Source organism: Vibrio japonicus, from assembly GCF_024582835.1.
Classification (GTDB): domain Bacteria; phylum Pseudomonadota; class Gammaproteobacteria; order Enterobacterales; family Vibrionaceae; genus Vibrio; species Vibrio japonicus.
The window spans coordinates 980,414-1,036,757 of sequence record NZ_CP102097.1; the positions used below are offsets into that span (position 1 = coordinate 980,414).

General features: G+C 42.5%; 66 protein-coding genes (2 of these 66 cut by a window edge). 56 read left to right on the forward strand and 10 right to left on the reverse strand.

What is annotated here, in order from left to right:
* Positions 1 to 348, reverse strand: partial view of a cobaltochelatase CobT-related protein gene (locus NP165_RS17575; protein WP_257085829.1) — the start only. It extends 1,374 nt beyond the left edge of the window; 348 of the gene's 1,722 nt are visible here — the first part of the coding sequence; it begins with the start codon at positions 346 to 348; the stop codon falls past the left edge of the window.
* Entirely contained in the window at positions 341 to 1,333 is a 993-nt protein-coding gene (locus NP165_RS17580; protein ID WP_257085830.1) for an AAA family ATPase, read from the reverse strand. Before NP165_RS17580 ends, NP165_RS17575 begins: the two co-directional genes overlap by 8 nt.
* A gap of 268 nt (positions 1,334 to 1,601) precedes the next feature.
* Between NP165_RS17580 and xsc the strand changes: the two genes are divergently transcribed.
* The 9 genes from xsc (at position 1,602) to NP165_RS17625 (ending at position 11,186) form a co-directional block, all read left to right on the forward strand.
* Positions 1,602 to 3,413 (forward strand): sulfoacetaldehyde acetyltransferase, encoded by a 1,812-nt coding sequence (xsc, locus tag NP165_RS17585; RefSeq protein ID WP_257085831.1) that lies wholly within the window; start codon positions 1,602 to 1,604, stop codon positions 3,411 to 3,413.
* A 65-nt stretch (positions 3,414 to 3,478) separates the two neighbouring features.
* Positions 3,479 to 4,513 (forward strand): YeiH family protein, encoded by a 1,035-nt coding sequence (locus NP165_RS17590; RefSeq protein WP_257085832.1) that lies wholly within the window; start codon positions 3,479 to 3,481, stop codon positions 4,511 to 4,513.
* Positions 4,514 to 4,753: 240 nt separating this feature from the next.
* On the forward strand, positions 4,754 to 4,942 hold the full coding sequence (locus tag NP165_RS17595) for a hypothetical protein (protein ID WP_257085833.1): 189 nt from the start codon (positions 4,754 to 4,756) through the stop codon (positions 4,940 to 4,942).
* Positions 4,943 to 5,202: 260 nt separating this feature from the next.
* Positions 5,203 to 5,628, forward strand: a complete 426-nt coding sequence (locus NP165_RS17600) for a nuclear transport factor 2 family protein (protein ID WP_257085834.1) — start codon at positions 5,203 to 5,205, stop codon at positions 5,626 to 5,628.
* A gap of 49 nt (positions 5,629 to 5,677) precedes the next feature.
* A complete protein-coding gene (locus NP165_RS17605; protein WP_257085835.1) occupies positions 5,678 to 7,129 on the forward strand; it encodes an NAD(P)/FAD-dependent oxidoreductase in 1,452 nt (483 codons plus the stop codon).
* 114 nt (positions 7,130 to 7,243) lie between these two features.
* Positions 7,244 to 8,245, forward strand: coding sequence for a TRAP transporter substrate-binding protein (locus NP165_RS17610; protein WP_257085836.1), 1,002 nt, complete (start codon positions 7,244 to 7,246; stop codon positions 8,243 to 8,245).
* A 122-nt stretch (positions 8,246 to 8,367) separates the two neighbouring features.
* Complete coding sequence (locus NP165_RS17615; protein ID WP_257085837.1) at positions 8,368 to 8,916, forward strand: TRAP transporter small permease; 549 nt, start codon at positions 8,368 to 8,370, stop codon at positions 8,914 to 8,916.
* Between the two features lie 15 nt (positions 8,917 to 8,931).
* A complete protein-coding gene (locus NP165_RS17620; RefSeq protein ID WP_257085838.1) occupies positions 8,932 to 10,272 on the forward strand; it encodes a TRAP transporter large permease in 1,341 nt (446 codons plus the stop codon).
* An 11-nt stretch (positions 10,273 to 10,283) separates the two neighbouring features.
* Positions 10,284 to 11,186 (forward strand): cache domain-containing protein, encoded by a 903-nt coding sequence (locus NP165_RS17625; RefSeq protein ID WP_257085839.1) that lies wholly within the window; start codon positions 10,284 to 10,286, stop codon positions 11,184 to 11,186.
* Positions 11,187 to 11,323: 137 nt separating this feature from the next.
* Here NP165_RS17625 and NP165_RS17630 read toward each other — a convergent pair whose 3' ends face one another.
* The gene (locus NP165_RS17630) at positions 11,324 to 12,112 is read right to left on the reverse strand and encodes an IclR family transcriptional regulator (RefSeq protein ID WP_257085840.1); all 789 of its coding nucleotides are present in this window, start codon (positions 12,110 to 12,112) and stop codon (positions 11,324 to 11,326) included.
* Positions 12,113 to 12,269: 157 nt separating this feature from the next.
* On the opposite strand from NP165_RS17630, the gene pta reads away from it, so the two are divergent.
* Positions 12,270 to 13,319, forward strand: coding sequence for a phosphate acetyltransferase (gene pta, locus NP165_RS17635; protein WP_257085841.1), 1,050 nt, complete (start codon positions 12,270 to 12,272; stop codon positions 13,317 to 13,319).
* A gap of 9 nt (positions 13,320 to 13,328) precedes the next feature.
* Positions 13,329 to 14,087: a sulfite exporter TauE/SafE family protein gene (locus NP165_RS17640; RefSeq protein WP_257085842.1), complete on the forward strand. Its 759-nt coding sequence runs from the start codon at positions 13,329 to 13,331 to the stop codon at positions 14,085 to 14,087.
* A gap of 136 nt (positions 14,088 to 14,223) precedes the next feature.
* On the opposite strand, the gene NP165_RS17645 is transcribed toward NP165_RS17640, so the two are convergent.
* Complete coding sequence (locus tag NP165_RS17645; RefSeq protein WP_257085843.1) at positions 14,224 to 15,144, reverse strand: M14 family metallopeptidase; 921 nt, start codon at positions 15,142 to 15,144, stop codon at positions 14,224 to 14,226.
* Between the two features lie 179 nt (positions 15,145 to 15,323).
* Here NP165_RS17645 and NP165_RS17650 point away from each other — a divergent pair, with 179 nt between their 5' ends.
* The gene (locus NP165_RS17650) at positions 15,324 to 16,217 is read left to right on the forward strand and encodes a DUF808 domain-containing protein (protein WP_257085844.1); all 894 of its coding nucleotides are present in this window, start codon (positions 15,324 to 15,326) and stop codon (positions 16,215 to 16,217) included.
* A gap of 42 nt (positions 16,218 to 16,259) precedes the next feature.
* Here NP165_RS17650 and NP165_RS17655 read toward each other — a convergent pair whose 3' ends face one another.
* Positions 16,260 to 16,907: a DsbA family oxidoreductase gene (locus NP165_RS17655; protein ID WP_257085845.1), complete on the reverse strand. Its 648-nt coding sequence runs from the start codon at positions 16,905 to 16,907 to the stop codon at positions 16,260 to 16,262.
* A 210-nt stretch (positions 16,908 to 17,117) separates the two neighbouring features.
* Between NP165_RS17655 and NP165_RS17660 the strand changes: the two genes are divergently transcribed.
* Entirely contained in the window at positions 17,118 to 18,476 is a 1,359-nt protein-coding gene (locus NP165_RS17660; RefSeq protein WP_257085846.1) for an alpha-amylase family glycosyl hydrolase, read from the forward strand.
* A gap of 96 nt (positions 18,477 to 18,572) precedes the next feature.
* On the opposite strand, the gene NP165_RS17665 is transcribed toward NP165_RS17660, so the two are convergent.
* Entirely contained in the window at positions 18,573 to 19,178 is a 606-nt protein-coding gene (locus tag NP165_RS17665; protein WP_257085847.1) for an AraC family transcriptional regulator, read from the reverse strand.
* A 176-nt stretch (positions 19,179 to 19,354) separates the two neighbouring features.
* Here NP165_RS17665 and NP165_RS17670 point away from each other — a divergent pair, with 176 nt between their 5' ends.
* On the forward strand, positions 19,355 to 20,455 hold the full coding sequence (locus NP165_RS17670) for a 1-acyl-sn-glycerol-3-phosphate acyltransferase (RefSeq protein ID WP_257085848.1): 1,101 nt from the start codon (positions 19,355 to 19,357) through the stop codon (positions 20,453 to 20,455).
* Positions 20,456 to 20,532: 77 nt separating this feature from the next.
* On the opposite strand, the gene NP165_RS17675 is transcribed toward NP165_RS17670, so the two are convergent.
* Together NP165_RS17675 and NP165_RS17680 are read right to left on the reverse strand one after the other, a co-directional pair.
* Positions 20,533 to 21,132 (reverse strand): hypothetical protein, encoded by a 600-nt coding sequence (locus tag NP165_RS17675; RefSeq protein WP_371133731.1) that lies wholly within the window; start codon positions 21,130 to 21,132, stop codon positions 20,533 to 20,535.
* 130 nt (positions 21,133 to 21,262) lie between these two features.
* Positions 21,263 to 21,556, reverse strand: a complete 294-nt coding sequence (locus NP165_RS17680; RefSeq protein ID WP_257085849.1) for a YfcZ/YiiS family protein — start codon at positions 21,554 to 21,556, stop codon at positions 21,263 to 21,265.
* 491 nt (positions 21,557 to 22,047) lie between these two features.
* Between NP165_RS17680 and NP165_RS17685 the strand changes: the two genes are divergently transcribed.
* The 8 genes from NP165_RS17685 (at position 22,048) to rplT (ending at position 29,055) form a co-directional block, all read left to right on the forward strand.
* Positions 22,048 to 22,506 (forward strand): TetR family transcriptional regulator, encoded by a 459-nt coding sequence (locus NP165_RS17685; RefSeq protein WP_257085850.1) that lies wholly within the window; start codon positions 22,048 to 22,050, stop codon positions 22,504 to 22,506.
* A 152-nt stretch (positions 22,507 to 22,658) separates the two neighbouring features.
* The gene (locus NP165_RS17690; protein ID WP_257085851.1) at positions 22,659 to 23,660 is read left to right on the forward strand and encodes a response regulator; all 1,002 of its coding nucleotides are present in this window, start codon (positions 22,659 to 22,661) and stop codon (positions 23,658 to 23,660) included.
* The gene (locus NP165_RS17695; RefSeq protein WP_257085852.1) at positions 23,660 to 24,097 is read left to right on the forward strand and encodes a PAS domain-containing protein; all 438 of its coding nucleotides are present in this window, start codon (positions 23,660 to 23,662) and stop codon (positions 24,095 to 24,097) included. The genes NP165_RS17690 and NP165_RS17695 overlap by 1 nt, the downstream gene beginning before the upstream one ends.
* 36 nt (positions 24,098 to 24,133) lie before the next feature.
* Positions 24,134 to 25,624, forward strand: a complete 1,491-nt coding sequence (locus tag NP165_RS17700) for an NAD(P)H-hydrate dehydratase (RefSeq protein ID WP_257085853.1) — start codon at positions 24,134 to 24,136, stop codon at positions 25,622 to 25,624.
* Between the two features lie 244 nt (positions 25,625 to 25,868).
* Positions 25,869 to 27,797, forward strand: coding sequence for a threonine--tRNA ligase (gene thrS, locus NP165_RS17705; protein ID WP_257085854.1), 1,929 nt, complete (start codon positions 25,869 to 25,871; stop codon positions 27,795 to 27,797).
* Positions 27,798 to 27,863: 66 nt separating this feature from the next.
* On the forward strand, positions 27,864 to 28,352 hold the full coding sequence (gene infC, locus NP165_RS17710; RefSeq protein ID WP_306439767.1) for a translation initiation factor IF-3: 489 nt from the start codon (positions 27,864 to 27,866) through the stop codon (positions 28,350 to 28,352).
* A 113-nt stretch (positions 28,353 to 28,465) separates the two neighbouring features.
* Positions 28,466 to 28,660 (forward strand): 50S ribosomal protein L35, encoded by a 195-nt coding sequence (rpmI, locus tag NP165_RS17715; protein ID WP_005377932.1) that lies wholly within the window; start codon positions 28,466 to 28,468, stop codon positions 28,658 to 28,660.
* A gap of 41 nt (positions 28,661 to 28,701) precedes the next feature.
* Positions 28,702 to 29,055: a 50S ribosomal protein L20 gene (rplT, locus tag NP165_RS17720; RefSeq protein ID WP_009602381.1), complete on the forward strand. Its 354-nt coding sequence runs from the start codon at positions 28,702 to 28,704 to the stop codon at positions 29,053 to 29,055.
* A 56-nt stretch (positions 29,056 to 29,111) separates the two neighbouring features.
* On the opposite strand, the gene NP165_RS17725 is transcribed toward rplT, so the two are convergent.
* Complete coding sequence (locus NP165_RS17725; protein WP_257085855.1) at positions 29,112 to 30,074, reverse strand: integron integrase; 963 nt, start codon at positions 30,072 to 30,074, stop codon at positions 29,112 to 29,114.
* Positions 30,075 to 30,387: 313 nt separating this feature from the next.
* Between NP165_RS17725 and NP165_RS17730 the strand changes: the two genes are divergently transcribed.
* From NP165_RS17730 to NP165_RS17790, 12 genes are all read left to right on the forward strand, one after another.
* Positions 30,388 to 30,678, forward strand: a complete 291-nt coding sequence (locus tag NP165_RS17730) for a YkgJ family cysteine cluster protein (RefSeq protein ID WP_079400291.1) — start codon at positions 30,388 to 30,390, stop codon at positions 30,676 to 30,678.
* A gap of 183 nt (positions 30,679 to 30,861) precedes the next feature.
* Positions 30,862 to 31,329 carry a hypothetical protein gene (locus NP165_RS17735; RefSeq protein WP_140050419.1) on the forward strand — a complete coding sequence of 156 codons (468 nt, stop codon included), beginning with the start codon at positions 30,862 to 30,864 and terminating at the stop codon, positions 31,327 to 31,329.
* A gap of 138 nt (positions 31,330 to 31,467) precedes the next feature.
* A complete protein-coding gene (locus NP165_RS17740) occupies positions 31,468 to 31,989 on the forward strand; it encodes a GNAT family N-acetyltransferase (RefSeq protein WP_029801225.1) in 522 nt (173 codons plus the stop codon).
* Positions 31,990 to 32,160: 171 nt separating this feature from the next.
* Complete coding sequence (locus NP165_RS17745) at positions 32,161 to 32,520, forward strand: VOC family protein (RefSeq protein ID WP_140075534.1); 360 nt, start codon at positions 32,161 to 32,163, stop codon at positions 32,518 to 32,520.
* A gap of 135 nt (positions 32,521 to 32,655) precedes the next feature.
* A complete protein-coding gene (locus tag NP165_RS17750; RefSeq protein WP_147681924.1) occupies positions 32,656 to 33,135 on the forward strand; it encodes a GNAT family N-acetyltransferase in 480 nt (159 codons plus the stop codon).
* Positions 33,136 to 33,796: 661 nt separating this feature from the next.
* Entirely contained in the window at positions 33,797 to 34,132 is a 336-nt protein-coding gene (locus NP165_RS17755) for a hypothetical protein (RefSeq protein WP_216599469.1), read from the forward strand.
* 56 nt (positions 34,133 to 34,188) lie between these two features.
* Positions 34,189 to 34,713 (forward strand): hypothetical protein, encoded by a 525-nt coding sequence (locus tag NP165_RS17760; RefSeq protein WP_257085856.1) that lies wholly within the window; start codon positions 34,189 to 34,191, stop codon positions 34,711 to 34,713.
* 179 nt (positions 34,714 to 34,892) lie between these two features.
* Positions 34,893 to 35,192, forward strand: a complete 300-nt coding sequence (locus NP165_RS17765) for a hypothetical protein (protein ID WP_257085857.1) — start codon at positions 34,893 to 34,895, stop codon at positions 35,190 to 35,192.
* A 155-nt stretch (positions 35,193 to 35,347) separates the two neighbouring features.
* The gene (locus NP165_RS17770) at positions 35,348 to 36,076 is read left to right on the forward strand and encodes a hypothetical protein (RefSeq protein ID WP_257085858.1); all 729 of its coding nucleotides are present in this window, start codon (positions 35,348 to 35,350) and stop codon (positions 36,074 to 36,076) included.
* Between the two features lie 646 nt (positions 36,077 to 36,722).
* Positions 36,723 to 37,199, forward strand: coding sequence for a GNAT family N-acetyltransferase (locus NP165_RS17780; protein ID WP_257085859.1), 477 nt, complete (start codon positions 36,723 to 36,725; stop codon positions 37,197 to 37,199).
* A gap of 137 nt (positions 37,200 to 37,336) precedes the next feature.
* A complete protein-coding gene (locus NP165_RS17785) occupies positions 37,337 to 37,948 on the forward strand; it encodes a hypothetical protein (RefSeq protein WP_025572762.1) in 612 nt (203 codons plus the stop codon).
* Between the two features lie 134 nt (positions 37,949 to 38,082).
* Positions 38,083 to 38,856 (forward strand): hypothetical protein, encoded by a 774-nt coding sequence (locus NP165_RS17790; protein ID WP_140375475.1) that lies wholly within the window; start codon positions 38,083 to 38,085, stop codon positions 38,854 to 38,856.
* Positions 38,857 to 39,049: 193 nt separating this feature from the next.
* Here NP165_RS17790 and NP165_RS17795 read toward each other — a convergent pair whose 3' ends face one another.
* On the reverse strand, positions 39,050 to 40,003 hold the full coding sequence (locus NP165_RS17795) for an IS1595 family transposase (RefSeq protein ID WP_257085860.1): 954 nt from the start codon (positions 40,001 to 40,003) through the stop codon (positions 39,050 to 39,052).
* Positions 40,004 to 40,488: 485 nt separating this feature from the next.
* On the opposite strand from NP165_RS17795, the gene NP165_RS17800 reads away from it, so the two are divergent.
* The 22 genes from NP165_RS17800 to NP165_RS17935 form a co-directional block, all read left to right on the forward strand.
* A complete protein-coding gene (locus tag NP165_RS17800; RefSeq protein WP_257085861.1) occupies positions 40,489 to 41,052 on the forward strand; it encodes a hypothetical protein in 564 nt (187 codons plus the stop codon).
* A 175-nt stretch (positions 41,053 to 41,227) separates the two neighbouring features.
* The gene (locus NP165_RS17805; protein ID WP_077261310.1) at positions 41,228 to 41,815 is read left to right on the forward strand and encodes a hypothetical protein; all 588 of its coding nucleotides are present in this window, start codon (positions 41,228 to 41,230) and stop codon (positions 41,813 to 41,815) included.
* Positions 41,816 to 41,943: 128 nt separating this feature from the next.
* Positions 41,944 to 42,477: a hypothetical protein gene (locus NP165_RS17810; RefSeq protein ID WP_257085862.1), complete on the forward strand. Its 534-nt coding sequence runs from the start codon at positions 41,944 to 41,946 to the stop codon at positions 42,475 to 42,477.
* Positions 42,478 to 42,625: 148 nt separating this feature from the next.
* Positions 42,626 to 43,183, forward strand: coding sequence for a hypothetical protein (locus tag NP165_RS17820; RefSeq protein WP_257085863.1), 558 nt, complete (start codon positions 42,626 to 42,628; stop codon positions 43,181 to 43,183).
* Between the two features lie 163 nt (positions 43,184 to 43,346).
* Positions 43,347 to 44,117 (forward strand): hypothetical protein, encoded by a 771-nt coding sequence (locus NP165_RS17825; protein WP_257085864.1) that lies wholly within the window; start codon positions 43,347 to 43,349, stop codon positions 44,115 to 44,117.
* Positions 44,118 to 44,253: 136 nt separating this feature from the next.
* The gene (locus NP165_RS17835) at positions 44,254 to 45,579 is read left to right on the forward strand and encodes an ApeA N-terminal domain 1-containing protein (RefSeq protein ID WP_257085865.1); all 1,326 of its coding nucleotides are present in this window, start codon (positions 44,254 to 44,256) and stop codon (positions 45,577 to 45,579) included.
* Positions 45,580 to 46,369: 790 nt separating this feature from the next.
* The gene (locus NP165_RS17845; protein ID WP_086610534.1) at positions 46,370 to 47,590 is read left to right on the forward strand and encodes a hypothetical protein; all 1,221 of its coding nucleotides are present in this window, start codon (positions 46,370 to 46,372) and stop codon (positions 47,588 to 47,590) included.
* Positions 47,591 to 47,720: 130 nt separating this feature from the next.
* Complete coding sequence (locus NP165_RS17850; protein WP_257085866.1) at positions 47,721 to 48,128, forward strand: OsmC family protein; 408 nt, start codon at positions 47,721 to 47,723, stop codon at positions 48,126 to 48,128.
* A 135-nt stretch (positions 48,129 to 48,263) separates the two neighbouring features.
* The gene (locus tag NP165_RS17855; protein WP_257085867.1) at positions 48,264 to 48,692 is read left to right on the forward strand and encodes a hypothetical protein; all 429 of its coding nucleotides are present in this window, start codon (positions 48,264 to 48,266) and stop codon (positions 48,690 to 48,692) included.
* Between the two features lie 143 nt (positions 48,693 to 48,835).
* On the forward strand, positions 48,836 to 49,207 hold the full coding sequence (locus NP165_RS17860; RefSeq protein WP_257085868.1) for a hypothetical protein: 372 nt from the start codon (positions 48,836 to 48,838) through the stop codon (positions 49,205 to 49,207).
* Between the two features lie 641 nt (positions 49,208 to 49,848).
* Positions 49,849 to 50,130, forward strand: a complete 282-nt coding sequence (locus NP165_RS17870) for a type II toxin-antitoxin system Phd/YefM family antitoxin (RefSeq protein ID WP_025527476.1) — start codon at positions 49,849 to 49,851, stop codon at positions 50,128 to 50,130.
* A complete protein-coding gene (locus tag NP165_RS17875) occupies positions 50,127 to 50,414 on the forward strand; it encodes a type II toxin-antitoxin system RelE/ParE family toxin (protein WP_257085869.1) in 288 nt (95 codons plus the stop codon). The genes NP165_RS17870 and NP165_RS17875 overlap by 4 nt, the downstream gene beginning before the upstream one ends.
* A gap of 170 nt (positions 50,415 to 50,584) precedes the next feature.
* Positions 50,585 to 51,148 carry a pyridoxamine 5'-phosphate oxidase family protein gene (locus tag NP165_RS17880; protein WP_203531032.1) on the forward strand — a complete coding sequence of 188 codons (564 nt, stop codon included), beginning with the start codon at positions 50,585 to 50,587 and terminating at the stop codon, positions 51,146 to 51,148.
* A gap of 232 nt (positions 51,149 to 51,380) precedes the next feature.
* Complete coding sequence (locus NP165_RS17885; RefSeq protein WP_017038856.1) at positions 51,381 to 51,632, forward strand: type II toxin-antitoxin system Phd/YefM family antitoxin; 252 nt, start codon at positions 51,381 to 51,383, stop codon at positions 51,630 to 51,632.
* Positions 51,622 to 51,909, forward strand: coding sequence for a type II toxin-antitoxin system RelE family toxin (locus tag NP165_RS17890; RefSeq protein ID WP_257085870.1), 288 nt, complete (start codon positions 51,622 to 51,624; stop codon positions 51,907 to 51,909). Before NP165_RS17885 ends, NP165_RS17890 begins: the two co-directional genes overlap by 11 nt.
* Before the next feature lie 148 nt (positions 51,910 to 52,057).
* Positions 52,058 to 52,615, forward strand: coding sequence for a hypothetical protein (locus tag NP165_RS17895; protein WP_257085871.1), 558 nt, complete (start codon positions 52,058 to 52,060; stop codon positions 52,613 to 52,615).
* A gap of 234 nt (positions 52,616 to 52,849) precedes the next feature.
* Positions 52,850 to 53,167 carry an antibiotic biosynthesis monooxygenase family protein gene (locus NP165_RS17905; RefSeq protein WP_029801295.1) on the forward strand — a complete coding sequence of 106 codons (318 nt, stop codon included), beginning with the start codon at positions 52,850 to 52,852 and terminating at the stop codon, positions 53,165 to 53,167.
* A 141-nt stretch (positions 53,168 to 53,308) separates the two neighbouring features.
* Positions 53,309 to 53,764 carry a GNAT family N-acetyltransferase gene (locus NP165_RS17910; protein ID WP_257085872.1) on the forward strand — a complete coding sequence of 152 codons (456 nt, stop codon included), beginning with the start codon at positions 53,309 to 53,311 and terminating at the stop codon, positions 53,762 to 53,764.
* 136 nt (positions 53,765 to 53,900) lie between these two features.
* The gene (locus NP165_RS17915; RefSeq protein ID WP_257085873.1) at positions 53,901 to 54,305 is read left to right on the forward strand and encodes a DUF1801 domain-containing protein; all 405 of its coding nucleotides are present in this window, start codon (positions 53,901 to 53,903) and stop codon (positions 54,303 to 54,305) included.
* A 148-nt stretch (positions 54,306 to 54,453) separates the two neighbouring features.
* Complete coding sequence (locus tag NP165_RS17920) at positions 54,454 to 54,966, forward strand: GNAT family N-acetyltransferase (RefSeq protein WP_257085874.1); 513 nt, start codon at positions 54,454 to 54,456, stop codon at positions 54,964 to 54,966.
* Between the two features lie 640 nt (positions 54,967 to 55,606).
* Positions 55,607 to 56,137, forward strand: a complete 531-nt coding sequence (locus NP165_RS17930) for a GNAT family N-acetyltransferase (RefSeq protein ID WP_257085875.1) — start codon at positions 55,607 to 55,609, stop codon at positions 56,135 to 56,137.
* 140 nt (positions 56,138 to 56,277) lie between these two features.
* Positions 56,278 to 56,344, forward strand: partial view of a hypothetical protein gene (locus NP165_RS17935; protein ID WP_025580527.1) — the 5' portion only. It continues 281 nt past the right edge of the window; the window shows 67 of its 348 coding nt (coding positions 1-67); it begins with the start codon at positions 56,278 to 56,280; its stop codon lies beyond the right edge, outside the window.

Sequence of the window (56,344 nt, forward strand, 5' to 3'; positions counted from 1 at the left end):
TAGGTAATGCGGCACCTGGGACTCGATTCGGATTTGCTCGCAAAAATCAAACAGTAAACGTTCAACTTCGCTGTTGGGGCGTTGCGAGTAATGGAGCTCTGCGTCTGACATCAAAAGGCGCAATGCTGAAGAATCGATCTTACCCTGCATCGACATTTTGCTCTTGGTTAGCTCATGCCGAGAAACAAAAGTAAGGTCATTGGTGTGCGCTGAGAGAAAGTAGCAAGGTTGATCGCCTTTATACAAACGCTCGCCTCTATAGTTAAGTGTGAGATTTCCGCTGATCGCTCTGGCCACGGAGACACTAAGATCGAGGATCTTTTTCTGTTGAGACGACACACTAGCCATGGCTAAGCTGCTCCATACCAGAGCTGACGGATGGATTGGCAATCAAAGCCTCACCAAAACAGCGGAAGTAGTATTCGCTAACAAGCTGTTTTTCTTCTTCTTCACATCGATTTAGAAATGACAGTCTGAACGCGGTTGCGACGTCCTTAAAGATACGAATGTTCTCTGCCCATGTCAGTACCGTTCTGGGTGACATTACAGTAGATAAATCTCCCGCCATAAAACCATTTCTAGTCATTCCGGCAGTGGCGATCATTTGCTCAACGAGCTGCAAACCTTGTTCATTATTGAGTTCAGGATTTTTGGATAGCACGATGTTGGCTTCGTGTTTAGGGTCAAGGTAGTTCAGAGTGGCGATGATATTCCATCTATCCAACTGACTGTGATTGAGCACTTGTGTACCTGAATACAAACCGGAAAAATTGCCAAGACCTAGCGTATTACATGTGGCGAACAATCGAAAGTAAGGGTGCGGGGTAATGACGCGGTTTTGTTCCAATGAGGTGTATTTGCCATCTTGCTCCAGCAATTGTTGAATAACGAACATCACGTCTGGTCGCCCTGCATCGTATTCGTCTAATACCAGTGCGATAGGCCGCTGGATACTTTGTGGAAGGACGCCTTCTTTAAATTCGGTGACTTGCATGCCGTCTTTGATGACGATGCTGTCTTTCCCGATGAAATCGAGTCTGCTCAAATGGCCATCAAGGTTTATTCTCAAGCAGGGCCAATTCAGTCGAGCTGCCACTTGTTCAATATGAGAAGACTTACCGGTGCCGTGCGTGCCTTGAATGAGAGTGCGACGATTGGATGAGAAGCCCGCTAGGATGGCCAAGGTCACCTCAGGGTCAAAACAGTAATTTGGATCGATCTGCGGAACATACTCTCCGGCGTGCTCAAATGCCCATACCGTTAAGTCACTGTCTATACCAAAACACTCTCTCACACTGACTTGCCTTGTAGGTACCAATTCCGTTTCTTTCATCACTCATTCCTTCTATATACCTGGCAAATTACCAGCAACTGTTGTTGATGTTCAGAGATTATGAATATCTCAATCCAAGTTAACGACACTTTCTGTACAAAAAAATGTTAACAATGTGATCTAGTTTTGTTAATTGGAATAATTCATTCCAATTAAAGATAAATCGTTGACGGGGAAAAATTCTCCTACTAAGGTGAATGTGACTGCAAAAAAGAGACAATTTATTCCGAAAAATGAAATTCAAGTTCAACTCAAGGAGAAGGGAAGAATGAGCGAGCAAGAAAAACGCACGGTTGTATCCGGCACTACAACGATGACACCATCAGAAGCATTTGTTGAAACTATGGTTGCTAATGATGTTACTGATATGTTCGGCATCATGGGCTCAGCATTTATGGATGCAATGGATATCTTTGCTCCTGCTGGCATTCGATTAATTCCAGTGGTACATGAGCAGGGTGCTGCTCACATGGCAGATGGTTACTCACGTGTATCAGGTCGTCACGGTGTGGTTATCGGTCAAAATGGCCCTGGTATCAGTAACTGTGTTACAGCGATTGCGGCTGCTTATTGGGCACACAGCCCAGTGGTTATTGTCACGCCAGAAACAGGCACAAAAACAATGGGATTGGGTGGTTTCCAAGAGTGTAACCAACTTCCTATGTTCCAAGAGTTTACTAAATATCAAGGTCACGTAACGCACCCAGAGCGTATGGCGGAATACACAGGTCGCTGTTTTGATCGCGCTATGAGTGAAATGGGTCCGACTCAATTGAATATTCCACGTGACTATTTCTACGGCGAAATCAAAACAGAGATTCCACAACCAGCTCGACTAGATAGAGGTCCAGGTGGCGAAAAGTCACTCAATGAAGCAGCGGATCTGATTGCCGAAGCGAAATTCCCAGTCATCATTTCTGGTGGCGGTGTGGTCATGGCCGATGCTGTTGAAGAATGTGCGGCACTGGCAGAAAGACTGGGCGCACCAGTAGTGAATAGCTATCTGCACAACGATTCATTCCCAGCAAGCCACCCATTGTGGTGTGGTCCACTTGGCTACCAAGGCTCTAAAGCAGCGATGAAGCTGATGGCTCAAGCGGATGTGGTTATTGCATTGGGTACGCGTCTTGGTCCATTTGGTACGTTACCTCAACATGGTATGGACTACTGGCCGAAGAACGCGAAAATCATCCAAATTGATGCCGACAATAAGATGCTTGGCCTGGTTAAGAAAATCTCTGTGGGTATTTGTGGTGATGCTAAAGCTGCCGCGGTTGCACTAACAGAACGTCTAGAAGGTCGTAAACTACTTTGTGATGAGAACAAAGCGTCTCGCCAAGACACAGTCGCAACGGAAAAAGCACTGTGGGAGAAAGAGCTGGATGAGTGGACACACGAACGTGACCCATTCAGTTTGGATATGATCGAAGAAAACGCGCAAGAAACGCCGTTCTCTGGTGGTGAATATCTGCACCCACGTCAAGTGCTTCGCGAGCTTGAAAAAGCCATGCCGGAAGATGTAATGGTATCTACCGATATCGGTAACATTAACTCTGTTGCTAACAGCTACCTACGTTTCGAAAAACCACGCAGCTTCTTTGCCGCAATGAGTTTTGGTAACTGTGGTTATGCCTTCCCAACCATCATTGGTGCGAAAGCTGCGGCACCACATCGTCCTGCTGTTTCTTATGCTGGTGACGGTGCTTGGGGTATGAGTCTAATGGAAACTATGACGTGTGTTCGTCATAACATTCCTGTGACTGCTGTGGTATTCCACAACCGTCAATGGGGTGCTGAGAAGAAAAACCAAGTGGACTTCTACAACCGTCGCTTCGTAGCCGGTGAGCTAGACAACCAAAGCTTCGCTGAAATTGCGAGAGCAATGGGTGCTGAAGGTATCACGGTTGATAAGCTGGAAGATGTAGGTCCAACACTTCAAAAAGCCATCGACATGCAGATGAACGAAGGCAAAACAACGATTATCGAAATCATGTGTACACAGGAATTGGGCGACCCGTTCCGTCGTGACGCACTATCGAAACCTGTTCGCTTCCTAGATAAATACAAAGACTACGTATAGGTCACAGGGAGTATGTCCGGCCATTTTCTGGCCGGGCATTTTGAACACACGGAGAGGTGGAAGCGATGATTTCGAAAACCATAAAAATGCCTAGAACACTGTATGGAGACGCGACGGGCATCGCACCGGGTTTATTACTCAGTATTGTAATAGCCGCAGCGGCAACGTTTGTTTCTGATCACTACGGCGGTCCTAAGTTTCTTTATGCACTATTACTGGGTATTTCTCTGCATTTTCTCTCTGACCATGAAAAATGTGGCGCTGGCATTGAGTTTGCGGCTAAGAAATTGGTTCGAATTGGTGTTGCCTTATTAGGTGTACGCATTGCCTATAGCGATGTCAGCACTATAGGACTTGATGGCGTAGGTATTCTAGCAGGTGCTGTAGTACTGACGATCTTGTTCAGCCTATTGTTCGCAAAGTTACTTAATGTTTCTGGCACATTTGGGTTACTTGCAGGTGGCGCAACGGGGATCTGCGGTATTTCAGCAGCGATGGCGATTTCATCTACGATTCCACAGAGCAAAGAGAACGAGCAATATACATTAATGACGGCTATTGGTGTCGCTGCGTTTTCAACGATTGCCATGATTCTTTATCCATTTGTAGTCACTTCACTACAGTTATCACCGAGTGAAGCGGGCATGTTTTTGGGTGGATCCATTCATGATGTCGCTCAGGTAGTCGGCGCGGGCTTTATGCTATCAACCGAGATCGGGGATGCGTCAACATTAGCGAAAATGTTCCGAGTCGCGATGTTAATGCCAGTGATATTGTTAATTGCATTGTCGTTCCGTGCTCAGAGACAAAGTGATGGCCAAGAATCGCGTATTAACGCACCAATAATACCGTTCTTCCTGATGGTGTTTATTGCACTGATTGTCATCAATAGCTTTAACCTAGTACCTCCTTCAGTGTCAGAAGGTATGTCTGAGATTTCTAAGTGGTGTCTCGTTATTTCTATTGCCGCTCTAGGCGTAAAAACATCATTTGAGAAGCTTTTCTCTCTAGGATGGAAACCAATTATATTGCTTTTATTTAATGCAATGTTTATCGCTGGATATATGTTGACGGTTATTTATATTCAGAGAATGGTTTAATTATTATTTAATGAATTTAATAGTAATGACACATTAATATATCGATCGGAAGAATATAAATCCGGTGTGATAATCCCAAGTTTAGGCAAGGTGAATAGCAACAACCTTAGACGAGTATAATAAAAACTCCTTTCAACAATGGAAGTTTACGGAATGCCGATATTGGGTTTTCGTGAAGTCAATGAATAGCTATTAATGTTTACCCTCGGCAAATATAAATTACTAAAGGAGTGAAAATCCATGAGTGCATTAAATAAAACGACAATGACTGTTGAGGAAAAAATGACGAATATAGATTCTGAATCTAGTTCGGAAAATAACTCAGAACGTCAAAATAGTGAAATTAGAAATGGTCTTAAAGTCAATGTTTTTGATAGAAAACTAGAACAATATGGGCGTACGTATAATCAAGATTTTGACTTTGATTAAAAAATGAGCTGTGAAAAATAAACAAGCGTTTGAATTATCAGTTGATGGTCAACGCCTTTAAAAATAACTAGGTCAATAATTAAATTATAAAATGCTCAATATGTGAGCTTGGAGTTTGTACATACCATAACTGAAAGTTAGAGTAGGGGGTTGTTATAAAAAAGTTAACCTCCTGTAGTAGTGTAAATATTCTAATAAGACGGCAGCATAGTACTGCCCTGTATTAAACCAATAACGAAAACAGAAAAGGATTCTGAAACATGAACATGCAAACCAATACCGCAACATTATTGCAGGAAAACCAAGTCGACACGGCATTTTTGCAGTCTTTTAGTGATGCTTGGAATAACCACGACATTGACGCCTTAATGTCATTTATGACTGACGATTGTGTCTTTCACACAGTCGCAGGAGATGGCTTGCTTGGAAACACTATCGAAGGATACGAAGCGGTTCGCAATAGCTTCGAATCGGTTTGGCAGAATTTCCCAGATGCAGCTTGGAGCGATCCAGTGCACTTTGTTTGCGGAGATCGTGCAGTATCAGAATCAACTTTCTCAGCTACCAATCCAGACGGTACGGTAATTGAAGCACGTATGGTGGACGTATTTACTCTGCGTGATGGAAAAATCAGTGTAAAAAATGCCTTTAGAAAAGCTCGACCAGTAATCACACCCAACAAGTAAACGCGGTAACCACTATCCGTTCAGGTGTTATGACAAGGAGAGTCGAATTATGAGTTTAGTAATGGAACAACCAGCAGTCGATGCTGTAGAAACTAAGGCGAAAAGCACCCAAGCGAAAGATACATACGATCCTAAATATGATCCACTAAAGGACAAAACGCCGGGTCATGGTAAAGAGTACGCCCCAACTTACTGGGTGGATACGGCGGGAGCTCCTCCGGAAGACGATGGTCCAATCACATCAGATATGGATGTTGATGTTGCCATTATTGGATCTGGGTTTACAGGTTTAAGCGCTGCAATTCACCTTGCTGAAATGTATGGGATTAAAGCAACGGTTATCGAGGCAAATCGCTTGAGTTGGGGGTGTAGCACCCGTAATGGCGGTCAGGCTCAATGTGCGTCAGGACGACTAAAGCGCTCTCAGTGGATTGAACGTTGGGGCCTTGAAACGGCTTTGAAAATGCACCGCGAGTGTGTGGATGGCATGAACACATTCAAAGAGCTTATCAAGGATATCGACTGCGACCCGCAACCTGGTGGCCACCTATATGTAGCCCATCGTCCAAAGATGATGCCGGGATTAGAGAAAGAAGCAAAATTGCTTCGCGAAACGTTCAACTACGATGCGCAAATTCTAGATGCTGAGACGGTAAAACGTGACTACGTCGGTGATCAAGAAGCGGCAGGTGCAATGCACGAGCCAGAAGGTATTGGTATTCATGCGGGTAAGTTGGCCTTTGGTTACTTGAGAAAAGCGCGAGCGCTGGGTGTGAAGGTCCATCCTGCGAGCCCTGTGATGGGGTGGGAAACTCGCGGTGGCGTGCACTACCTCAAAACACCAGGTGGTGTGGTGAAGGCTCGCTCGGTGGGGGTTTGTACTGGCGGTTATACCAGTCAAGGTCTGCACTCGGAGTTAAAAAACCGTTTGCTTCCAGTCTTATCTAACTCAATGGTCACGCGTCCTTTAACGCAAGATGAAATTGCCGCGTGTAACTTCAAAACCAATCAGGTGATTACGGATACTCGCGTACTTCGTCATTACTATCGTTTACTTCCAGACAATCGAGTTCAGATTGGAACTCGTAGCGCTATTACTGGCAAGAAGGCGCCAGAGAAGAAATATGAAGACATGTTACGTGCAGACCTTACTCGAAAATTCCCAGCATTGGACCAGATCAACATTGATTACTCATGGTGGGGATGGGTGGACGTAAGCCACGACATGATGCCAAGAATCTATCAACCTAATCCATCACAATCCATATTCTACGCCTTAGGTTATGGCGGCAATGGCGTGATGTATTCAGCACAAGCCGGTAAACGTCTGGCTCAGTGGATTGGAGGAGAGGGACACAAACTCGACTTACCAATATTCGAATCAAAACTTCCGTTTCCAAACGTGAGGGAAGTGGTGGAATCGGAGATGTTTGCACCATTTCGACGAGTAGGACAGCGATTCCTTTACCAGTGGTATTCGCTAAAGGATGAAGTGCTGTAACACTCAAAGCATGTCTCCAAAATAGGGAAATGATGACGACCAGGAAAGTTGTACCAGGTCACCTTGTAAGCAAAGTACAGACTGGATGTCTGTACGAAATTAAAGGTTAAGACTATGAAACTTATTAAAAACAAAATCATTGCGGGCGTGACAATTGCAGCGACAGCAGCGTTTTCATACACAGCTTCGGCAGCAAACTTCAAAATGGCTATCGGCGATGCTGCTGGCGGAACGCAATGGGAATTAGCCAAGACTTTTTCTGAGTTAATGGAGAAAAAGACAGATGGCAAAGTGAAAATTGACCTATTCCCAAATGGACAATTGGGTAATGAACAAGACACCGTTAATGATGCAGCTATCGGTCTATTAGATTTTTCAGTGTTAGCAATTAACAACGTGACTCCGTTTTCACCAACGGTTGGCTTATTAACGATGCCGTATGTGATTCAAAGCCCAGAAGACGCTGTGCTTTTGACACAAGGTCAGGTTGGTCAGGAATTGGTAGACAACACCATTCGTGATGCGGGTGTTCGAATTGTTGGTTGGGCGTATTCAGGCTTTAGAGTATTGACCAACTCGAAGAAGCCAATCGCATCGCCAGAAGATCTAAAAGGGCTGGTGATTCGTGTTCCTCGTAACGAAATCATGATTGCTTCTTACCAAGCATGGGGTGTAAACCCAACACCAATGGCTTGGTCTGAAACCTTTACTGGCCTGCAACAAGGCGTAGTAGATGGTCAAGATAACCCATACATCACTGTGTACGCGATGAAGTTTAACGAGGTACAAAAGTACGTTACCAACATCCGCTACATCTTTTCGCTTGAGCCGCTCATCATCAGTGAGTCTGTGTTCCAGCAACAAAGTCCTGAGATGCAAAAGACCATTCTTGAAGCGGGCAAAGAGGCAACAGATCACAGCTTTGCTTACTTAGAAGAAACGGAAAGCAAGATCCGCAAAGATCTCCAAGCTAAAGGTATGGTAATCACCGAGCCTGCGAACGGAGAAAAAGAATGGATCGAGAACGTCACCACTGCAGTATGGCCAAAATTTTACTCAAGTATTGGGGGTAAAGAGAAGCTAGATAACGTTCTTGAGCTACTGGGTAGACAATAACGATTAGTTACACCCTATCTATCGGAGAACCGGTGGATAGGGTTTTTGCATGACTTACTCGTTTATCTGTTCATACACATTGAGCGACTGGTTGTCATGTAAAAATCAACATTGGAGGTTCTATGTCAGTCGCTAAAACAATTAGAAAACACTTAAACAACATTGAGGAGTACACGTGTTGTTTATTCCTAGCGAGCTTTGTCTTACTGCTGTTCACACAAATTTTATCTCGTCAGTTGTTTGACTATTCCATTCCGTGGGGCGATGAAGTCGCTACTTACATGTTTGTCTGGTTTGCTTATTTAGGTGCGGTGGTTGCCGCGAAAATGTCAGCTCATAACCGAGTAAGTTTCCACTTCAAGTTCTTTCCCCCGATCGTACAGACCATCAGCGAAACCATAGCCGATTTATTATGGCTGCTGTTCAACGGTTACTTTGTTTACCTCTGCTACGACTTTGTATTTAACAAAATGAATCTATTCTGGAAATCGCAGACGACCGGTATCCCAATGAAGTACTTCTACATGATTTTACCGATCGCATTTTCTCTGATGATGGTTCGGATCGTTTGGAACAACTATGAGCGTTTATGCAAAGGTGCCAAGAATGAAGATCCAGAAGTAAAAGAACTTCGCAAAATGACCGCTCAAAAGTCACTGCAAGAGTCGTAACAGAGAGATGTAATTATGGAATCCTATTTAACTCTAATCCTATTTGGTGGCTTTTTAACGCTATTAATTCTAGGCGCACCAATTACCGTATCACTCGCAGGCGCATCCATGGCTGCCTATTTGATATTGGATAAAAACCCCATAGCACTCGTGCAAATTGCCTTTACTTCAGTGGGTAACTTCCCGTTAATGGCACTGCCATCCTTTGTATTGGCTGGCGCACTAATGGAAGCCGCTGGCATTTCCAAACGTTTGGTGGATATTGCTGAAAGTCTGGCTGGACCAGTGACAGGTGGCCTTGGGGCAGCAACGGTTGTGGCGTGTCTATTCTTCGGAGCAATTTCAGGCTCTGGCCCAGCAACCACAGCGGCGGTTGGTATGTTAATGGTACCAGCAATGGTTAAGCGTGATTACGAAAAAAGCTATGCTTCAGCAGTAACCGCTGCGTCAGGGGGACTTGGTATTATTATCCCACCGTCGATTCCGCTGGTTATCTTCGGTATCTCTGCCATGGGCTTGATGGCACCGCCAGAGGCCATTGCTCAACATGGTCAGTTTGCGTCACTATCGATTCCTAAGCTGTTTGTCGCGGGCGTGATCCCGGGAATGATCATGGCATCAGCCTTGGTGATTACCAACTACATGATTGCTAAAAAGCAAGGCTATCAAGGTCTGACCGAGAACTGGTCATTTGGAGAAATCAGGCAATCACTACGCCGCGGGCTTTGGTCCATTCTGGCGCCGTTTTTGATCCTTGGCGGTATCTATAGCGGTATGTTTACCCCAACAGAATCGGCTGTGGTGGCTATTTTCTATTCGCTGTTTGTTGGCTTGTTTATTCACCGCGAACTTTCGTTTAAGAACATTCTTAAATCGCTGTCGACCACGACTTGGATCACTGGGCGCGTACTATTGATCTTATTTGCGGCAACCGTGTTCGGTCGCTTACTGATTGAACAGAAAATTCCAGTGGTGGTCGCTGAGTCTCTACTGAGCTTTACAGATAATATGTATCTTGTGTGGGCATTAACCATCACATTGCTGCTGTTTGTTGGCATGTTCATGGAAACGTTAGCGGCGATTATGATCATTGTGCCTGTCTTGCTTCCTATCATGTACATGTTGGGTGCTGACCCAACCCATGTAGGTATTGTCGTGGTGTGTACGTTATCGATAGGGTTTGCCACGCCGCCCCTCGGGGAAAACATCTTTGTCGCCTCGGGTATCGGAGGAGCCACGGTGGAACAGATTACCGCTAAGATTCACCCATTTGTTCTTGCGTCGGTATTTGGTGTGTTTGTTATTGCCTTCTTCCCACAAATCACGCTTTGGCTACCGTCATTAGTCGGCTACTAGGAGAGATAACCGTGAATATATTGAAACTGATTGTTATAGGTTGTGTGTTGTCTTCTGTGTTCAGTAGTGTGGCTTTGCGTGCGGAAGACAGCTCCGCCGTGAATGTACTGGATATCACTGAGCCTCACGTAGCTAGCGATGCGGAAAAGCGCGCGAAAACCCTATTGGCTAAGGCGGTTATACATGTGCAAACTGAGGGGGAGGAGAGCGTAAAAGATTTCATGAGCGCCCCTGAATACGTAGACGAGGAACTGTACGTCTTTGCCTTGGGTATCGACGGTGTATTCTTAGCAAGTGGTGGCTCGTCGATGGTGTTGGTTGGCGATAGCGTTCTTGGTACCCAAGACGTTTACGGCAAACCGTTTTTTCGGGAAATGATCACCAAGGCCGTACGCGATGGTTATGGGGAAGTGAAATACAATTGGACTAACCCGACCGACCGAATGGGAGAGCCTAAAACCACTTTCTTTGAGCGCGTTGGGGCAGTGATTGTGGCTGTCGGTTACCACCCAGAGCGTTCTGGTGCCGCCGAGGCGAAGCGGTTACTCGCTAAGGCGATGAAAGCCATGGTGGAATCTGAGCAGGAAAGTATCGATGAGTTTAACGATCCTGAAGGAAACTTTATTGAGGGCGATTTATACGTATTCGTGATGGACATGAATTCGGGTAAATTTCTTGCACATGGTGCGTCTCCGGAGTTGGTGGGACGCTCGCATGATGAGATTTTAAGCCCTGATAATAAGCCTATTCTTACCGAATTACTGACGTTAGCTAAGGAAAACGGCCGAGGCGTTCATACCTATCAGTGGCTAAACCCTCAATCGAATAAAGTTGAAACCAAGCACACTTTTTACCGAGTGCTAGACAATAAGCTCGTCGCTGTTGGTTACTACGTTAAATCAAACCTATCCTAATCCAACTCGCCATTCTTAATCGCTATCAACCATTGATTTGGCTGGTAGCGATTCATTCCATTAGGTTTTGTTGTTTTGCCAGGCTAAGTGGTTACGGTATCCACTTAGCCTTTTTGAGGGTGTTGGGAGGAGGGGGATTAATGTTCGCCCCAATTATCGGCTTCTATTTTTGCTAGTGCTTTCGCTGCTTTTTGAAGTGTCGGTAAAAACTTAATGGCTTCATCGGGCTTAACGCGAATCACAGGGGCTTGTATTGCTAAACCAAGATTCGATTGTCCTGTCGGAGAGGGCACAAGCACAGCAATACAGACTAAACCGGGCAGAAACTCTTCATTATCAATGGCGAAACCTTGGATTTTTGCTTCCTCGATGTTTTTTTCCAATTCAGCGTAATCAGTAATCGTGTTTACGGTATATTGAGTGAGAGGAACATTCTCAATAAGTCGTCGACGTTGTGATTTCGACATATGCCCTAGAAACAGTTTGCCCGTTGCAGAGCAGTGAGCCGGTACTCTCGACCCCGGATGCAAGTGGAAGCGAAGAGGAGCTTCTGTTTCTGCTCTATCGAGGTAGATGATCTCGCCGCTAGAAAGCGCGGTTAAATTACAACTTTCTCCCACCTCTTCTCTGAGGTTTTCAAGAATAGTACGTCGTGCACTGTGCATGGTGCTATTTAGCAATAAGTTCTCGGCTAGCTTTCTCAAACGAATGCCCGAGCTATAGTGCTTTTCATCCCCGTCTTTTTGAATGATGCCTGCGGCTTCTAACTGCTGCAACATACGATGTAGGGTTGGTTTTGGTAGTCCGGTTTCTTCTACTAATCCTTGAAGAGAGATGAACTCGTCTTTTTGCGCTATCACCTCTAACAGTGCAAAAAGTCTGAGCGTAGGAGTATCTCCTTGAACCTGTGGCGTTTCTGTTGGCATAGAGTCATTTATCCTTGTGATGCGTCGAAGTATTAGATTGTACATTTCAAATTAATTTTTATCTATTTTTCGAATAAAAATTGATCTTTTTTATTGATGAATTTAATGCTAAATTAAATTTCGGAACAAATTGTATCAATAAATGGATGTGTTTTATATGAAGGCGATGGAAAGGATTATCAAAAAAGCTCACTTAGATCTTAAGCGAGTGGTGATGAGCGAAGGTGAAGACCCTCGCGTGCTTGCTGCAGCGCGTATGGCCGTGGATAAGCAATTGGCATACATTACTTTGGTTGGTGATGAACAAACGATTGCCATGACTGCGGAACGGCACAATGTGAGTCTTGCGGGTATTCAAATTGTTTCTACTCAGGATTCGCCTCTTACAGAAGTGTTGGCTGAGCGCCTATACCTTTTGCGTAAAGCGAAAGGCATGTCCTACAACGAATCCCTAGAACAGGTGAAAAATCCTCTTATTTTTGCCAACTTAATGGTGAGAGAAGGACTTGCTGACGGCACAGTGAACGGCGCTGTTTATACTACCTCCGATGTGGTGCGTGCGGCTTTGCAAATTATCGGCCCTGCACCGGACTGCGAGTTAGTGTCGAGCTTCTTTTTGATGATGCTGTGCGAACCGTTTCACAACCTCAAAGGTGGGTTGATATTCAGTGACTGCGGACTGGTGATTGATCCGAATGAAACTGAGCTTGCATCCATTGCCATCGCCGCGTCTGCCAGCGCTAAATCGCTATTAATGGAAGAACCTAAAGTGGCCATGCTGTCTTTTTCGACCAACGGCAGCGCGAAACATGAGTCTGTCGACAAAGTTCGCAGCGCAGCGCAGATAGTGAAAAAACGTTGTCCCGATATCGCCGTGGACCAAGACGTTCAGTTGGATGCCGCGATCGTTACTGAGATTGCAGCTAAAAAACTGCCGGATTCGCAAGTGAAAGGTCAGTCTAACGTTCTGATCTTCCCCAATTTAGAAGCGGGAAACATAGGCTACAAGTTGGCAGAAAGATTAGGCGGTGCGGTAGCAATAGGTCCTTTGTTACAAGGGTTGAACCAGCCTGCGAATGATCTATCCCGGGGATGCAGCGCTGAAGATATTTTTAATGTGATTGCGGTTACCGCGGTTCAAGCTCAACAAGATGGGAAGATAGACCAAGTTTCACCCGCCTCAATAAAAGAAGGCATCACCAACTAGGGAAAAGAAATGGAATTACAGACGTTACTCGCCATTCTTGCCGCCATAGTGATTGGCACTTACTTTCAGACCGTGACTGGCTTTGGTCTCGGTATCATTGTGATCGGTTTAACCGTGAGCCTTAATTTGGTTGCACTGCCCGTTATCGCCGCAGTAGTGAGTATCGTTACCTTGTTCAATTGCCTAGTGGCATTGGTGGGTAAACCCTTGTCTGGAGAACTTAAAATCACTCTGGCTTTAGTGGTGGGTATCGTTCCTGGCGTGATTGCTGGAGTATTCTTGCTCGGTCAACTCAATGAATCTGCGACCAATATATTGCGTGTTCTGCTAGGTATCATGATTTTAGCCGCAGGCCTCAATTTCATGTTTAAACCTAAGATGTTAGCAATGCGCTCCGCATCGGCATCCTTTTTATTTTCAGGATTCAGCTCTGGCCTCGCTGGTGGTTTGTTTGGCATGGCGGGACCACCCATTGTTTATCATCTTTACAAGCAGCCATTTTCCATTGAATTAATACGTAGCACGTTGCTGATGGTCTTTGCCTGCACGTCTGCCTCGCGCACCGCTTATGTGTATTTTGATGGCAGCCTAGGTACCAGTATCATTTGGTTATCTGTCATTGCGGTTCCGTTGGTGGCACTAGTGACCTTGGTTGCTAGGCGTTATCCGCCACCATTGTCTAACGACCAGTTGAGGAAATTGGTATTTGGAGTATTGATGGTAGTTGGTGGGTACTTGATAGGGGATTCTGCTACGTCCTGGGCGTAAAAATAGACGTCATCCGCAGCAAAGTCATCTTTGAGTTCCTTTGTCCCTAAATGGTTTAGGCCAAAGATCATTCAATGTATGTTAATGCGATTTCCCCCTGCCTAAATTCATAAATTAGAGGGCAGGGGGTATCAAATTAGGGTTGGCTCTGCGTCAGCACGTAATCAAGTGCTCCTACAAGTGCAGCGACTTGAGCATCATTACATTCTTCATCCGTCACTTTGGCACTGTCTGGGTATACTTCAGTCGTTGTACCGTATTGGCAGTCTGTGACACCACCACAAAGCCCTAGCTTAACCATTGGGTAATTAATCACACCGTGCTGAGTCATCGGAGAACCGATGATTTCGTCGTTCTCGTCTGGCGGCGCAATGTGGGTCACTTTACTCACTGATGCAATCACAGCCGCTTGAAAATCTGGTTGAGGGTTCTCAGTATCACCAACAGTGTAGAAACCATCAGGAATCGTTCCTGCGATGTACTCTACGCCATCTCGGGCAGCTAACGCAGGTCTGAATTCAGATTCATCGGTATCCGTTGTCTCATGCAGATCGACATGCACCAAGATGTTGCCATCAATCGACTCAACCAACTTCATTAAATTCGCTGACTCTTCTGCAGGGCTATTCGCATAGAAGGAGCGATTTGGGTCAATGGCCAACGGATTCCAGCGGTTGATCGTTTCGTAACCCCAAGGGCTGACACATGGTGCCACAACGATATTGAAGTATTTGCTGTAATGAGCCATTTGCGTCTCGGCGAATTTTAATGCGCCATGAACACCACTGGTTTCGTAACCATGTACACCGCCCGTTACTAAAACAACGGGTTTAGTGCGGTCCCAGTTTGTGCTCTTAATGCAGAACAACGGGTAACGTTCGGCATCGTACGAAAGGGCACCGTACTGTTCCACGTCAAATTGCTCTGATAGGGCGTTGATCTTTGGTACAACTTCTTTTTGATATTCACGCTTAATGGTCGTTTGGTCGCGCCACTCAAGACGTTGAGCTTCGCCCCATTTTTCTCCAGGAGTGCCGATTGGATAGGAACTGTGCATGATACTGCCTTTTATTGTTATATAAATTGAGAACTAGGATAGAGTGTGACAGGTACTCATGCAATCTCGTCTCTACGAAATTCTCATGTAGGTAGCGTTTTGCATATTTCAGTTTGTACTCCAGATTTTCAGTGTTACATTTATTTACATTGACCTCTCATGCAAATAAGAGCGTATACATGGCTGGAGCAAGTTTGTTAACCCTACTCGATGATATCGCGAGTGTGTTGGATGATGTCGCGGCGATGTCGAAAGTGGCTGCAAAGAAAACGGCAGGCGTATTGGGAGATGATTTGGCGCTCAATGCCCAGCAGGTGTCCGGTGTGACGGCAGATCGGGAGCTCCCGGTGGTGTGGAGTGTGGCCAAAGGCTCCTTTAAGAACAAACTTATCCTTGTTCCCGCTGCCCTGCTCATCAGCTCCTTTGTGCCGTGGCTTATCATGCCTCTGCTGTTAATCGGTGGTTTGTTTCTTTGCTACGAAGGTGCCGAAAAGGTGTTAGAGAAGCTGTTTCATACATCCCATCAAGAGCCGAAAGAGGAACTCGTACAGGCTGACTCTGCCGAAGAGTATGAAAAGAAGAAAATAGCTGGCGCGATTCGTACTGACTTCATTCTTTCTGCAGAAATTATCGTGATTGCTCTGGGTACGGTACAAGGGCAAGCTATGAGTACACAAATCTTGGTCGTGAGCCTGATTGCGCTACTCATGACTATTGGCGTATATGGCTTAGTAGCGGGCATTGTCAAACTTGATGATCTGGGACTGTACCTGGAACAACGAGGAAAGGGCTTATCACAGAGCATAGGACGCGGGTTAGTTAACTTTGCGCCCAAGTTGATGAAAGGCCTGACTATAGTTGGAACGGCTGCCATGTTTTTGGTCGGGGGAGGCATTGTTGTCCACAACATCCCAATGATTCACCACTGGGTAGAGCCCATTATCACCAATATCCCTAATATTTCTCTTATACAGGCATTGTTCCCGACGTTTATGAATGGGCTCATCGGTGTGTTAGCTGGGCTGCTCGTCGTATTGATTTGGAGCGTAATATCCAAAATTAAGGGAGACTAAATGTCTGCTTCTTGCGCAGCTTTTAATCTCCCCACATCGTTCTTAATGTATGTTTTCAGTAATTTGTTTCAGAGCCGAAATGAAATTCTCTGAGGTTTGCGCCCCTGAAATGAGGTGCCTTTGGTTAATGATGAACGCGGGTACCGCATGAATGCCTGCATCTACCCACTGACGTTCGGTATGGACGACGGACTCTGCCCACCCTTGATCATTGATCACCATTTCCGCGATCTCTGGGTCAAGTCCCACTTGCTTCGCACACTCAATGAGCTGCGCAGAATTACTCACATCTTTCTGCTCACTGAAATAGGCTTTAAACAGTCTCATTTCGAGCTCGAACTGTTTACCCTCACCTGAAGCCCACATCAACAGTTGATGCGCTTTACGCGTGTTGTAGATTCTCATCTCATCGTAAAAGTTAAACTGGAATCCCACATCCTGTCCTAGTTGGGTTAGGTTTTGCCTCGCTAAAATACTGTCTTCTCGTGTTGTTCCATATTTTTCGTGTAAGTGTTCACGCAAGTCTTGTCCCTTGTTACCCATAGCAGGGTTGAGTTCAAACGGGTGCCAATGAATCTCGGCTTCAAGCTTGTCTGAAAGTGCCGCTAGTGCCATCTCTAAGCGTTTGTAGCCGATAATGCACCAAGGGCATACGACATCAGAGACGATATCAATTTGGATCTTTTTCATACTTCCCCCTGTAGAATTAGATGCTTTGATTATAGCGCTATCACGGACAAGATTATGTCAATAAGTACCCTGTTTCACATTATCTACGCCCGCTTGCTACTACGTAAAAAGTGCATGAAAGGGGGATAAGGAATAGAAATTGCCTTTGATATTATTAGAACCAGTTAAGGCTACTGTGGTAGCGATGAAGAAAAAGACGAGGAAATACTAATGTTCACCTCTAACGCAACAGACGTGGTTTTGCATGCGTTCGATTGGCCGTATGCATTGGTTACAGAAAGGGCGAAAGCAATTGCTCTCGCTGGATACAAATACGTTCTTGTGTCTCCACCAATGAAATCTAAAAAAAGTGACACGGGAACGCAGTGGTGGCAGCGTTATCAGCCACAAGACTATCGAGTCATTGATAATCAACTGGGTAACACGGACGATTTTAAACAAATGGTGATGGCTTTAGACGAGCACGGTGTGGGTGTTTATGCCGATGTGGTGTTCAACCATATGGCGAATGAGTCATCCATTCGAAGTGATTTGCAGTACCCAAGTGATGGAGAAATAGAACAATACAAGGCGGAGAAAGACTATTTCGAAAAACAGAAACTGTTTGGTGATTTGGACGAGCCGCTTTTTGATCACGATGACTTTGTAGAAGCCTTTGGCATTAAAGATTGGCAGGATAAATGGCAAGTTCAAAATGGACGCATTACTGGCGGACCGAAAGATCCGGGATTGCCAACACTACGAGTGAGTGACCATGTTATCGAGCAGCAAAAAAGCTATCTCAAGGCACTAAAGCAGCTGGGCGTAAAAGGATTTCGTATTGATGCAGCAAAGCATATGACGCTGGAACATCTACAACGAGTCTGGACTCAAGAGCTTTGCCATGATCTGCACATATTTGGTGAAATCATTACCAACGGTGGCGCAAGTAAGCTGGAATACGATCTTTTCCTAGAGCCGTTTTTAGCGAATACCCAATTTGGTGCGTATGATTTTCCGCTGTTTCAGATGACGTACGATTCACTGCAACCGGGCGGCAGTTTAAAAGATCTGGTGGATCCATACTGTTTCGGTCAAGCCTTGTCGCAGAATCGGGCAATTACGTTTGCAATTACTCATGATATACCAAACAACGAGGTATTTAGCGAACTCGTATTAGACGAGAAACTAGAGTGGTTGGCATACAGTTACATCCTAGGCCGTGATGGTGGTGTGCCTCTGATTTACTCCGATTTAGATACAAGTGGAATCACGGGTAACAACGGCAAGCCGCGTTGGCTAGATGTATGGAATAACCCCAAAATGGTCGCTGCTATCGGTTTTCACAATCATGTGCATGGTGAACCAATGGATGTACTCGAAGCATCAGAAGATTTGCTGATATTTGCGCGTGGCGATAAGGGCGTTGTGATCATCAATAAATCTAAGCGAGTTCAAACAGCGGAGCTTTCAATTTCAGGCCAATGGCAAGATGTGCTGTCTGGAAAAGAATGCAAAGGAGATGCAGGTAAGCGTGAACTGCGCATACCCGCATTAAGCAGCATGATGCTACTGAAAATTTCAGCTTAGTCATAAGGAAAAGGCGCATTTCTATGCGCCTTATGCCTAGGTACTTTTTCTAGTTAATTACTTGTAGTCGGTGCTTGTAGTCAGTGCTAGTAGTAGCTACTTGCCAAGAAGGAGTGTTTCTAGTTGAGCAAATGCTGCGCTATCTCCGCTAAACAATTTATTGATGATTTGTTCGCGCTTTTGACCGGAAAGCATCATCTTGTTTGCCTCTCGGACTTTCATCACCAATTGCTGTTCACTGGTCAATTCCGAGAGCTTGCAATCCCAACGCCAATGATTGATATGCTGTGTCATTGCACTTTCATACAATGTCGTTTTGGTGCTGGCCAATTCATTACGCAGTACCGCTAATAATGCTTGTTGCGACTCAGCATTCACATGGTTTTGACTGAGTTTGTTTAAAATCGCTGTGGTTAGCTCTTCTAGCTCAACATATCCGCCCTGTTTCGGCATTCGAGATCGTACGCGAGAGGACACTTCCACAAGCTGGATGTGTGAGCTTGGAAAGTAAGTAAGAGAGCAAAGCGCATCAAATGGCAGCCAAAATGCCTCACCTTTCTCAATCGCGTATTCTTGCTTACCCAGTTTCGCGAGTACTAAGCCTTCTCTGACAAAAAGCAGGGTATGTTTCAAAAGTTTGCGTCTCGGTGTGCAGCAAAGAAAATCTTGTCGCAGCGACTGATGGGAAATGGCGTAATGCATGGAAGTACTCGTATAACTTGGGGCGCTAAGGGTAACTTTTCTGACAAAAAAAGCCAATACGAATTAGAAATAGTGGATTTTCGTGGTCTGACCTTTTCAAATCTGAGAGAAGTATAGCTGCGAATAGGTGGAACTATGCGTAGAATGGGCCAGCTTTTTGTTTTGTGTACATAAGAATGACTACAAGTAACGACCCATTTATTGATATCCGTCCATACAATGATGACGAGATTCCAGCGGCGATTGATCGACTGGTAAACGATGAAGAATTTATTAGCGCTATTTTGCAGCACCGATTTTCAAATCACGCTGGCTGGTTCAAAGCATTAATGTCACCAGTGGTGAAAGTGTATCTGAAAATGAAATGGTCTAAGCTGAACTCTGTTGAAACGATCCAGCTGGAGGTGAAAAAGTACCTGGACCAAACACTCAGTGCCACAACTCAAGGTGTCACCTACAGCGGTCTAGAAAAACTGGATAAAAGTACGGCGTATCTTTTTGTGTCGAACCACCGTGATATTGCGATGGACCCGGCATTGGTTAACTACGGCCTACACCAAAGTCACCATAAAACCGTTCGTATCGCTATTGGCGACAACTTATTGAAAAAGCCGTGTGCAACGGAATTGATGAGGCTGAATAAGAGCTTCATCGTAAAACGTTCTGCAAAAGGCCCACGAGAAATGATGAAAGCATTGGGCACGTTGTCAGCTTACATCAAACACTCATTGGATACTGGCCACTCAATTTGGATTGCGCAAAAAGAAGGTCGTGCAAAAGATGGCAATGATTTTACCGATCCAGCCATTTTGAAAATGTTTCATGTTGAAGGCCGTAAACAGAAAGTCGATTTCTCGGATTACATCAAGTCACTGAAAATTGTACCTGTATCTATCTCATACGAAAACGACCCGTGTGATGTGGCGAAAGCAAAAGAGCTTTGGTCTAAAGCGGAGCGCGGCAGCTATGAAAAAGGTGAGTTTGAAGATATTGAAAGTATCATCCAAGGTATTGTGGGTGAAAAGGGCCATGTCCATGTCGCGTTTGGTGACGTGATTGAGCAAGGCTTCGACACTCCGGAAGCGTTGGCTGAAGAGATCGACAGACAGATTCATCAAAACTATAAGCTGTTCCCAATTAATAAACTCGCCGCTGGTGATGAACAAGTCAGTGATGAAGTGAAGGCGAAGCTCAAAGAGAAATTAGAGCAGTTACCTGAAGCGGCTCAACCGTATTTAATTGCTAGCTATGCAAATCCGGTAAATAATCAAAAGTAATGAAAACAAAAGTAACTTAAGCAAAAGTAAGTTACTTAAAAATAAATGAAAGGAGGGATGCCAAGTGCATCCCTTTTTTATGGAGCGACCGCCCCTCCCAGTGTGAGGTTCGTTGGCCATTTTGAAATACGATTACCTCCCAGATAGATGTTGCCGTTAACTGTCATCGTATCGGGAAACTCTCTTAATGCCGAGCCACCAATGTAGAGATTACCCTCTACGATCAAGCCTTCTGGCAGAGCGATGATGGGTGTTCGGATCACACTGAGATCGCCTTTTACTCGCAATCTAGGAGGGAGGGAGGTAAGAGGTGTGTCTGTTAAATTTAGGTAGCCACCAAGCTTGACGCCTTTTGGCCACCGAGCAACATCCGACCCTAAAAAGTTCGCGTACCCTCTAATTTTCAAACCTTTACTGATCTGTTTTAGCTGGCTGTTCGAGGCGTCTAAGCTGCCCTGAATATCCAACCCTTGTGGTAGCCGCAATATGGATGTCTTGGCGATATTCAAGTTTCCTTGTACCACTAACCCCGGGGGTAACTCGGTATAAGGTTTGTTACGCAAATCGAGATTCCCATAATTATCCAGGTGGTTAAGAACCCGAAATGGATCAAGTGTCTGACCGAGACTACTCATAGAGTGAAGAGCGAGGAGTGTTGCGAGAATAGCGAGTCTCATAAAGCTGACCAGAAAAGTTCGCGATTGGGAAATTGACTCTAGTATTATGACAAGGCGATAAAAGATCAACGATTGTGCCGCCGAGAATCAAAAAACGGGCGAAGCACCCGCTTTTATCGATAAATTTACGTTAACGCGTTAATGAACGAGTTTTCAATTCGAAGATGAGTTTTTCAGCGCTGACTTCAAATTTAAAGCGAGCGGTTAACTCTTTAGCGTTTTCTTCAAGCGGAGTGACTTCGTATTCTACGTTTGCTGACACTTGCTCGGCCAGTTCGATATATTTCGCTAACTCTGCTTCCAACAGCGCTTTGCTATCTGCGTAAATGGTGACTTCCGCTACTTCATCACCTTCTTTGATGAAAAAACCCATTTCGCCAGCGAAACCACAGGCTTCACATAGATCTTGTTGTTCGTCGCTCATATCAATATCCTCTTAAAGAAAGTGTGGGTATTTTAGCGGCTTCTTTGAAGTGAATCTATCAATTAAAACTCTATAAACTGACACTTAGCCCTTATGTTGTATCTTCATTTCATGTTGGCGTTGAGATTGAGGCGCTCGATTTACACTCATTGTTGAGATATGTGTCACTAAAACGTGAAGTTTAGCGTCATTTTATTGTCGTAACTAATGCATGTTAGTTGTAAGGGACTGCAATTTATAAGATTATCGCCACAGTCAATCGTAAAAATAATAAATGATCGCCTTGGTATTTGCTCTGCTTATGTCACTACTGGATTTTGGCTGCGCATTTGAACGTAAGTAATTGGTTTGAATGGTTGAGCTTTGTAGGCGATAGAGATTGAAATTCGTACATGTTATTGCCGCTTGCGCTGCTAGGTGAGTTATCACCAACGGTTTAATTGAAAAATTCATTTTGATGTAAACGGAATTAGATAGAGAAGAGCCCAAACATGCCAAAGCGTAGTAAAGAAGATACTGAGATTACCATCCAAAAAATCATGGACGCAGTTGTCGATCAACTTTTGCGTCTTGGTTACGACAAAATGTCCTATACAACCATTAGCCAGCAGACCGGTGTATCTAGAACAGGGATTAGTCACCACTTCCCAAAGAAAACCGATTTTACCGCGGCACTCGATGGTCGAATTTTTAAAATGTTTGTTGAACACGTTGACTTTGATAATGGACTGTCGGCGTTCTCTGACAGTTGGATAGCGGCGTTAGACAATGAAGAATTCCGCGCGATTTTGCGCCTGCTTTTCCACCATATCGTAACGTCACAAAAGACCCAAGAGTTTGCAACAAACGGTATTGAACGTTTGTATACCATGACAACCGCTCAATTTGGTCCAGAAAGCGAAAAGGAGCTGGAGTGGCTTATTGGTAAATCCTTGGTTCGTATGGCTTAGGGTTCGTATAACCTAGAATGGTGTTCATCTAAAGAGCCTTCATTGTAAGGCTCTTTTTTACATGACATTAATTCAAACTTGCCCCATATCTGGCGCATTAACTATCTGTTACACTGAAATCACTATTCTAAGAAGAAGTGGTAGATGTACGAATGTCTTATCCTATCCTCATATGTGATGATTCCGCTTTAGCAAGAAAGCAAATGGCTCGCTCACTCCCGCCAACGCTGAATGCGGATATCACATTCGCAGAGCATGGCTTGGATGCCTTAAACAAGCTGGAATGCTCTAAGTTTAAGCTGATGTTTCTCGACCTTACTATGCCCGTGCTGGATGGATTCGAAACATTGGAAGCGATTCGTGATCGTGGGATTGATATTTCCGTTATTGTTGTCTCTGGAGATATACAGCCCAAAGCTAAAGAACGAGTATTGGCACTGGGTGCTAAGGGGTTTATTCAAAAGCCTATCAATAAAGATGAGCTTAAAGAACTCCTCCGTTCTTTTATTGAACCCACACCAAGGCCAACTATCACCTCTTCTACGGTTGAGCTTCCGGCCCTTCGCCGACGTGATGTTTATATGGAAGTCGCCAACGTATCAATAGGGCGAGCGGCTGACGCACTGGCACGACACTTTGATGTTTTCGTGAACTTACCCTTACCGAATGTGAATATTTTTGAAGTGAGTGAGCTTCACATGGCGCTAAGGGATCTGACACAAAATAATCAAGTATCCGGCGTCTGTCAGGGATTCAGTGGGGAAGGTATTGCCGGTGAAGCATTGGTTTTGCTCAGTGATACTAGTGTGTCAGAGCTTAAAAAATTGATGAAGGTGCCAACAGAAACCGACGAACTGGAAGAGCTTGAGTTATTAATGGATGTCTCTAATATTCTGGTGGGTTCTTTCCTCAATGGGTTGGGGGAGCAGGCAGAAGTTCGTTTTTTCCAAAGCTCACCTGTGCTTCTTGGTCAGCATATCTCGGTTGATTCCGTTATTGAATCTACCTCTGGCTCGTTCAATAAAACGATGACGTTCGAAGTGAGTTACAACATTGATGGCAGTTCAATCCGTTGCGATCTACTGTTTATGTTTGTTGATGAGTCACTGCCATTACTGGACAACAAATTGGCCTACTTGATGGAGGAATTCTGATGTTAACTCTACCAGCCGAGTTTGAGCAGTTTCACTGGATGGTGGACATGGTTCACAATGTTGACTTAGGGCTAATCGTGATTGATAGGGATTATACTGTGCAGGTGTGGAATGGTTTTATGACTCACCACAGTGGAATCCAACCGCATGATGCAATAGGAAAATCATTATTTGAGTTGTTTCCTGAAATTCCTCAGGAGTGGTTTAGATTAAAAACCAAACCTGTTTATGATCTCGGTTGCCGAAGTTTTATTACTTGGCAGCAGAGGCCTTATTTATTTAAATGCCGTAATGTTCGTCCGGTCACACAGCAAGCGGATTTCATGTACCAGAATATAACCTTGAACCCGATGAGAACACCGACTGGAGAAGTACGAACGCTGTTCTTATCCATTCAAGACGCGACGGCTGAGGCGCTTATCTCCCTAAAGAAGTGAACCGGATGGTGGTTGCCTTAAAATAGGAGTTTCGTTATGACTTTACCCAAGGGATTGTACACCGCAAAGCAGGTAAAAGAGGGCGAAGCTGCAGCCGCAGAAAAATCTGGTTTTTCCCTTTATGAGCTTATGGAACAAGCGGGAGCAGCCACCTATAGCGTACTCAAGTGCAGCTATCCAAATGCACAACATATCTCCGTATTGTGTGGAGCCGGTAACAATGGCGGTGATGGGTTTGTTGTTGCTCGTTTAGCTAAGCAAGATGGGTTGAGCGTTGATCTGATATTGACGGTCGAAGAAGCACGATTGCAAGGTGATGCCAAACGCGCGATGCAGGCATGGAGAGATATGGGGGAAGCAATTCAACCTATATCGAAAATGAGTTCTGCGTTGCAGCGCGCCGACGTTATTGTGGATGGCATACTGGGTACTGGATTATCTGGTCAGGTGCGTGCACACATCAGCCAATTGATTGATGAGATTAATGGCAGTGACAAGCCTGTGGTGGCGATTGATGTCCCCTCCGGCCTCTGTGCTGATACGGGCACCGAGTTAGGCAATAGTATCTGTGCAAACCACACGGTCACATTCATTGCTTTGAAACGAGGGCTAGTTACCGGAAACGCACGCAATTGCGTCGGTAAACTCCATTTCTCAGGTCTAAATGTCGAAGAAGAGTTCTCTTCATTGTTTCCGTCCAATATAGCGTTGCTTTCACTAGATGAGCTTGTCTCAAGCATTCCCCGCAGACGAGCCACCGCGCACAAAGGCAACCACGGCCGATTGCTATGTATAGGCGGAAATCAAGGCTATAGTGGCGCGATTCGATTGTGCTCTTACTCAGCAGCCAGGATAGGCGCTGGATTAGTCAGCTGTTTTTCTCATCCAGCTTCAACAATGGCGATTCAAGTCGCTTGTCCGGAAGTGATGTCAACGCTTTGGCAAGGGGATTTTGATGCCCTTACTTCTAAGTTAGCTACACAAAACGCGGTTGCTTTTGGGCCAGGATTAGGAACGGACGCGTGGGCACAATCCTTGTTTTGCGCTGTGCAAGCGAGTTCTCTTCCAAAGGTGGTTGACGCCGATGGATTGAACCTTTTGGCACAAAAGCCCAATAATGATGCACGTCGAATCATTACCCCTCACCCCGCTGAGGCCGCAAGGCTGCTACATTGTTCGACAGCAGAAGTAGAAGCAGACAGATACCTAGCTGTACAAAAATTGCAGCGTAAATACGGAGGTGTTGTAGTCCTCAAGGGGGCAGGTACTCTGGTATTTGATGGTCAGCACTGCAGTGTGTGTATCTCTGGCAATCCAGGAATGGCAACGGGCGGTATGGGTGACGTGCTGACAGGCATTATCGGTGGATTGCTTGCGCAAGGGTTAAATACGAGCGAAGCAGCGAGACTTGGGGTTCAAATTCATAGCCAGGCTGCTGATGTCATTGCAGCGAGGGAAGGCGTGATCGGATTACTTGCTAGCGACGTTATCCCGGAAGCTCGCCGTTTGCTTAATTTTCCTCACTGATGTCAGTGAGTTTGCCGCTTTTTTCGCGATATTTTAATTCTTGAATTGTGAGTTTGATTGTTATTTTGACTGATTTGGTTACAATGCTTGCCTTGGTGCATTGAGTGGTTCATCTGTATTTGTACCTAAAAGTGCCCCAAGAAACGAAGTAAACGCCTTTTCGTTTTTTAATTGATTGTTTAACAACGAAAAACAAACTTATCAAGTGTTGCTTGGTGTGCAACACCACTGTAAGGATATATAAATGCCAATTATTACTCTTCCTGACGGCAGTCAGCGTCAATTTGACAACCCAGTTTCTACTCTTGAAGTCGCTCAATCTATCGGTCCTGGTCTTGCTAAAGCAACCATCGCTGGTCGTGTAAACGGCAACCGTGTTGATGCATGTGATCTTATTGAAGAAGATGCAAATCTTGAAATCATCACTGTGAAAGATGATGTTGATGGACTGGAAATCGTACGCCACTCATGTGCGCACTTGTTAGGTCACGCGATCAAACAATTGTACCCTGAAGCAAAAATGGCGATCGGTCCAACCATCGACAGCGGTTTTTACTACGATATCGACTTAGAGCAATCTCTTACGCAAGAAGATCTAGAAAAGATTGAAAAGCGCATGCTAGAGCTGGCTAAGACTAAGTACCAAGTTATCAAGAAAAAGGTAAGCTGGCAGGAAGCGCGTGATACGTTTGAGTCACGTGGCGAATCATACAAAATTGAAATCTTGGACGAAAACGTTGCTCGCGATGATCGTCCAGGTCTATACCACCACGAAGAATACATCGACATGTGTCGTGGCCCTCACGTACCGCACATGGGCTTCTGTCAGCACTTCACGCTACTTAATGTAGCTGGTGCTTATTGGCGTGGTAACAGCGATAACAAGATGCTTCAGCGTATCTACGGTACTGCGTTCCACGACAAGAAAGCTCTAAAAGCGCACCTGACGCGTCTTGAAGAAGCAGCGAAGCGTGACCACCGTAAAATCGGTAAGCAGCTGGACCTCTTCCATATGCAGCAAGAAGCACCGGGTATGGTCTTCTGGCACCACAATGGTTGGTCGATTTTCCGTGATCTAGAAGTTTTCGTTCGTGAAAAACTGACTGAATACGACTACCAAGAAGTAAAAGGTCCTCTAATCATGGACCGAGTGCTTTGGGAACGTTCTGGTCACTGGGACAAATACGCAGATGCGATGTTTACAACGGCTTCAGAGAACCGTGATTACGCTCTGAAACCAATGAACTGTCCTGGTCACGTACAGATCTTTAACCAAGGTCTAAAATCGTACCGCGATCTACCGCTACGTATGGCGGAATTTGGTTCTTGTCACCGTAACGAGCCTTCTGGCGCATTACACGGCATTATGCGTGTACGTGGTTTCACTCAGGACGATGCTCACATCTTCTGTACTGAGAGCCAAATCCAAGACGAAGTGACGGGTTGTATCAAGATGGTTTACGATACATACCAGACTTTCGGTTTTGACAATATCGTCGTTAAGCTGTCAACACGCCCAGAAAAACGTGTTGGTTCGGACGAAATTTGGGATCAATCAGAAGAAGCACTTAAGCAATCTCTTGAAGCGATGGATATCCCATACGAGATTCAAGAAGGCGAAGGCGCATTCTACGGTCCTAAGATTGAATTCACGCTATATGACTGTTTAGATCGTGCTTGGCAGTGTGGTACTGTGCAGCTAGACTTTAACCTACCGGGACGTCTAGGTGCATCTTATGTGGATGAGAACAACGAACGTCAAGTTCCTGTAATGATCCACCGTGCGATTTTAGGTTCACTTGAACGTTTCATCGGTATTTTGATCGAAGAGTACTTTGGTTTCTTCCCTACGTGGTTGTCACCAGAGCAGGCTGTTGTCATGAATATTACTGACAAACAGTCTGATTATGCTCAGGAAGTTGCTCGAAAACTGCAAAAAGTTGGAATTAGAGCAAAAGCGGACTTGAGAAATGAGAAGATAGGCTTTAAAATCCGCGAACACACTTTGAAGCGCGTACCGTATATGCTGGTTTGTGGTGACCAAGAAATGGAAGCTGGCGAAATTGCAGTACGTACTCGTAAAGGTAAAGATCTCGGTAAGTTTAAAGTGGATGATTTTATTTCGTACATCCAAGACGAGATCTCTAGCCGTAAGCTCAATCTGGAGGAATAAGCTATTAAAGGCGGAAGACGCGGCCAACAACCGGCCAAACAAAATGCTCATCGTTTAAACGGTGAAATCCGTGGCGTACGTGAAGTTAGACTTACAGGCGCTGACGGTGAATCAGTTGGTGTCGTATCGATCCAAGAAGCGGTTGCTGCAGCTGAAGAAGCTGGTATGGACCTTGTAGAAATCAGTCCAAATGCTGAGCCACCAGTTTGTCGTGTGATGGACTATGGCAAATTCCTCTTTGAAAAGAGCAAAGCTGCAAAAGAGCAGAAGAAAAAGCAAAAACAGATCCAGATTAAGGAAATCAAATTCCGTCCTGGAACTGATATTGGAGACTATCAGGTAAAACTACGCAACCTGACGCGTTTCCTTGAAGAAGGCAACAAAGTGAAGGTAACAATTCGCTTCCGTGGCCGAGAAATGGCACACCAAGACATCGGTGTCGACGTTCTTAAACGCTTGAAAGAAGATACTGCAGAACTAGCTGTAGTTGAATCATTCCCAAGTCGTATTGAAGGTCGCCAGATGATCATGGTTCTTGCCCCTAAAAAGAAGTAATTAGCGGCTTACAAGTAATTAAACCCTGCCGTTAGCCTTTATGGAAAACGGTAGGGTTTCATTCGCCCTGATTACGTTGTTTATTAAACTACTACAATGCGGAGTTGTTCATCATGCCTAAGATGAAAACCAACAAAGGTGCTGCTAAGCGTTTCAAGAAAACTGCTGGTGGTATTAAGTACAAGCACGCTACAAAACGTCACATCCTGACTAAGCGTACTACTAAGAACAAGCGTCAACTACGTCCAAATGCAATCCTTCCTAAATGTGAAGTGGCTGCAGTAATCCGTATGTTGCCATACGCTTAATTCTTTTTAGTTTATCAATCGTTTAGTTTAGGAGAAGCATAATGCCTCGCGTAAAACGTGGTGTACAAGCTCGTGCACGTCATAAGAAAGTTCTAAAACAAGCTAAAGGTTACTACGGTGCACGTTCACGTGTTTACCGCGTAGCTTTCCAAGCAGTTACCAAAGCTGGTCAATACGCTTACCGTGACCGTCGCAACAAGAAACGTCAATTCCGTCAACTATGGATTGCACGTATCAACGCTGCATCTCGTCAAAATGGTCTATCTTACAGCCGTTTCATCAACGGTCTTAAGAAAGCATCTATCGAGATCGACCGTAAGATTCTTGCTGACATCGCAGTATTCGACAAAGCTGCATTTGCAGTTCTAGTTGAGAAAGCGAAAACTGCTCTTTAATTAGCAGTTTAGGTATAAGAAAAGGAGAGCCCAGGCTCTCCTTTTTTATTTCTTGTTTATAGCGTCGACAAAGGACTGATTACACCAGATCCTCCTCTCTCTAATACGTGTGTATATATTTGAGTGGTTTTGACATCGCTATGGCCTAGCTGTTCTTGTACGGTCCTGATATCAGCTCCAGACTCTAATAGATGGGTAGCGAAACTATGCCTTAGCGTGTGACAAGTTACGCTCTTAGTTATCCCTGCATCTTTTGACGAGCGTTTCACGGCTCTTTGTATGGCCGCTTCGTTTATGTGGTGCCTTCGAGTCAGCCCCGACTCAAAATCTTGTGATAAACGCGTTGAGGGGAATAAATAGTGCCAATTAAAGTCCATTTCTGCTCCAGGATATTTCTTTTGTAGTGAAGGCCGTATCCAAACTCCTGCATACCCTGGATAATTTAGATCTTTTTTGTAATATCTAAGTGTTAATGCTTCCTGCTCTTTTAATAATGGAATGGCCTCTTTCGCTAACGTGACTATTCTGTTTTTGCCCCCCTTACCCTGCCAGACTCTCACTGCGTTATAGTGATAATCAATATCTTGGATTCTCAACCTAACACACTCCATTACTCTAAGGCCCGAGCCGTATAGCAACATGATATGGAGCTTGTATCGTGGGTCAATGTGAGTCAAAAAGCGCCTAAGCTCATCACGTGTTAACACTTCTGGTAATTTTCTATCAAGAAGCGATTTTTGGAATTTCATTTCCATTGATAGAGGTGTCCGAAAGTACTCCCTGTAAAGAAAATTTATCGCATTAAGCGCAAGAGCCTGAGTTTTCGCAGCAACCCGATCTTTCACTGCTAAGTGCGTGAGAAACACCTCAACATGAGTTTCATTTAACTTAGAAGGGTGTTGCATGTTGTGGAACGCAATGTATTTAGTGATCCATAGAATATAAGCTTTGATCGTTTTAGTGGCATAATGACGAGCATGCATGTGTTCTTTAACACTGAGTAAGAATTGGCTTTTCATATTGTTCAACTTTTTAACTGTATTTATATACAGTTACGTTTAGTCTTGTAGAATTCAAGAATTAGTGGTCACTTTGTGAGCTAATTTAGAGTGGTAACTCGTTTATATGCATAAGTAATCTATAAGTTTCATGATCTTATGTGATAAGGTGCATTCTGATTTAGTTTTGGATATGTCGAGGGTATGAAAGGGTTATACCGACAGTTTGTAGATTAGAAAGCGTTATGGCTCACAAGGTCCGCAATCTCAGAAATAAAGGCTGTTCACATCAAATTTACGGTATCATGCACAATTGACTAAACTGTAGTTACTTATGCTTATACCAACTAATACACCTTCTTCCTCAAATGTATCTTGCTCAAACTGCCAAGCTTGCTGCTGCCGCCTTGAAGTTATGATTATCTCGGATACTGGAGTGCCAGAAGAGTTCATCGCTCGTGATCAGTATGGTGGTGAAACAATGATGCGATTAAATGATGGTTGGTGTGCCGCTTTAGACAGAGACACTCTAATGTGCACAATTTATGAAAATCGTCCTTGGATATGCCGCGAATTTGAAATGGGTTCTAATGAGTGCTTAGACGAACGTGTTAAGTTCATATAGAACAACAGATTAACCTTTCTGTTCGTTCGTGAGTGGTAAGCCATAACAAAGCGTTTAAGAGGGATTCTCAACGCTTGGCAGTTTTGGTTCAAAGTTTAGTTTTTGTGTTTATGGCACAATGGTTTAAGTTGGGTGGTATCGCGTTGTTCACCCCTTAACGCGGCGTTAGGCATAAGGAACAAGATGGACATTGAAATTATAAAAATTTCGGCCCAGATAATTATATCTGTAGGTGCGGCCTTTCTAGCTGCATATTTAGCTACCTCTCGTTACCGCAAAGAAAAAGTGTGGGAACAAAAAATGTTTGCTTATTCTGAGCTAATAGATTCATTACATCGAATGAAATGGCCCGTTTCTGAGCATCTTACAGCATCACTAGAAGGGCGGGAATTATCCGATGAGGTAAGCGATGAGTTATGGGCTGACTACAGAAAAGCACGAAAAGATGTATACAAAATAGCAGAAAGATCATCTTTTATTGTGTCACATGAAGTCGTCGACGCTATAGCAAACTTAGAAAATGGTCGTAGTGAAGCTCGGACGTCGGTGCATTGGCAAGAGCACTTGGATATCGAGTTGTATGCCATTAATGACTGTCTAAAAGTAGTAAAAAAGATAGGAAATAAAGAATTACGAATAAAAAATGCCTAACAAGCAATTTAAGAGGGATTCACAACGCTCGGCATTTTTGCTTCTACTTCAAACTTAGTGTTTATGGCACAATGTTTTAGGTTGGGTGGAGGCGTTGTTCACCCCTTAATTGGGCGTTAGCCCTTTACAAGGAAAAGTATGAAGATCGTATACGAAATTGATGTAACGAAAGAACAGCATGAAGCTATAGAGTCTTTAAGAAACCAGGCGTTCCCAGATCACCAAGCTAATCGCTCCTACTACAAACAGCTACCTCATATGCGTGCTTTGCAATATGAAAACAACATACTCGTTGGTTATTTAGGGCTAGATTATCGCGCGATAAAAGTCGGTGATGAAGTATATAACGTCTTGGGTATCATTGATTTTTGCGTTGCCGAACAGTGGCGAGGTAAAGGTATTGGTTCACTGATGCTTTCTGAAGTATCATCGTTTGCACAAGGAAAGGCGGTCGATTTCATCATGCTTATCTCAGAGTTGGATGAATTTTACAGAAAACAAGGTTATAGCAAAGTTGAGGGTATCCATTCTTGGCTAAGGCTTCATGAGCACACAAATTATGGTGTTGCGGTAGAGCACATTGATGAACTGTTTATAAAGTCCATAAGTGGTAAGCAATGGGCAAATGGGCATGTCGACTGGCTGGGTTATATGTACTAATTGGTCACAGGGCTAACAAAGCGTTCAAGAGGGATTCTCAACGCTTGGCGGTTTTGGTTCAAAGTTTAACTTTTGTGTTTATGGCACAATGGTTTAGTTAGGGTGGCGGCGTTGTTCACCCCTTAACGCGGCGTTATACGCTTATCAGGTCAATCAACAAGGAGCAAGGAAATGAATCAGCATGAAAAACTTAATTATGTTGAGTTTGGCGCAAAGGATTTAGAGTCGACAAAATCATTCTTCTCTTCAGTTTTCGGTTGGGAGTTTGTCGACTACGGACCTGAATATACAGCTTTTTCAAATCAGGGATTAGACGGTGGTTTCTTCAAAGCTGATTGCTGCAACCAAACTAATACCGGTGGAGCACTTTTAGTATTCTACAGCTCTGACATTGAAGGTACTCTAAAGAAAGTCTCTCAAAGTGGTGGTGAAATCATTCGCCCTATATTCGAATTTCCTGGCGGTTGCCGGTTTCATTTTCTAGAACCAAGTGGTAATGAGTTCGCAGTTTGGTCGGAAGCCCGCGTATAACAAAGCATTTAAGAGGGATTCTCAACGCTTGGCAGTTTTGGTCCAAAATTTAGCTTAAGTGTTTATGCCACAATGCCTTAGGTTAGGTGGTGGCGTTGTTCACCCCTTAATGCGGCGTTAGGCATAGAGTGGAAAATGAAACTACAGCAGATAAATAAGAAACAGCTGAATCAATTGATTACTGGAACAACAGGGAAAGAAATTGAGTTTTGTAATGGTTCTATTCCACCTAATCATGTGCTCAATCGTTCATTGCAACAAGCTCAAAAAGCTGGGGCTGAAATATGGTCACTACCTTATATGATGTTATTTCAAGATAATGTTGTTGGCTTTTGTGGCTTTAAATATGAGCCCAAAGCTGGTGAGGTGGAAATTGGATACAATGTTGCACCTAAGCAACAAGGTCGTGGGTTGGCAAAGTCTGCAGTTAACCAACTTTGCGATTTGGCGTTTGGAACAGGTTTGGTTGAAAACGTAGTTGCTTTGATTTCTTCAATCAATGTAGCTTCACTTAATGTTGTAAAAGCTAACAATTTCGTTTTTACAGGCATTGTCGTTGATGATGACAACGAAGAACTGGAAAAATGGGTGCTAAACAAAGCGTCCAATGCCTAACAAAGCGTTCAAGAGGGACAGTCAACGCGTGGCGAGTTTGGCTCAAGTCTTGGTATTTGTGTTTACGGTGGTAAATTGAAGTTTGGTGGTAGCGCGTTGCTGCCCCTTAACGCGGCGTTATGTTTTCGGAGGAAATGCGTGATTTGGATAAAGCGAGTGGCTTTGATTACTTTTCTTTCGGTTCTGGGGTATTTTCTTTTCCTTCATGCAGGGATGGCTAGTGATGGAGCTATAGAGCTCAAGTGGTATTACAGGTTTGAAATGATAGTTGCGGGAATTATCTGGTGGCCTGCGGTTTTATATTTGAAGCTTAGGGACTTAGCGAATTATCCAACAAGCATTTTAGGGCTAGAATTATGGCCAGTACAATATTTTAGCTATTGTATAGTTTTTAAGATTTACGATGTAATCCTCGGGTATAAGAAAACGACGAATAGGTAATCTATGTAATAAGTGGGTTTAACTATAGTCTTCTGAAAACTCGGTAAAAAATCTGGATATATGCTCAGTTTGAGCCCCAAACATAACAAAGCGTTTAAGAGGGATTTGGCACGCGTGGCATTTTTAGTTTGCGTTGGGTTTGGTGTTTAAGGTGCTTTGCGGAAACTTATGTATTGCGTGCCTGCACCCCTTAACGCGGCGTTATATGCAGGAGGCAAATATGGATTATACTCCGAATAAGATCGCACTATCAGAGCGGGTAGCTTGTGCTCTTTTATCTGTATTTCTAACTGTCTACGGTGGCTACGGTTTATATAAAAACGATCTATACATTCCTGCAAAACGTGGTGGTGTTCATTTTAGCAATGAACCAGCGTGGCTAATGTATGGCGCATTCGTGTGTGGATGTATTGTCATGATCTCTGTGATTGTTGACCACTACGATGAACGGAATAATGAGCGTGGTTATAGGATTTTTCGTAACGTATTTAAATATATAGGTTTTGGGTTAAGTTGCTTTGCAGCACTGTGGAACTTGGAAAATCTAATCGAGTAATGCATATAACAAAGCATTCAAGAGGGATTCACAACGCTTGGCGATTTGGGTTTTAATTGGCTTTAGTGTTTACGGCACAATGGCTTAGGTCGGGTGGTAGCGTTGTTCACCCCTTAATGCGGCGTTATGCTGCTCTGGATATCGGTGAAGAATTGATGTTAGAAATTGAATTATTTGAAAAGATTAAATCTGGTGAAATTACTTCAACGAAAGAGTTTCGAGTCATGCAAATTAGGCGTGGAACGGATGATTGGAAGAAGGATAAAACGTTCTGGGCTATTCTACATTTGCTTGAAGCGGGGTATATAACAGGCGACCGCATTAAAGGGGACGAAAATGGGAACTATGAATCCTTACAAGTTACTTCCAGTGGGTTGGAAGTATATAAATTTATGAAAACCCCTATTAGTGACTTCGGTAAGCCTACATTTTTGGAAATCTGCAAAAATGGCATCATTAGTGCCTTTGCTGGGAAAATTATATGGTGGCTAGTAGCAACGGTTATCATAGTAGCGATACCATCATTTAATGAAAAAGCTCAGGCTATTGTCACAAGTATCTATCAAAACTTATTTGGCTGAAAGCAGCATAACAAAGCGTTTAAGGCAGATTCGCAACGCTCGGCAATTTTGGTTTGAATCAGCTTTAGTGATTACGGCGCAATAAGTTAGGTTTCGTGGTAGCGTTGCTCACTACTTAACGCGGCGTTATACCTAATTCACTGTGAAGAAATTTCTCCATTCTAATTCGAGGAATATAAATGCAAATAGAAAATTTTTTGTTAGCCATTACGACATTTTTCTCAGTGGCTCAGTTAACGTGTGTAATCACTGTTCCAGATTACAATAATAGGCTTAACTTTCATTTTTTTAAGTGCTACATCGTTACAGCACTCATCATGCTTTTAACGTCATTTTTGGTTTTCCATGAAGAAAAAGTAGCGCAAGATGTGTCTGCAAGTAATTTGCTTATGTACTTAGCTTTTCTGTTGTTTGTTCATAAGTTTAATGGCTATTTAGCCGATAAAATCGAATCAACAAAAGATAGTGTGTCACGTTAGCTTAGGTATAACAAAGCGTTTAAGAGGGACTCCCAACGCTCGGCGGTTTTAGTTCAATGCATAGCTTATGTGTTTATGGCACAATCTTTAAGCTTCGGGGTATAGCGTTGTCGCCCCTTAACGCGGCGTTATATGCTCATGCAAAAAAGGAAACTATGAAGTTCAAAATTATTAGCATGTTATTGTTCTGTCTCGGAATCGTGATTGGTGCATGGTTTGGCGTAAATAGTGTTGTTATTGAAACAGAAACTATACCAACAAAGACGTTCTTCGACTTGTTTTCCCTATCATTGAGTTTTGGTGGTTTTGTTTTTGCTGGGCTTTCATTTGCAGTTGCTTACCATGTATTGACTCAATGGAAAGTTCAACACAAAAAGGAACGCTTAACTGAATTACAAACAAATGCTATTGATCGAATGTTAAAAAGCCATACAGCGCTGACTAGCTTTACATTTCACGATGGTTGTAAAGATACCTCTATAGCATTTGCAAACGCTATCACTGAACTTCAAAGTGTGAACATGAGGTACTTTAGTTCAATTAGCTCTGAAAGTATCCAAACTATTGAGCTGATGGCATGTGACATTACTAATGACCAAATGCAATTTTCTAAAGACTATGCTTCCTTTATGGCTCATTTTTATAATGGTTCTCAACGTAAGTGCTTATCTATCGAGGGGCGGACAGTAAAATTTGCTGAATCAACCGAGGGTGTTATACGTAAAGGGTTGCTAGAAAGTTATTCAATTAAATTAGGTTTAGAACTTGAAGTTGTGGACAATCAGTTTGATGTTCAGAAAATGATTACCAAACTATATCTCGCCATTATCGACAATAGTGGCGAGTTTGTAACACAAGCATACTCAATGGAAGAACGCATATAACAAAGCGTTTAAGACGGATTCACAACGCTTGGCATTTTGGGTTTGATTCAACTTTAGTGTTTACGGCACAATGGTTTAGGTCAGGTGGTAGCGTTGCTCACCACTTAACGCGGCGTTAGTTGCCAACGAGAAAATCGCAGCTAAAACAGAGTGTTTAGGTCTAATCGTTCGTGTGCTTTGCTCTATTCTGCACTTCGAACTTCGGTTTCTTGGTTCGCGGAAATTGAGCTTCGATCTTTTCCTAGTTTGGTTTGCCGTTTCAGAAGCCGATTTACTTGTTGAAAGTCAGCTTTGTGGCCTTGTTTCTCCAAAGGTCTTCTTGGTGTTGTCAGTTCGTTTTCTACGGCGTTGCGTGTTCCAAGTGGTTTCAGTGACAGGCGCTTTGAAACTGCGCCTGATTTAAGTCTCTCAAAATACGAAAAATGGGTATTGGCAAAGTGCTCATAAACATCAAATCAGAGCCTTGGGCTTGGCAACTAACAAACTGTTCAAGAGGGATTCACAACGCTTGGCGGTTTGGGTTTGAATTAGCTTTAGTGTTTACGGCACAATGGTTTAATCTGGGTGGTAGCGTTGTTCACCCCTTAACAGGGCGTTATGTGCCACACTTCAGTATAGATCAGTAACCTGATGAGTTAGGGCCATTATGTTGATGTTCATATCTAGAGACCTCGATGTTTTCCAATCAGAATTCGATTTATCTGAGGCTTCAAGTGAATTAGCTCGTGGCTTTGAGAGCTTAGTGTTAGCTGATATCGCACAGTGCGAGATTAATGATGTTGAGTATCTTCGTTGGATAATGGTTGCGGTAGAATGTGGGCGTCCTATTGGTTATTGTTATTTCAGGCATCATATCAAAAAATCAGTCACTTATATTGGTCACATCTATGTTGATAAAGAAGCAAGGGGAAAGGCCATTGCACGTAAGTTATTGAATATGAGCCTTGATTTTAGTTTTAGTCTTTTACCGAACCAAGTTGAGATCCACTTTACTACAAAGGATGTCAACTCAAGTAAGTTAGTTGAGTTGTTTCTTCGTCGTGCGATGAAGCAGAAGCTAATTGATAAATATTTTAATATCAAAGCTACAGCATTTTCATCCTGGCTTGAACTAGGCACATAACAAAGCGTTCAAGAGGGATTCTCAACGCATGGCAGTTTTGGTTCAAAGTTTAGTTTTTGTGTTTATGGCACAATAATTTAGGTTTGGTGGCTTGCGTTGTTCACCCCTTAACGCGGCGTTAGGTTTTTGGAGGAAATTTGGACATTTCATTGTGGGTCAAGATCCCTGCGTTAGTTTCAGCATTCATTCTATTGAGCAAATTCTTACTTGAATTGGCTAGTGGTAAGCACGCTAGATTGAAAGACGATTACCGTTTTTCTAAAGAGTTACTGTCCGATATAGCGGAAGGTAAACTACATCCTTATGCTGTGGAAAAAGGCTACCAAGCGATTGCTGGCACAGAGAATATATCAGTAAAAGAAGTCGAGTATATTTTGACGTTGGAAAACTCAACGAAGTGTTTAAGGGACTATGTACTGTCAAAGCAATACTTAAAAAAGCTTGAGTTGCATGGGGCACTGACTCTTGAGTTTAAAGAAAAGTTTTCTTCGAGTTTTTCGCGGAATTGGCGGAAGTCTTTGTATGCTTCTTTATACTTTATGTTCGCTTTTATCTCTTGCTCCCCTCTATTCATTGACGGGGTTTTGGGGATTAGCAAAGTTCAATCTTTTCTTTTATTTGGCACTACATTGGCAATGTTTGGCTTTCCTGCGTGGTTGAGTTTGAAAGCTTTTGCTCGTATAAAGCGTGGAGAAGAGCTAGTTAAAGGTCAATCAAAGTACACACCCAGCATCATACTACAAACCTAACAAAGCGTTTAAGACGGATTCCCAACGCTTAGCATTTTCGGTTTGCTTTGAATTTAGTGTTTACGGCACAATGGGTTAGGTTTGGTGGTCTGCGTTGCTCACCACTTAACGCGGCGTTAGTTTTCAGGAGGCACATGAAACCTTGGATTAGATTTGAAGATATTGAAATTAGGAGAGAAGGCTATTACGTTAAGTATTCTCCTAAGTTTATAAGCGAAGCTCATGATGATCTGACAGCAGTATTGTATGTTCGCTTGCTTCAAGATTACTCTCTCGAAGAGTGTAAGACTATAGTTGAATCAGAGTTTGAATACTGGGTACAGCGCTTTCCTGTACCACTGCAAGCTTTAGTGAAATTTGAATGCGAAAGTACTACCAATCTTTCTAAAATCGCCGACTGTTCATATATCTGTGGTGTCTCGAACAATGTTTATCGTTGGGGCGGTTTTCAGGGCAACGAACTTGACGAGTGGATGCCTTCGAACGATGAACTGCAGGTAATCTATGGAGAGCTGTCGAGAAAAACGTCAGAAGAAGTAGAGGTAAAACTCAAGCAAGAGCTTGTCGGTAAAAGAATCCTGAAATGGTTTATTCTATTTACAGCCGTGATTATTCCTGCATTAATAGCATTTTTAGGTTGGTCGCATCCCTTCTTCTCTGGTTTAGCATTAGTTTTTGCTTGGTATAAGTGCGCTGATAAATGGCTTTCCTTATCCGGACGCAAGATTAAAACCGAAGCTGAGCTAGAAAAAGAAGAAGATGAGCGTCTAAAAGAGCACCATCATTATCATTGCAAATTGAACCCTAAAGGGTTTGAGCGATTGAAGTTAGAAAATTTCAAAGCCAGTAGCCAGGAGCGTCTTCGTAAAAAACTAGAAAGTATGCACACTGGGGAATTAGAAAACTAACAAAGCATTTAAGAGTGATTCGCAACGCTTGGCGCTTTCGCTTCGCTCAAGTATAGCCAAGCGCTGCTCACACCTTAATGCGGCGTTAGTTGCCAACGAGAAAAACGCAGCTAAAGCAGAATGTTTAGGGCCAATGTTCGTGTGTTTTTGGCAAGGTTTTCGTCTTTCAGTTTCTAGTTATTTGGGTTCCTGATTACCACCGACTTTCAGCTAGTCTAAGCAACCTGTCTGGCATCGGAGGAGCCTCAACAGCCGCTCTGAGCAAAGCACTCACCATTTTCTCTAAGCGGTATCGATGATTAAACCTAAAACAAAATTCGGCCAAGTACCTGGGTAAATGCTTCTTCCTCAGCGCATGATAAGTCCCGTGTAGCGAGTTCTTCACGTTACTGAGCATGGTATCTACCCAATGAAAGTACTTGTCTTGCAACTCCTCTAAATCTTCGGCGGTACTTTTCGTTTCAACCTCATGATAAATATCGGCTTTCACAAGCCCGTCAAAACAGGACAAACCGTCTGATATCGCTAGGGTTTTAGGCGCAACATGCTTACGGGCCCACTTCGTGATTTCCGCTTTCTCTAAGCGCTTCACCACACTCATTCGCATATAAACGGGATGGTAATCTTCATTTAAGGCGACCGCGGCGACCAACGGTGTTTTCTTTGGTGAGCCTCTTCCTCGCTTCTGTCCCTTTGTTCTGCCGCCCCAATACGCATCATCGAGCTGAATAATATAGTCAAGCGGCTGTTTATCATCATTTTCCTTCATGGCTTGCATCAGTTTGTGCTTAAGCCTCCAAGACGCGTTATAAGAAATCCCAAGGTGCCGCGAGAGTTCGAGCGCCGACACGCCGTTTTTGGCTTGAGTGAGTAAGTAAATGGCGAGAAACCAGACCGTTAAAGGAAGCTTTGTATTCGACAGCAGGGTTCCGGAAGTGATAGACGTCTGCTGATGGCAGGAGTGACATTGATAGAGTGCGCGGGATTGGAGTTGGCAATGGTGCGTAGAGTGGCAGTTAGGACAAATATATCCATTTGGCCACCGTATGTTAAACAGCCGCTGATAACATTGTTCTTCCGTACCATACAGGCGCATAAATTCATGTACTGAGAGACCTTTTTGAAATTGAATGAGATTCTTTGCCATGCTCAATCCTCCATCCAGATACTCTAATTATAGACGCTCCACGTAACTGAAAGTTAGTGGTAATCAGGTTTGGGTTTGTGAAAATCATGCTTTGGTTTCTTGTTCGGTTTGGGTTTTCTGTTTCAGAAGCCGCTTTATTAGTTGAAAGTCAGCTCTGAGGCATTGTCTTTCCAAAAGGTTTATTTGTTGTTCAAAGTCTGTTTTCTACGGCGTTGTAAATTCCAAGTGGTTTCAGTGACAGGCACTTTGAAACTGCGCCTGATTTGAGTTTTTCAAAACATGTAAAGTCAGTGTTGGCAAAGCGGTATTTAATTTCAAATCAAAGCTTTAGGCTTGACAACTAACAAAGCATTCAAGAGGGATTCACAACGCTTGGCAGTTTTGGTTTGAATTGGCTTTAGTGTTTACGGCACAATGGTTTAGGTTGGGTGGTTTGCGTTGTTCACCCCTTAATGCGGCGTTATGCTACAGGAGTAGATTGTAAGTTGTTAAAATTAATAAGTAAAATTTTTAGTAAGAAGGCTTCGGATAAGAAAACTAGGAAGCCTTCTTTACAGGCTATTCAGCCTAAAAGTCTCGATAATTTGTTTGAGAAACACTTTAATGAATCTTCATATTTTAAAGAGGGTACGTTCGATACTGTAATCAAACACTTGAGACATGAAATTGACCTAAATAAGTCAGGTGAAAAACTTACTGCTGAAGAAAAGAAATCGTTAGGGCTGAATAGCCGTTTATCAATCACTTCAGATTTGGTCGCAGTCTTGTCCGAAAGTGGGCTTAATCTACTTAACCCGAAAGAAGCTCTTAAACAAGTTTATTACCGTGCGACATTTGAGGCTAATCGTATAGAAAACTTCAATAAAATGCTTTCAGCTGGTATAGAACAAGCAACTTACACTTCGTGTGGCGATGAAAGAGATTGTGAATGGTGTAAGGCAAACAATGGGGTTAAATTTAAAGTTTCTGAAGCATTAAATACAGAAATAAACCAAGGTTGTACTTGTGATTGGAATCGAGGCTTTTTTAAGGCGGAGATCAACTTCTAAAAGTAGCATAACAAAGCATTTAAGAGTGATTCGCCACGCTTGGCATTTTTGGTTTGGGTTAAGTTCAGTGTTTACGGTGGTCTAGTTAAGTTTCGTGGTCGCGCGGCTCACACCTTAATGCGGCGTTAGGCTTTCGTCCAAATTACGAATTTATTCAAACTATTACGGGTAAAATATGAATACAACTATCACGCAAGACGATTGGAAAGACTACTTATTTAAATTATATTTTGGAAAGCAAGAGCCACTAGTTGCTTGTGTAGAGCGTGCATATAGAGATTTTAATCGAACGTTACATGACTTTGCAAAATTAGAGAATAAAGAAGAAGTAAAGGAGTCAGCAACAAACCTTATAGTTGCAAGTTTTAAATCCATAAAAACATCCAAGATTAGTTGTCAATCTGAATTCACCGAATGGCACAAAAGTCTTTGTTACCAGTTAAAAGAAGTATATGAAAAAGGAAACTATCGCGACTTTCATATTGGTCAAGCTCAGAAATGGATTAACATGACTTTCAAGTATATTTATACTCATGGAAATACGTATTTGAGTGGTTATGATTTCCTTTATAAGTTTTGCCATGTTCCAATTGACAACATTCTTCTAAAAGAGTTAAAGCCATACTCGCCTCCAAAATTAGAGACGGCATGGAGTCGTATTAATAGCTATAGTACTTATATGGAGTTTCAGGATTGGTTCTCGAAATTTGACAAGTTACCATTGGATGTTGAATTTAAAGTATGGCGTGGCGAAAAAATTTAACTCGATTTATAAAAGCCTAACAATGTGCTGAAAGCGGACAAAAAGAGCTTGGCTTGTGCTCGTTCCTAGCAAAGTATAGCCAAGCATTTGGTGCCGTTTAGCACGGCGTTAGGCATAAGAGGACTTTAATGGAACTTACAAATACTCTAACAATTGCTCAATTAGCATTTGGTGTAAATGCAGTGATTGGATTTATGCTCACGCGCTATTTTAATGAAATAAGTAGTTTTACTGAAACAGGTTCGCGATTTATTGGTGAGCACAAAGTACACGAAGCATATTTTGATGTTGAGGATGATGACTTAATTAAAGCTTTAGATCGTGTGTTACCTGAGTTTAAAATAATATCAAGAATATATCTGATAGTTATGTTTTACTCGTTTCTGTGTGTCATTGTTAGTTTCAGTGCATTGATTTTAGCTTCATTATACCCAGCACTTGATGTTAGTAGTTTTGTCTTTGTTCTTATTTCGTTTATTTTAGTTCTTCTAAATCCTTGTCTATATTACGTAGTTGATCGTAGATTTGTCATTGAATACGAACATGCCAGAATGTTGATGGAAGATATTAATCAATACGCTGAAGACTCTGAGGAATTGAAACCATTCAAATCGTTGATATTCTACGAAAGTTACAAAAGAAAATATAATCACAAGTGGTGATAGAAAATGCCTAACAAACTGTTTAAGAGTGATTCGCAACGCGTGGCATTTTTACTATGCGTTGCGTTTAGTGTTTAAGGTGGCATGCGGAAGCGTCGGTATTGCGTTGCTCACACCTTAACAGGGCGTTAGCTTAATGGAGGAAGTTTTGACTAAAGTAGTTGTAGGGATCTTGTCCCTAATGGTAACTACAGCATATGTAATCGGTTTTTTATATGATGCTGCTTTTCTAGAAAAACTAGGATTTGCTCACTATGAAATGATTGGCGACTCTTTGGAATACCTGTCTATCGGTGGCATGTATCTGTTTTTCAATTTCTCTTCAGGTCTCGCATTTTTTATGCTTGTTGGTGCGTTAATTGGTTGTGGCTATATGCCTCTGAAAAGGTTTATAACGGCTAAAGCTAATTGGGTTGGTTCCTACTTAGACTTGCAAAGTTTGCCTTACATTCTAATTGGCTTACTTCCTGTCTTATTTGTTGCTTTCGTACCTGTGGTAAATGATGCGAACGAACTAGCAGATCAACATTTAAAATCTGAGGCAAATACGCAAGTCTGTAAGCTATCTGATCAACAGTGTCTCAATGGTATTGTTGTAAAGTATAGGGATGGAAAGTTGTTTTTTTTATCTAAGGACAAGTCTACTTATAATCGAGTCATTGTAATACCTGAAAAAAACATCACTATTGTTCAGCAATTAAGCTAACAAACAATTTAAGAGGGATTCCCAACGCTTGGCATTTTTGCTTTTACTTCAATTTTAGTGGTTACGGTACAATGCTTCAGGTTGGGTGGTAGCGTTGCTCACCCCTTAATTGGGCGTTATGCGTTTTAGCGTTTGTATTTAATTTGGGTAAATAGAGGATTTAGTGGTAGTAGTAACAATAATTTTGGCTCTGTGTTTAGTTATTTCACTTGCTTATATCTATAAGGAAAAGCACTCTACAAATGTTGTAGGGGAAAGCGAAGTGGACACTCGCATAGCGAAACAGGAAAAGCTTGCAAGATTCTTCTTGAAAAGCCACATTACTTTGGGGCTAAAAGAATACAAAGATTACTCTCAGGTCTTAGAACAGAAGTTTCGAGAAGATCGCGAGGGGCGACGTGCAGACTTCGATGAGGAATGTAAACAGTACTCTGAAGTTGAAAGAGCTGAAATCGAAGAGTTCTACGCAAAAGACTTTATGGAAGTCTCTGACATGAAACTAAGCTTGTATCGTAGTTCTACATTGGTTTCACTATATACTTTTCTTGAAAGTAGCCTCCACAAAATGTGTTTGTATACTCAACGAAAGAATGGATTCGCTGTGGAAGTATCGGAGCTCCGTGGTGAAGGTATTGTTAGAGCGAAGACTTACCTCGAAATACATGGAATCATAAATAGTGATAGCTTAAACGGAGTATGGTCCAATTTAAGTAGCTTCAACAAAGTAAGGAATTGCTTAGTACATTGTAATGGTTATGTAGACTCATATAAAAATAAAAAACAAATCATCAGCATTGTAAATGGTTCTACTTACTTAAGTTGGGATGATAAAGGTAAGTTAGTTATTGATAAAGCGTACTTGGAATTTATCACTGGTGAAGTTGAAAAATATTTACTAGAAGTTCATAGGCAAATTTTCAAAAAAAACGCATAACAATCTGTTTAAGAGTGATTCGCAACGCTTGGCATTTTTGCTATGCGTTGCGTTTGGTGTTTAAGGTGGTATGCGGCGGCATCGGTATTGCGTTGCTCACACCTTAACAGGGCGTTAGCTGCCAAAGGAGGTCAATTTGGCTCAGGAAGTATTCAACTGTTTTGAAAGTTATGAGTTTTTTGGAGAGTTCTTTGAGTCTGAAAACTCAAATGCTGGTAGGTTTGCGGCTAAAATTAAATATTCCCCTCAAAATGGGCTCCAGCTTGAGTACTCTATTTCGGATAGTGAGGCTCCATCAAGCTGTGAGCGATTGTTTGGCATTTTGAGTAATGGTAAAAAATGTACATTAGTTGGATCTTTTGATTTTGATAGTGGTACTCACCATATGGGAAGTGTTCACGTTAAATCTGGTTTACATGGTTTTTTCTACCTAATCATCGGTGACTTTGTTACCGAAGAACAATTGGTTAAAAATACACATTTTACGTTTAATGGAATGCAAGAATTTATTCACCCTCAAGGGTGGTTAACACAATTAAAATATCAAGATAGCCCAATTGCTGAAGTATCTAGTGATGACTGGGATATCGAAGTTACAAATGTTGCAACTTACTCTATGGTGGGTGACCGCCTTAAGAATCTTATTGACTCTAGAGATAAAGATGCAAAAGAAAAGCTAGATCATGCCATTGATTCAATTCAAGAAACACACCCTAAGGCGTATTTCAATTTACGTAAATCACTCAAGTACTATATTCGCTATGCGACTAAAGAGTTGGAAGGTGCAGGGGATATAATCAACCAAATAACTAAAATTGCATCATTGTTTTCAATTCTGATGTCTTGCCCAGTGTTTCCAGAAGAGATAAAATTAACACTGAATAATAAAGATAAAGTCGTTAGTGTTCTGAATAGCATGGTTCTAGAGTCGCGCACGGTTAAATTGGCGCAAAAAGAAGTTAATCACAACTTTTTGCCTCTGAACTGGAAGCAACTTGATATGAGTACTGTGTTATCAAATTGGTTTAAAGTCTACGACGACTTTCGTGTGTTATCAGTAGCTCACCAATACGAAACCGGTTATCGCACGCTTCATTATGCCCACAGTGATATTATTTTGTACTCTACGCAATTAGAAGCAATTAACCTCGATCTTGGCGGTCCATCCGCAACAAAATATGTTGGTCCGATAGAGACTTATGCTTCTCCTGAGCTTGCTTTCCAATTAAGGAAAGTCTTTGAAAAAGTTAATGAGTGCGACCTTGGTAAGGCTATATCTACTATTCGTAATGAACTTGCTCATGTTGGGCGCCCCAAGGTTATGATGAATAAGCTTAGTATTGATGATTATGTCGATATTGGTCATATGTTAAGGCTGGTAGTCATCTCACATCTCTTGGAAAAACTAGGTATCGACCGAGAGCGTATTCACCAATACCAACGTCGACTGAGTTTGGAATAGGCAGCTAACAAACTGTTTAAGAGTGATTCGCAACGCGTGGCATTTTCACTATGCGTTGCGTTTAGTGTTTAAGGTAGTATGCGGCAGCATCGGTATTGCGTTGCTCACACCTTAACAGGGCGTTATGTTTACTTGTATTTCAGTGGCTTAAAGCTTCTTCGGTCTATGTTCTTTGCCCCTTTGGCAGTTGGTCCGAGTTGTCTCAGCAAATCTGCATTGTCGGCTCAATTTCGTGAATTTCTCAGCCCGTAAAACATGCCAATATTCGTGGGTTGCTTCATTTGCAGGTCGTGTCGGTTGGGTTCTTGTTTAGCCGGCTTAAAGTCGCTTTGAGGTTTTTTGCCAAGTAGTTTATCGGCTTGGCAGTTGCCTCGGCAATTTAGCATTGTTCTACGCTTTGGTTGGAAAGAGAGGGCGCTTGTTGGACGTTTATCGGGTTGCCTCATTGGGCAGGGAAGTGGCCTTATGCGCTTAAGGTTTGGCGCATCTGGAGGCCAAGTCGGCTCATACCGTGTGGTTTGCTTCAGAAAACCAGTCAGAAATAGCAGTTCTTTCTCAAGTAAATCATGTGTTTGTGGTAAAACATAACAAACAATTTAAGAGGGATTCCCAACGCTTGGCACTTTTGCTTCTACTTCAATTTTAGTGGTTACGGTACAATGCTTTAGGTTGGGTGGTAGCGTTGCTCACCCCTTAATTGGGCGTTAGCAGAGCACGATAGCCAACATTGTTGAAATTGAAAAAATTATTATATAATCTGACTATTAAAATATATTATCGAGAAATATAAATGACAAAGGTTTCAGAAGTATTTGATGGAATATATAGTGATAATATACTTAACACTATTTTTCTTAGTAAAGTTGGTGCAATGGCAATCAACATGCCTGATATTGAAAGTGTAAGTAATGAATTAACTGAAGCATTAAAAAAGTCACCTTATATTTATGATCTAGAATTGAGTGAAAGACAATCATTAGTCATGTGCGGCTATTCATCTGATTCTGGTGTTGTATTGCATGATGTGAAAACAAAGAAAGTAAAAGTAAAAATTCCTAAGTCAAAACAAAAGCTATTTAAATTTCCTGTTCCAAAACATGAATTTGATGAGTTCGATACCTTGATTAAAGGAACGTTATTCTTGAGCTATGCAAAAATAGGAAAACCTTCACTTTCTTATATGGCGAGTGAATTTAGAAATATATTTTCCGAATCCTTGGACAGTAGTCCTTTAACAAATGTTTCTATTGGGCCGTCCCCCATACATCCTGATTTTTATTTTGTTTTCTCATCGAACTCTTCTGGGGAAAAAAGTCAGGTTATTCATAAGACTAAAGAAGAAGTAGTCATCGAAATTATAAACGAAGACTCGAATAAGTATGAAACGCATATTGAAGGCTTTTTTGATACTATTAGTCACACAATGTTTAGATTTTATAATGGAATTATAGTAAGACAGAAGACAGCTTCACTTGAAGAGCAAGTTAAAGACAAATTTGATGAGTTAATCTCTGCTCATGAGTTATCGTATGATAAAAGTTCATTGTTTTTAGCTTTGTCTCAGCATGGTAAAAAAATGCAGAAATCGACCTGTCAATTGTACTCTGCATTGGCAAAGTTTCAATCTGAACAAGTGACGTTAGCTTCCCAAACAAATGAGGTTCTAGAGCTAGTTAAAAAGGATGAGTACCTTGTATGTATAGAGCAATATTTCAAAAAAAAACTGTCATTTCGTGACAATATTCCACACTCTCTGATTGATACGGTTTCCGCTTTAAATGGTTCCTATCATGCTGTTGGAGGAGTTCGTGTTGCTTCAGTTGCAAGTATATTTGGAGCCGTTAGTGGAGCAGTAATTGCAGTACTGCTGCCATTAATATTAAAAACTACAGATGCCCAAAATAGGATAATTGAAAATAAAATAAGCATTGAAAAGAGCGTTGAGGAGAGTAAAGAAAACTCCGTGACCGAAACCGAGTCTGCTAACAAACAATTTAAGAGTGATTCCTAACGCTTGGGACTTTTGGTGCTAATTTGAGAGCCGTGTTTACGGCGGTCTGGGTGAGTCTCGTGGTAGCGTTACTCACACCTTAATTGGGCGTTAAGTGCAATCAGAGAGTCACATCAAAAAGTAGGGAAGTATGAGCATTAATATAAAATGGGATGGTGATTGTCGTTTTAAAGTGTCAACCGAAGATGGCTTTGTGTTTAATGTTGACGCTACAAGTGATACAGCCCCTTGTCCAACGGAAGTTCTATTGTCGGCTTTAGGTTCATGTAGTGCTACGGATGTCGTCTTGTTACTACAAGATCAAGGTTTTGAAGTTAAAGGCCTAGAAAATAAGGTCAGTTTCGCCCTAACGGAATCAGAACCTCGTTTATATAAATCAGCAAACTTACACTTTACAGTAAATGGCAGTGGTTTTAAGGAGTCTGACATTTTGCGAGCAGCTCAAGAGGCGGTGGAAAAGCATTGTCATGTTTGTCTTATGTTGAGCCCTACGATCGATATCACTTGCTCAGCTGAAGTGGGTGAAAATTGCACTTAACAAAGCGTTTAAGAGGGATTCACAACGCTTGGCATTTTTAGTTTGAATCGGTTTAAGTGATTACGGCACAATGGTTTAGGTTAGGTGGTTGGCGTTGTTCACCCCTTAACGCGGCGTTAGGTTTCAAGGAGTATTATGCCAAAGCCAGAAACAGAAGAAGAGAATAGAGCACGTCGGTTGAAAGAACTGGAAGGTAAGAACATCAACCATTATTCTGTTATTTTAAGTGCTTACTTGAATAGTGGTAGTGAGATAAACAAAGCTATACTGGCTATATCTTCAGCCGCCCTAGGGCTTTTGATTGCCGCCTATCAAGATGTGAATAACATTACTTGCTACAGCAAGTTAATTTTTACTATTGCCGTAGTTACTTTTTGTTTGGCGATTATATCGACACTCTTTATTTTCAATTTAAATCAAAAGTATTTTGAAGCTGTGATACGCGAAAAGTTAGAGGATAAGGTTTTAAAGGATTTAAAGTCCTATCGATATTTTAACTATACGATGTTTGGTGTCGGTGTGTTTTTTGCTGCTTTATTGGCAATTGCTGGCGTCTGGATTTAAACCTAACAAAGCATTCAAGAGGGATTCACAACGCTTGGCAGTTTTGGTTTAAACTGGCTTTAGTGTTTACGGCACAATGCTTTAGTTCGGGTGGTCTGCGTTGTTCACCCCTTAATGCGGCGTTATGTTTATAGGAGATTATTATGGCAGTTAAAATTTACGACAATGTAATCAAAAATTGTGGAACGGCTATTAGTGTTCCCAAGGATGCAGATGCTGAAATTGGTGCAAACAAAATTAGTGATTGCGTAAAAGCTATTGAACTTAGAGACCCACCTAGTTTTTTAGAAAGTTTAGGTCTGAGTGATGATGCGCCAGTTGAAAAAATAGTATCTGTCTTAGAGTTTATTAAATCAGATGAGCCAAAACGTGATCAAATAGAATCAAAATTAACTAGTGTTGGCTTACTGGACTACATCTCGGGTGCAGCGAATATTTCCACTGTAGTATCTGGATTTTATCAATTGGTAAATTCACCTCTACTTCAACAAGCTTTGAATATGTTGCCCAAATAAACATAACAAACAGTTCAAGAGGGATTCAGCACGCGTGGCATTTTTGGTATGCGTTTGATTTTGGTGTTGCAGTGCTATGCAGAGGCTTAGGCATTGCGTGCTTCACCCCTTAACTGGGCGTTAGGCAGAACATTATGATTTCAACATGTGAGTGGTTTTCTGTGAATTTGGGCGATGCGCTTATATCACAATCGATATTAAGTGAATATCAATGTCATCTGACCAAAGTTTATGAACAAGCCGGTAGCCCAGAGTACTTGGTTGCAGTATTTAGGCACGAATCCCGAGACCTCCATTGCCACATAAAGCTGTTTCTTACTTCGGAATTTCAGCAATTAGCAATGTTAGATGGTGCAGTAAGATGTGCTAAACCAAGCTTTGACAATACTAGCTATTTGGCTGGTAATCCAAACTATATGGCAAACAAGTAGTTATGCCTAACAAGGCGTTCAAGAGGGACAGTCAACGCGTGGCGAGTCTGGCTCAAATCTTGGTATTTGTGTTTATGGTGGTAAATTGAAGTTTGGTGGTAGCGCGTTGCTGCCCCTTAACGCGGCGTTATAACGCAGTATCAACTTCTTGCTCATAACGGTTAGTTGAACTATTATTTGTACGTTATTTTGTACTAGTTGGAGTTCAATATGAGTCGTATTCATTTCGATCAAGATATTCAGCCGTTGTCTGAGTTTCGCGCAGGTGTAGCTTCTTACATCAAACAAATCAATGAGACTCGTCGTCCATTGGTAATTACGCAACGTGGTAAAGGTGTTGCTGTCGTTCTTGATGTTGCGGAGTACGAAGCAATGCAAGAGAAAATCGAATTATTGGAAGAAATGCGCACAGCGGAAGCTCAATTAGCTTCAGGTCTTGGCGTTTCCAATGAAGATGCGCGTGCCCAAGTTTTGGGACGCATTAAGAAATGAAAGTAGTTTGGTCTCCACTAGCACTTCAAAAGTTAGGCGACGCAGCCGAGTTCATTTCTTTGGATAATTCGTCGGCAGCGGAAAAGTGGGTAAACGAAGTTTTCGATAAAACGGAGTTACTTGGAAGCATGCCTGAAATGGGGCGCTTTGTTCCTGAATTGCCCCATACTAACTACCGTGAAATCATCTTCGGTCACTATCGTATAATCTATAGTCTAAGCCATGAAATCCGAGTTTTAACGGTTCGTAATTGTCGTCAAATATTGTCGGAAGATGATGTGTAAAACTGCGTTATAACAAGGCGTTCAAGAGGGACAGTCAACGCGTGGCGACTTTGGCTCAAATCTTGGTATTGGTGTTTTTGGTGGTAAATTGAAGTTTGGTGGTAGCGCGTTGCTGCCCCTTAACGCGGCGTTATGCCTTTTATCGAAAATTAACATGGAGGTTAATCGTTTTGGGTAAGCAATTTTCAGAGTTATCCGATAAACACATTGAATTTATCGGACAGCAAAAAATCTATTTTGTAGCTACCGCCGCAGAGAGTGGTAGTGTGAATTTGTCGCCTAAAGGTGGAGATTCCTTGCGTGTTATCAACCCAAAGCAAATAGCTTGGTTAAACCTTACAGGAAGTGGCAATGAGTCAGCATCACATGTCATTCAAAACCCAAGAATGACCGTCATGTTCTGTGCTTTTGAGGGCTCTCCTCTAATCCTTCGAGCCTATGGTAAGGCTACTGTTTTGCACTCTCAAGACGATAGTTGGGGTAAGTATGCACCGATGTTTCCGGAAAGTGTTGCTGCTAGACAAATCTTTGTCCTAGACGTCGATTTGGTACAGTCTTCCTGCGGAATGTCAGTTCCTTACTTTAGTTATGAGGGAGACCGTGAAGATCTAGCTAATTGGTCAGAAAAACAAGGTACAGCGGGTATAGAAAAATACTGGCTTAAAAAGAACCAAAAGAGTATCGATGGTTTTGATACTGAAATTGCTAAAAGGTCTGGCTTGGACGTAGAGTAATCGAACAAAAGCGTTCTAATCACCACAGGCATAACAAACAATTTAAGAGTGATTCAGCACGCTTGGCATTTTTGGTTTGGGTCTAATTTAGTGTTTACGGTGTTTAAATTGAGTACTGTGGTCGCGTGCTTCACACCTTAATTGGGCGTTATGCTACTTACATAAACCTCTAGCTATGACTTAAAAAGAGAGCTAAAATTAGCACTGATTTAAATGCTTAATTGGTGTTCTTATGAGACAAGTTTTGGCTGATTGTTCAGCAAGTATTTCTGAACTTAAGAAAAACCCAACCGCTTTGCTAAATGAAGCCGATGGTTCTGCTATTGCTATTTTAAACCACAATAAGCCTGCTGCTTATCTTGTTCCTGCGGAAACTTACGAGTTTCTAATGGATATGCTAGATGACTATGAGCTTGCCAAGCTAGTTGAAAGCCGTCGCGGTGAACTGTCTGAAGCTGTGGAAGTTGATATCGATGACTTATAGACTTAAATTTCTGCCTGCTGCAAAGAAAGAGTGGAGCAAACTAGCTCCACCAATCCAAAGCCAGTTTAAAAAGAAACTTAAAGAACGTCTCGAAAATCCGCATGTCCCATCTTCCAAGCTTCGTGGCTATGACTCTGTTTATAAGATCAAACTGCGCACAGCAGGCTATCGCTTGGCTTATGAAGTCATTGATGACGAAATTGTCGTGTATGTGTTAGCTATTGGAAAGCGTGACAAAGATGCCGTGTACAAAAAGCTCGCATCAAGGTTTGCATGAAACAGTAGCATAACAAAGCGTTTAAGACGGATTCACAACGCTTGGCATTTTTGGTTTGTATCAGCTTAAGTGTTTACGGCACAATGGTTTAAGTTAAGTGGTTGCGTTGTTCACCACTTAACGCGGCGTTATGTGTATTGGAGTTCCGATGGAAATTTTGAATTTAATTAAAGAACCAGTCTTTCTTGTTACATCAACAGGAATGTCAATTTTAATTTCGGTAGCAGCTAATCTACTAACGCCCAAGATTTATCAGTTGTTATCTTTTTTCTCTTCTTCGCTCAAAACCAAACAGACTGAAAAGAAGCGGGCATATGTATCGAAGGTAATATTAGCTGCTTCAGATGAGAACAAAGTTATAAACATAAAGTTAGATGTTTCTTATGCATTACTGAAATCGTTAGTAATGATTGTTTTTAGCCTGTTTCTATTATCCGTTTCACCTTATATATACTTTGCAGAGTATGTGGCTATTTTTATTTCATTGTCTTTGGTCACTTATGCTCTTTCGTTGTTCAACAGTGCGCAAGTGAACTATAGAATTGCAACATTAGCGACTTTGCGGGCAGAGAAAATGGCGTCTCTGAGAGCTGAGTTAAATGCTGCTTCTCGTAGTGAATATGAACACTATGATAATGATTATGTCGATCCTCAAGAAGAAATGTATATTGAGTATCTAGCGGAATGGGATAAAAAGCACTTATAAAAATACACATAACAAACGCTTTAAGACGGATTCGCAACGCTTGGCGGTTTTGGTTTGAATTGGCTTTAGTGTTTACGGTGTAATAATTGAGTGTTGTGGTAGAGTTGCTCACCACTTAAGCGGGCGTTATACCCTTCCCGTGAAAATGGGCCAAGTCAGTTGAACAAATACCTTCTTAGTGTAGGGTAGCTTAGTTAACAATGGACTATTCTGCTTAGCTCAAAGGAAATTACCATGTCTCAAATAGCTCAGACCCCTAAGCCACCATATTATGCTGTTATCTTCACTTCGGTCCGAACTGAAGGTGACAACGGATACGGAGAAATGGCAGCTAAAATGCTTCGTTTAGCGGAGCTTGAGGAAGGTTTTCTAGGCGTTGAGTCAGCACGAGAAGAAGTGGGGATAACCGTCTCATATTGGACAGACTTGGCTTCCATTAGAAAGTGGAAACAAAATACGGAACACTTAGAAGCTCAAAAAATCGGGCGGAATTCATGGTACGAGTCATTCAAAGTACGTATCTCGCTAGTTGAACGCGATTATGGTATCTAGGCACTAAAAAACACGGGTATAACAAGGCGTTCAAGAGGGACAGTCAACGCGTGGCGAGTTTGGCTCAAGTCTTGGTATCGGTGTTTACGGTGGTAAATTGAAGTTTGGTGGTAGCGCGTTGCTGCCCCTTAACGCGGCGTTATGAGGCATATGGATATTCAACTAATACAAGTAGAAAGTGATGAGTTCGAAAGTCTGTTTACTGTTGTTAAACAAGGACTTTATTCGCATGTTGATGCCGTCTTTGGGTGGTGTGATGAGTTTCAGGTCAATCGTTTAAAAAATGATTATGAGCCGCTTTGGTTTCACTGGGTTTACCTCAATAACACGCAAGTTGGCATGCTATGCTTCAAGCCTTACGACAATGCACTTCATGTACATTTACTCATTGTGTTTCCTGAATTTCAAAATCAGAAACTGGGTGAAAGGGTCATGAGCATGATTCACGAAATGGCGCGTGAGCAAGGGCGTAGCTACGTAACCTTATCAAGTTTTACTAGAAACGAGCCTGCGGTAAGGTTTTACAAATCCCTTGGCTATCAGGTGACTGAAAGCGATGAAAACTTCCTTTCTTTGTCGCTTCAAGTTGCCTCATAACAAACAATTCAAGAGCGATTCGCAACGCATGGCATTTTTAGTTCAAATCAACTTTAGTGTTTACGGTGCAATCGGTTAAGTTAAGTGGTGGCGTTGCTCACGCCTTAATTGGGCGTTATGTGAATAGGAGGTTCCAGTGAACAAGGTAGTCAAAGAACGCTTCGATGAATACCCGGAAAATGCTCGTATTAGGCTAGAGGAGCTACGAAATCTAGTCTTTCAAATCGCATCTGATTTGGAGCTGGGTGAAGTCGATGAAACTCTAAAGTGGGGTGAACCTAGCTATAGTGTAAAAACAGGCAGCCCGCTAAGAATGGACTGGAAGCTAAAATCTCCTAATAATTATTACCTGTTCTTTAATTGCCAAACTAAGTTAGTCGATACATTTCGAGAATTGTATGGTGAAGAACTGGTGTTTCAGGGAAACAGAGCAATCGTTCTGTCCATATCGCAAGTGTTGCCAGAAACAGCAATCAAGTCCTGTTTAGAGTTAGCTTTAACCTATCAGCAGCGTAAACATTTACCTCTTTTGGGAGTGTGAAAAATTCACATAACAAAGCGTTCAAGAGGGATTCCCAACGCTCGGCATTTTGGGTTTGATTCAGCTTTAGTGATTACGGCACAATGGTTTAGGTTGGGTGGTCTGCGTTGTTCACCCCTTAACGCGGCGTTAGGCAGATAAGGAAATCATGAAGTTTAGAGTTAGAAGAGCATTACTAGATGATGTCGATAGAATCGCACATATACACGTTAGTTCATGGGCATATGCGTACAATGGCTTGATGCCTCAGAGCTTTATCGAAAGCTATACATTAGAAAAGCGTCAGAAATTGTGGTCGAACATCATTGAGCGAAATTTGGCGGAAGTTCTCGTCGCGGATTGTGATGACGGATTAGTTGGTTTTCTGTGCTTTGGGCAGCCTAAAACTTTGAAAGGCACTGAAGTGTATGAACTGAGCTCGATTTACATTGCCCCTGATAAAATTGGGGCTGGTATTGGTCAAGCGCTTTATAATGAGTGCGAGAGAATGCTTCGCGTATTGAAGGCTCAAAAGGTTTCGTTGTGGGCACTTGATAGTAATGAACGTGCATTGAATTTTTATACAAAGCAGGGCTTTACTCCAACAGGTGAGATCAGTAAAGAGCGTACCAATGACGTTGTTTTGAATGATATCGAGTTAGCTAAGGAGCTATCTGCCTAACAAATTGTTCAAGAGTGATTCGGCACGCGTGGCATTTTTACTATGCGTTAAGTTTAGTGGTTAAGGTGGTATGCTGAAGCTTCAGTATTGCGTGCCTCACACCTTAACAAGGCGTTATAACACAATGAGGGAAGTAAAAGGCATATAATGGAACTAGTCATCGGGTTTATCTTGGATTTACTTCTGAGCTCACTATTCTTGTGGGTTGGCATGAAGTTTACGTCAATGTTAGCGGGTATGCCACTTTCAAGTGCGTACTGTAGTGTTACATCAGTACTGAAAGTTTGTTTTCTCTCATCACTATGCTTTTTTATTCCGGTAGTTGGAGTAGCTCTGTCTTGGATAACTCTGTTTTATTTTCTAAAGAGCGAAACGGAAGCTGAGTTTTGGGAACTTATAGTAATGGTTTTAGTAGCAAAATTGAGTGCATTATTGGCACTAATCTCATTTGCTCCTCTTTGGGAATAGCCGGCTACCACGTGATTAGTGTTATAACAAAGCGTTCAAGAGGGACAGTCAACGCGTGGCGAGTTTGGCTCAAATCTTGGTATTTGTGTCTACGGTGGTAAATTGAAGTTTGTGGTAGCGCGTTGCTGCCCCTTAACGCGGCGTTATAAGCCTTAATTGGAGACTGGTTTAAATGGAAACAGGAAGACTCAAGCTACTACCTCCTTCAATGAAGTATCAGCCTATGATGCTTGAAGCGATACTAGAAAGCCAAGATGAGCTTGGTGTTTATCTTCCTTGGGTTCCATATGCGTTGACTGAAGCTGAATCAATCGAAAATACAAAGCGCGCGATTAGTAATTTTGAGAACTTTGAAGGTGAGTTGCGTTATTCAATCATAGAGAAGAGTACTGGTCGTTTTCTTGGAGCAATAGGGCTGATCATTCGTGACAAAGCAGTGCCGTACTTCGAAATTGGTTATTGGTTACGTAGTTCAAATGTTGGCTATGGATTCATTTCGGAAGCAGTCAAAGCCGTAGAAACTTACGCATTCAAAGAGCTTAAAGCGAATCGCCTCGAAATAAAAGCTGCTGAGCATAACTTGAGAAGTCGATCTTTAGCAGAGCGTGGTGGATATACGTTCGAAGGGATATTGCGTAATAACCGAAGGTTGCCGTCAGGTGAATTGAGCGGTACGGCTGTGTATGCGAAAACAGGCTTATAACAAACAATTTAAGAGTGATTCACCACGCATGGCATTTTTGGTTTGGGTTTAGTTTTGTGTTTACGGCGTTTAAATTAAATTGTGTGGGTGCGTGGTTCACACCTTAATTGGGCGTTATGTTCTTTAGGCTAGGAAGGGCTATGGAAACAGTTAAATTACTAGATTTGGGGTTTTCTACTGCAGATGCAGAATATCCTGAAATCCATC

Coding starts and splice junctions, on each gene's coding strand:
- NP165_RS17910 (WP_257085872.1), top strand. CDS start 53,309: ATGAGGCATATGGATATTCAACTAATACAAGTAGAAAGTGATGAGTTC.
- NP165_RS17930 (WP_257085875.1), top strand. CDS start 55,607: ATGGAAACAGGAAGACTCAAGCTACTACCTCCTTCAATGAAGTATCAG.
- NP165_RS17655 (WP_257085845.1), bottom strand. CDS start 16,907: ATGAAAAAGATCCAAATTGATATCGTCTCTGATGTCGTATGCCCTTGG.
- pta (WP_257085841.1), top strand. CDS start 12,270: ATGAAGGCGATGGAAAGGATTATCAAAAAAGCTCACTTAGATCTTAAG.
- NP165_RS17680 (WP_257085849.1), bottom strand. CDS start 21,556: ATGAGCGACGAACAACAAGATCTATGTGAAGCCTGTGGTTTCGCTGGC.
- NP165_RS17580 (WP_257085830.1), bottom strand. CDS start 1,333: ATGAAAGAAACGGAATTGGTACCTACAAGGCAAGTCAGTGTGAGAGAG.
- NP165_RS17810 (WP_257085862.1), top strand. CDS start 41,944: ATGGAACTTACAAATACTCTAACAATTGCTCAATTAGCATTTGGTGTA.
- NP165_RS17590 (WP_257085832.1), top strand. CDS start 3,479: ATGATTTCGAAAACCATAAAAATGCCTAGAACACTGTATGGAGACGCG.
- rplT (WP_009602381.1), top strand. CDS start 28,702: ATGCCTCGCGTAAAACGTGGTGTACAAGCTCGTGCACGTCATAAGAAA.
- NP165_RS17665 (WP_257085847.1), bottom strand. CDS start 19,178: ATGCATTACGCCATTTCCCATCAGTCGCTGCGACAAGATTTTCTTTGC.
- NP165_RS17745 (WP_140075534.1), top strand. CDS start 32,161: ATGAATCAGCATGAAAAACTTAATTATGTTGAGTTTGGCGCAAAGGAT.
- NP165_RS17675 (WP_371133731.1), bottom strand. CDS start 21,132: ATGAGACTCGCTATTCTCGCAACACTCCTCGCTCTTCACTCTATGAGT.
- NP165_RS17650 (WP_257085844.1), top strand. CDS start 15,324: ATGGCTGGAGCAAGTTTGTTAACCCTACTCGATGATATCGCGAGTGTG.
- NP165_RS17805 (WP_077261310.1), top strand. CDS start 41,228: ATGAATACAACTATCACGCAAGACGATTGGAAAGACTACTTATTTAAA.
- rpmI (WP_005377932.1), top strand. CDS start 28,466: ATGCCTAAGATGAAAACCAACAAAGGTGCTGCTAAGCGTTTCAAGAAA.
- NP165_RS17645 (WP_257085843.1), bottom strand. CDS start 15,144: ATGCACAGTTCCTATCCAATCGGCACTCCTGGAGAAAAATGGGGCGAA.
- NP165_RS17870 (WP_025527476.1), top strand. CDS start 49,849: ATGAGTCGTATTCATTTCGATCAAGATATTCAGCCGTTGTCTGAGTTT.
- thrS (WP_257085854.1), top strand. CDS start 25,869: ATGCCAATTATTACTCTTCCTGACGGCAGTCAGCGTCAATTTGACAAC.
- NP165_RS17660 (WP_257085846.1), top strand. CDS start 17,118: ATGTTCACCTCTAACGCAACAGACGTGGTTTTGCATGCGTTCGATTGG.
- NP165_RS17730 (WP_079400291.1), top strand. CDS start 30,388: ATGCTTATACCAACTAATACACCTTCTTCCTCAAATGTATCTTGCTCA.
- NP165_RS17610 (WP_257085836.1), top strand. CDS start 7,244: ATGAAACTTATTAAAAACAAAATCATTGCGGGCGTGACAATTGCAGCG.
- NP165_RS17885 (WP_017038856.1), top strand. CDS start 51,381: ATGAGACAAGTTTTGGCTGATTGTTCAGCAAGTATTTCTGAACTTAAG.
- NP165_RS17695 (WP_257085852.1), top strand. CDS start 23,660: ATGTTAACTCTACCAGCCGAGTTTGAGCAGTTTCACTGGATGGTGGAC.
- NP165_RS17850 (WP_257085866.1), top strand. CDS start 47,721: ATGAGCATTAATATAAAATGGGATGGTGATTGTCGTTTTAAAGTGTCA.
- NP165_RS17700 (WP_257085853.1), top strand. CDS start 24,134: ATGACTTTACCCAAGGGATTGTACACCGCAAAGCAGGTAAAAGAGGGC.
- NP165_RS17735 (WP_140050419.1), top strand. CDS start 30,862: ATGGACATTGAAATTATAAAAATTTCGGCCCAGATAATTATATCTGTA.
- NP165_RS17765 (WP_257085857.1), top strand. CDS start 34,893: ATGCAAATAGAAAATTTTTTGTTAGCCATTACGACATTTTTCTCAGTG.
- NP165_RS17770 (WP_257085858.1), top strand. CDS start 35,348: ATGAAGTTCAAAATTATTAGCATGTTATTGTTCTGTCTCGGAATCGTG.
- NP165_RS17795 (WP_257085860.1), bottom strand. CDS start 40,003: ATGGCAAAGAATCTCATTCAATTTCAAAAAGGTCTCTCAGTACATGAA.
- NP165_RS17615 (WP_257085837.1), top strand. CDS start 8,368: ATGTCAGTCGCTAAAACAATTAGAAAACACTTAAACAACATTGAGGAG.
- NP165_RS17725 (WP_257085855.1), bottom strand. CDS start 30,074: ATGAAAAGCCAATTCTTACTCAGTGTTAAAGAACACATGCATGCTCGT.
- NP165_RS17895 (WP_257085871.1), top strand. CDS start 52,058: ATGGAAATTTTGAATTTAATTAAAGAACCAGTCTTTCTTGTTACATCA.
- NP165_RS17670 (WP_257085848.1), top strand. CDS start 19,355: ATGACTACAAGTAACGACCCATTTATTGATATCCGTCCATACAATGAT.
- NP165_RS17845 (WP_086610534.1), top strand. CDS start 46,370: ATGACAAAGGTTTCAGAAGTATTTGATGGAATATATAGTGATAATATA.
- NP165_RS17860 (WP_257085868.1), top strand. CDS start 48,836: ATGGCAGTTAAAATTTACGACAATGTAATCAAAAATTGTGGAACGGCT.
- NP165_RS17750 (WP_147681924.1), top strand. CDS start 32,656: ATGAAACTACAGCAGATAAATAAGAAACAGCTGAATCAATTGATTACT.
- NP165_RS17640 (WP_257085842.1), top strand. CDS start 13,329: ATGGAATTACAGACGTTACTCGCCATTCTTGCCGCCATAGTGATTGGC.
- NP165_RS17595 (WP_257085833.1), top strand. CDS start 4,754: ATGAGTGCATTAAATAAAACGACAATGACTGTTGAGGAAAAAATGACG.
- NP165_RS17905 (WP_029801295.1), top strand. CDS start 52,850: ATGTCTCAAATAGCTCAGACCCCTAAGCCACCATATTATGCTGTTATC.
- NP165_RS17605 (WP_257085835.1), top strand. CDS start 5,678: ATGAGTTTAGTAATGGAACAACCAGCAGTCGATGCTGTAGAAACTAAG.
- NP165_RS17690 (WP_257085851.1), top strand. CDS start 22,659: ATGTCTTATCCTATCCTCATATGTGATGATTCCGCTTTAGCAAGAAAG.
- NP165_RS17685 (WP_257085850.1), top strand. CDS start 22,048: ATGCCAAAGCGTAGTAAAGAAGATACTGAGATTACCATCCAAAAAATC.
- NP165_RS17755 (WP_216599469.1), top strand. CDS start 33,797: ATGGATTATACTCCGAATAAGATCGCACTATCAGAGCGGGTAGCTTGT.
- NP165_RS17780 (WP_257085859.1), top strand. CDS start 36,723: ATGTTGATGTTCATATCTAGAGACCTCGATGTTTTCCAATCAGAATTC.
- NP165_RS17790 (WP_140375475.1), top strand. CDS start 38,083: ATGAAACCTTGGATTAGATTTGAAGATATTGAAATTAGGAGAGAAGGC.
- NP165_RS17620 (WP_257085838.1), top strand. CDS start 8,932: ATGGAATCCTATTTAACTCTAATCCTATTTGGTGGCTTTTTAACGCTA.
- NP165_RS17890 (WP_257085870.1), top strand. CDS start 51,622: ATGACTTATAGACTTAAATTTCTGCCTGCTGCAAAGAAAGAGTGGAGC.
- NP165_RS17740 (WP_029801225.1), top strand. CDS start 31,468: ATGAAGATCGTATACGAAATTGATGTAACGAAAGAACAGCATGAAGCT.
- NP165_RS17630 (WP_257085840.1), bottom strand. CDS start 12,112: ATGCCAACAGAAACGCCACAGGTTCAAGGAGATACTCCTACGCTCAGA.
- NP165_RS17600 (WP_257085834.1), top strand. CDS start 5,203: ATGAACATGCAAACCAATACCGCAACATTATTGCAGGAAAACCAAGTC.
- NP165_RS17855 (WP_257085867.1), top strand. CDS start 48,264: ATGCCAAAGCCAGAAACAGAAGAAGAGAATAGAGCACGTCGGTTGAAA.
- xsc (WP_257085831.1), top strand. CDS start 1,602: ATGAGCGAGCAAGAAAAACGCACGGTTGTATCCGGCACTACAACGATG.
- NP165_RS17920 (WP_257085874.1), top strand. CDS start 54,454: ATGAAGTTTAGAGTTAGAAGAGCATTACTAGATGATGTCGATAGAATC.
- NP165_RS17875 (WP_257085869.1), top strand. CDS start 50,127: ATGAAAGTAGTTTGGTCTCCACTAGCACTTCAAAAGTTAGGCGACGCA.